Below are 57,671 nucleotides of genomic sequence, written 5' to 3' on the forward strand. Positions count from 1 at the left end.
CCGTAGGTGGCCAGGAGGGCCTGGGCCTCGATGGGGTCGCCGAGGGTGGTTCCGGTGCCGTGGGCCTCGACGGCGTCCACGTCCGCCTCCGTCAGCCCGGCATCCGTGAGCGCGGCCCTGATCACCCGTTCCTGGGAGGGGCCGTTGGGCGCGGTGAGGCCGTTGCTGGCGCCGTCCTGGTTGACGGCCGTGCCCCGGACGACGGCGAGGACGCGGTGGCCGTTGCGGCGGGCGTCGGAGAGCCGTTCGACGAGGAGGAGTCCGGCGCCCTCGGCCCAGCCGGTGCCGTCGGCGCTCGCGGAGAAGGACTTGCAGCGTCCGTCGGCCGCCAGCCCCCGCTGGCGGCTGAACTCCACGAACGCGTTGGGGTCGGACATGACGGTGACGCCGCCCGCCAGGGCGAGGTCGCACTCGCCCGAGCGCAGGGAGCGGGCGGCCAGGTGGAGGGCGACGAGGGAGGAGGAGCAGGCGGTGTCCACGGTGACGGCCGGCCCCTCCAGCCCGAAGGTGTAGGCGACGCGACCGCTGGCCACGCTGCCCGCGCTGCCGTTGCCGATGTACGGCTCCAGGTCGGCCGGCGGACGGGGCACCCGGGAGCCGTAGTCGTGGTACATGATCCCGGTGAAGACGCCGGTGCGGCTTCCGCGCACGCTGGTGGGGTCGATGCCCGCGCGTTCGAAGGACTCCCAGGCGGTCTCCAGCAGGAGCCGCTGCTGCGGATCCATCGCGAGGGCCTCGCGCGGGGAGAGGCCGAAGAAGTCGGGGTCGAAGTCGGCGGCGTCGTAGAGAAAACCGCCGGACCACACCGACGTCGTCCCGGCCCGGTCCGGGTCCGGGTCGAAGAGCTCCTCGGCGTCCCAGCCGCGGTCGGTGGGGAAGTCGGAGATCGCGTCGACGCCCCGGTCGACGAGCTCCCACAGCTCCTCGGGCGAGCTGACGCCGCCGGGATAGCGGCACGCCATGCCGACGATCGCGATCGGCTCGTCGTCGGCCGTGCGCGTCGTCGGAAGGCCGGGCTCGGCGCCGACGTCGGCCGACAGCCCGTACTGGGCCAGCAGGTGATCGGCCAGGGCGACCGAGCTGGGGTGGTCGAAGACGAGCGTGGCCGGCAGCCGCAGACCGGTCACCGCGTTGAGGCTGTTGCGCAGCTCGACGGACATGAGGGAGTCGAACCCGAGGTCCCGGAACGCGTCGGTGGGCGGCACGGTGTCGGGCGAGGAGTGCCCGAGCGCGGCGGCCACCTGGGCCAGGACGGTGTCCAGCGCCACCCGTGAGCGCTCGGCCGGAGGCAGCGCGGCCAGCTGTTCCCGCAGCCCGCCCGTGGCGCCGGCGGTGGAGTGCGCGCTCGCCGTACGCGGCCCGCGCGCGCCGAGCAGCCCGTGGAGGACGGCGGGCAGCGCTTCCGGACCGGCGGTGCGCAACGCGCCCAGGTCCAGGCGCACCGGCAGCAGCACGGGCTCCGGCGCGGCGCAGACGAGGTCGAAGAGCGCGAGTGCCTCGTCGTCGGCCAGGGGAGCGACGCCGCTCCGGGCGATCCTGGCCCGGTCCGCCTCGCTGAGCGCGGCGGTCAGCCCGCTGGCCGTGCCCCACAGGCCCCAGCCGATCGACGTCGCGGGCAGCCCCGCGGCGCGTCGGCGGTGGGCGAGCGCGTCCAGCCGGGCGTTGGCCGCCGCGTAGGCGCCCTGGCCCGCGCCGCCCAGCACCGCGGCGGCGGAGGAGAACAGGACGAACGCCGCCAGCGGCAGGTCCCGGGTCAGCTCGTGCAGGTGCTCGGCGGCGCGGGCCTTCGGGGCGAGGACCCGGTCGAGCCGCGCCTCGTCGAGCGAACCGATCAGCCCGTCGTCCACCACGGCCGCCGTGTGGACGACCGCCGACAGCGGGTGCTCGGCCGGAACCTCCGCCAGCAGTGCCGCGAGCGCGTCGCGGTCGGCGACATCGCAGGCGGCGACGGTCACGTCCGCGCCCAAGGCGGCGAGTTCCGCGCGCAGTTCCTCCGCCCCGTCGGCCTCCGGTCCTCGTCGGCTGACGAGCAGCAGACGTCGGACGCCGTGCTCCCGCGCCAGATGCCCGGCCATCAGCCCGCCGAGCGTCCCCGTGCCGCCGGTGACGAGGACGGTGCCGTCTCCGCCCCAGCGAGTCGCCGCCGACCCCGCCGCCGGCTGGTCCGGCCGGTGCCGGACGAGGCGGGGAACCCTGAACTCGCCGTTTCTCCGGGCGAGTTGCGGTTCGCCCGTGGCCAGTGCGGTGCCCACGACACGCCGACGCCGTCGCTCCGCGTCGCCGTCGCTTCCCCCCGTGCCGTCGGTGTCGTCGTCCAGGTCCACCAGCACCAGGCGGCCCGGCTCCTCGGACTGCACCGAGCGCAGCAGCCCCCACACCCCGGCTCCGCCCGGCTCGGGTATCTCCTCCGGGCCTACGGCCACCGCTCGGCGGGTCAGGACGACGAGCCGGGCACCCGGCCGCGTCGCGGACTCTCCCGCCAACCAGCCGCGCACCTCGCACAGGGCCCGGTGGAGTGCCGCGTCCGGGTCCCCGGACTCTCCGCCCGCGCGCCGCAGGTCCACCACGGTGGCCCCGTCCCCGTCCTCCTCCCCGGCCTCGGCTCCGTCCCCGGCCCCGGCCGTCGGGGTCGTCGTCGGGGTCGTCGTCGGGTCGAGTGGACGCCACTCCAGCCGGTGGAGCGAGTCCGCCCGCACCGAGATCCCGGCAGTGGGCAAGCGGTCCGCGTCAAGGGGCCGGGTCCGCAACGAGCCGACGGACAGGACCGGTTGCCCCGCCGCGTCCCACGCCGTCACCGCGACCTCGCCGTCTCCGGCCGGCGTCAAGCGCACCCGCAGCATCCGCGCGCCGACGGCGTCCAGGCGCACGTCCGTCCAGGCGAACGGCAGACGGGTGCCCTCCCACCGGCCGCTCAGGGCGGTGCCGTGCAGGGCCGCGTCGAGCAGTGCCGGGTGAGCGCCGAAACGGTCGGCCTCCTCCGCCGCGCCCTCCGGCAGGGCGATCTCCGCGAGGATCTCGTCGCCCAGCCGCCAGGCCGCCCGAAGCCCCCGGAAGGCAGAGCCGTAGTCCAGGCGCATCGACGCGAACTCCGCGTACAGCTCCCTCACGTCGAGGGCGTCGGCACCGGCGGGCGGCCACACGGCGGACCCGCCCGGCGTGTGCCCGTCCGGGGCCGACGGCGCGGCGGGCGCCAGGGTGCCCGCCGCGTGTTCCGTCCACGGCTCCTCGGTACGGCGGGTCAGCTCCCCGAACGCGTCGGCGCGGCGTGCGAGGAGGCGCACCGGCCGTCGGCCCTCGTCGTCGGGCTCGTCCACGAGCACCTGAACCTGCACGGTCCCGGTTTCCGGAAGCGGCAGCGGGGCGTGCAGCGTCAGCTCCTGGACGACGTCCGCACCCACCCGCGCCCCTGCGCACAGGGCGAGTTCGAGGAGCGCGGTGCCGGGGACGAGGACGGTCTCGCCCACCCGGTGGTCGGCCAGCCACGGATGCGTGCGCAGCGACAACCTGCCCGTCAGGGCCAGCCGGTCACCGTCCGCGAGCGGTGTCACGGTGTCGAGGAAGGGGTGCTCGTCGGCCAGGGCGGATCGGCCCCCCGCTCCGGGCGCCAGCCAGAACCTCCGGTGTTGGAAGGGGTAGGTGGGGAGGGGGGTGGTGTGGGTGGTGGGGGTGAGGTGGTTCCAGTTGGGGGTGTGGGTGCCGTGGGTGTGGAGGTGGGCGAGGGTGGTGAGGAGTGAGTGGGGTTCGGGTTGGTTGGTGTGGAGGGTGGGGTGGTGTGTGCCGGGGTGGTGTTGGGCGTGGGTGGTGAGGGTGTGGCCGGGGCCGAGTTCGAGGGTGGTGGTGATGTGGTGTTGGTGGTGGAGGGTGTGGAGTCCTTGGTGGAAGCGGACGGTGTTGCGGATGTGGTGGGTCCAGTAGGTGGGGGTGGTGGGGTCGCCGGTGGTGTTGGTGACGAGGGGCACCGTCGCTTGGTGGTAGGTGAGGGTGGCGGCGACGGTGTGGAAGTCGTCGAGCATGCCGTCCATGTGGTGGGAGTGGAAGGCGTGGGAGACGCGGAGTTGGGTGGTTTTGCGGCCTTGGTGGTGGAAGTGTTGGGCGATGGTGTGGACGGCGTCGGTGTCGCCGGAGATGACGGTGTCGTGGGGGCTGTTGAGGGCGGCGATGGAGACGCGGTCGTTGAGGTGGGGTTGTATCTCCTGTTCGGTGGCGTGGATGGCGGTCATGGTGCCGCCGGTGGGCATGGTTTGCATGAGGTGGGCGCGGGTGGTGACGAGGTGGGCGGCGTCGGTGAGGGTGAGGATGCCGGCGCGGTGGGCGGCGGTGAGTTCGCCCAGGGAGTGGCCCAGGAGGGCGTCGGGGTGGATGTTCCAGTGGGTGAGGAGGTGGTGGAGGGCGGTTTGGTGGGCGAAGAGGGCGGGTTGGGCGTAGCGGGTCTGGTCCAGGAGGGCGGCTTGCTCGGTGCCGGGTTCGGCGAACATGAGGTCGCGCAGGGGGCGGTCCAGGTGGGGGTCGAGGGCCTCGCAGGCCTCGTCCAGGGCGTGGGCGAAGACGGGGAAGGCGGTGTAGAGCTCGCGTCCCATGCCCGGACGCTGACTCCCCTGACCCGAGAACAGGAACGCCGTCCTCCCACCGGCGGCGGTGTTGGACGTGGTGCCCTGGACGAGGTGGCGTGTCGTGCGGCCGTCGGCCAGCGCCGCCAGGCCGCTGAGCAGGTCCTCGCGTCCCCCGCCCACGATCGCGGCGCGGTGCGCGAAGGCGGTGCGCGTCGTGGCCAGGGCCCCGGCCACGTCCCGCGGCCGCAGCTCGGGACGCGCGTGGAGGTGCTCGGCGAGCCTGGCGGCCTGCGCGGCCAGGGCCTGCGACGACTTGGCGGACAGCGGCCACAGCAGCGGCGCGGCTCCCGCCTCGTCGTCGACCGGCTCGACGTCGTCGAGCGGGGCCTCCTCAAGGACGACGTGCGCGTTGGTCCCGCTGATGCCGAAGCCCGACACCGAGGCCCGGCGCACTCGGTCGTCCGAGCGCGGCCAGTCGGTGTGCTCCGTGAGCAGCCGGACGGTACCTGCCGACCAGTCCACGTGGGGCGAGGGCTCGTCCGCGTGCAGCGTCTTCGGCAGCCGTTCGTGGCGCAGCGCCTGCACCAGCTTGATGACGCCCGCGACGCCCGCCGCCGCCTGGGTGTGGCCGATGTTGGACTTCACCGACCCCAGCCACAGCGGCCGGTCCTCCGGCCGCTTCCCGTACGTGGCCAGCAGGGCACGGGCCTCCACCGGGTCGCCGAGCGCCGTTCCGGTGCCGTGGGCCTCGACGGTGTCCACGTCGGACGCCGTGAGCCCCGCGTCCGCCAGCGCCGCCTGGATGACGCGCTGCTGGGCGGGACCGCTCGGGGCCGTGAGGCCGTTGCTGGCCCCGTCCTGGTTGACGGCCGTCCCCCGGACGACGGCCAGGACCCGGTGCCCCTTGCGGCGCGCGTCCGAGAGCCGCTCCAGCACCAGGACCCCGACGCCCTCCGCCATACCCATACCGTTCGCGCCCGAGGCGAAGGCCTTGCAGCGGCCGTCGGGGGCGAGCGCGCCCTGCCGGTCGAACTCGACGAAGGTGCCCGGGGTGTACATCACCGTGGCGCCCCCGGCCAGCGCCATGTCGCTCTCACCCGACCGCAGTGACCGCACCGCCAGGTGCAGCGCCACCAGCGAGGTCGAGCAGGCGGTGTCCACCGAGATCGCGGGCCCCGACAGACCCAGGCTGTAGGCGATGCGGCCCGAGGCCACACTCGCCACCGAACCGGTGACCAGGTGGCCTTCGACCGAGTCCGGGGCGTGCTCCATGGGCGCCCCGTACTCGTGGTAGTTGCGCCCGACGAACACCCCGCCCCTGACGCCGTCCAGCGTCGACGGGTCGATGCCCGCGTGCTCCAGGGCACCCCACGACGTCTCCAGCAGCAGCCGCTGCTGCGGCTCCATGGCCAGCGCCTCGCGCGGCGAGATGCCGAAGAACTCGGCGTCGAACCCGGCGACGTCGTCCAGGAAGCCGCCCTCCCGGATCGAGGTCGTGCCCCCACGGCCGGATGCCGTGTCGAAGAGCCGCTCCAGGTCCCAGCCGCGATCGGCCGGGAACGGGCCGATCGCGTCGCGCCCCTGCTCCAGCAGCTCCCACAGGGCGTCGGGCGAGGAGGCGCCGCCCGCGAAGCGGCAGTCCATGCCGACGATCGCGATGGGCTGCGACGCGCGGTCCTCGGCCTCCTGCAGGCGCTTGCGCGTCTTGCGGAGGTCCACCGTGACGCGGTTGAGGTAGTCACGGAGCTTGGCTATGTCCTCGGCCATGGCCTGTCCTTCACAGTGCTGCCAGTGGGTGCGGCGGTTTGGGGAAGAGTGAGGAGCGGAGCCGTCAGGCTCGTGCGTCAGACATCGCCGAGCTCCTTGTCGATGAGGTCGAACATCTCGTCGTCGCTGATGGCGGCGATGGCGTCGTCGTCCAGCTCGTCGTCGTCCGATGGGACGGTCGCGGGCCTCGCGCCGCCGTGGACGCCGTCGTCCTGGAACGCGTTGAGCAGGGCGCGCAGCCGCTCGGCGACGCCCGCACGCTCCGCGGGTGCGACGGAGCCGCCCGCCAGCCTGGCCTCCAGCCGGGACAGTTCGTCGTCGACGGAGCCGGGCTGCTCGTCCTGCCCGTCGTCGCTCGCGCTCCCGGCCAGCTCGCCGCCGAGGAACCCGGCGACGGCCAGCGGGTGCGGATGCTCGAACACGAGCGTCGCCGGGAGCTGGAGCCCGGTGAGGTGGCCCAGCCGGTTGCGCAGTTCGACGGCGAGCAGTGAGTCCACCCCGAGCTGCTTGAACGCGGCCTTCGGGTCGATGTCCGACCCGCCGGAGTCGCGGCCCAGCACCGCCGCCAGGCAGTCCAGCACCAGACGCAGGACCTCCGCCTCCCGCTCGGCCGCCGGCAGACCGGCCAGCCGTGCCGCCGCCGAGGGCTCCCCGTCGTCCGCGCCGTCTTCGGCCATCCCTCCGTCGGGGTCCAGCAGCTCGGCCACCTCCGGGATCGCGTTCAGCAGCGGACGGGGGCGGGCCGAGGCGAACACGGGGAGGAACCGAGCCCAGTCGACGTCCGCGACGGCGACGAAGGTCTCGTCGTGGTCGAGCGCCTGGTGCAGACCCGCGAACGCGGTGTCCGGATCGATCAGGGGCAGACCCTGTCGCCGCAGGAAGTCCGGGTCGACGGCGTCGGGCAACCGGTCGCTGCCCCACACACCCCAGGCGACGGACGTCGCCGGCAGCCCGCGCGCCCGGCGTCCGGCCGCGAAGGCGTCCAGATACGCGTTGGCGGCGGCATAGGCACCGTGGTCGCCGCTGCCCCACACACCGGCGATGGAGGAGAAGAGCACGAACGCGTCCACCGGGTGGTGGGCGAGCAGCTCGTCCAGGTGCCGTGCCCCGGCGACCTTCGCCTCCACCACCGCCTCGAACTCCTCCAGGGTGAGCCCGTCCAGCGAGTTGAGCTGCATCAGCGCCGCCGCGTGGACCACGCTGCCCACCTTGTGGCCCTCACTGTCCAAGCGCTTCACCAACTGGGCCACCGCTTCCCGGTCCGCGACGTCGCACGCCGCCACCGTGACCCGGACCCCCTCGGCCTCCAGCTCCTCGGCCAGCTCCGGAACCCCCTCGGCCGCCGCCCCGCGACGACTCGTGAGGACGAGGTGCTCCGCCCCCGCCCGGACCAGCCAGCGCGCGATGTGCGGTCCCAGCGCCCCCGTGGCCCCCGTCACCAGCGTCACGCCCCTCGGCCGCCACGCCTCGCGGACTCCGGCGGGGCGGGGCGCGCGGCGGAGACGGGGCACGTGGACCGCGTCGTCGCGGACGGCGAGCTGGTCCTCGTACCCGGTGTGGGTGGGCGCGAGATGCCGGGCCAGGAGGGCGTAGTGCTGCGGTTGGGGCTGTGCCGGCAGGTCGACGAGGCCGCCCCACCGGGTGGGGTGTTCCAGGGCCGCGACCCGTCCGAGCCCCCAGATCTGCGCCTCCTCCGGGCTGGGCGGGGCGTCGGCCGCCGTGGCCTGGACGGCGCCTCTGGTCACGTGCCACAGCGGAACCGGCCGCGGGCCTTCGGCATGCGCCTTGACGAGAGCCAGGGTGTCCCTCACGTCCGACAGCAGGCTCAGAACGCCCACGGCGTCAGGGTGCTCGTCCAGCGCTCCGGGCAACGACTCCACGGCGTCGAGCGGCACGCCGGTCCAGCCGCGTGCGGCAAGCGCGTCGAGCAGGGCGCCGGGGGGCTGTGCGTCCCGGCGGACGACGAGCCACGTACCGCTGCTCAACGGCTCCGGCACCGACTCCGGCACCGACTCCCCCGACCGCGCCTCGCCATCGGGGTGCTCCTGCCAACCGACCGTGTACCGCCACCGGCTGAGGACGTCCTCCACCGTGGCACCCCGCACGGCTCGCCGCGCGGGCTTGAGCCAGTAGTTCCTGTGTTGGAAGGGGTAGGTGGGGAGTGGTGTGGGTGGGGTGTTGTGGTGGTTGGTGGTGTTGGGGTGTGTGGGGGTGAGTCCGTGGGTGTGGGTGTGGGCGAGTGCGTGGGTGAGTTGGGTGGTGGTGGGTTGGTGGCGTTTGAGGGTGTGGTGGGTGGTGGTGTGGGGGTGGGTTTGGGTGATGTGGGTGGTGAGGGTGGGGTGGGGGCTGGGTTCGAGGTAGTGGGTGTGTCCGGTGGTGGTGAGGTTGGTGAGGGTGGTGTGGAAGCGGACGGGGTGGCGGAGGTTTTGGTACCAGTAGTCGGGGTTGAGGGGTGTGGTGGTGTCGATGGGTTGGGTGGTGAGGGTGGAGTGGAAGGGGATGGTGGGTGGGGTGGGGTTGATGGGGGCGAGTTGTTGGAGGAGTTGGTTGCGGAGGGTGGTGATGTGGGGGGTGTGGGAGGCGTAGGTGACGGGGATGCGGTGGTGTCGGATGTCGTGTTGGGTGCAGTGGTGTTGGAGGGTGTCGAGTTGGTGGGGGTTGCCGGCGATGATGGTGGTGGTGGGGGAGTTGTGGGCGGCGATGTGGAGGTCGTCGTAGGGGTGGATGAGGTGTTGGGTGTCGTTGGGGTTGAGGTTGAGGGAGAGCATGCCGCCGGGTGGGGCGTGGTGGTGGAGGGTGTGGGAGCGGAGGGCGATGATGCGGGCGGAGTCGTGGAGGGTGAGGGCTCCGGCGATGTGGGCGGCGGTGATTTCGCCTTGGGAGTGGCCGATGACGGCGTGGGGGTGGATGCCGTGGTGCTGCCAGGTGCGGGTGAGGGCGATCATCATGGCCCAGAGGGCGGGTTGGACGATGTCGGTGCGTTGGAGTAGTTCGGGGTCTTGGCTGGTGAGGACGTGGCGGAGGTTCCAGTCGGTGTGGGGGGCGAGGGCTTCGGCGCAGGCGTCGATGGCTGTGGTGAAGGCGGGGTGGGTGTCGAGGAGTCCGGTGGCCATGCCGGGCCATTGGGAGCCTTGTCCGGGGTAGACGAAGACGATCTTTCCGTCGGTGGCCGTGCCCTCGATCACGGTCGGGTGTGGCACGCCCTCGGCCAGAGCCTCCAACCCGGACAGCAGCTCGTCCCGGTCGGAGCACACGACGGCGGCCCGGTGGTCGAAGAGGCTGCGGCGGTGGAGCTGGTCCCCGATCTGGGCGGGCTGCATCTCGGGATGCTTGCCCAGGTGGGAGTGGAGGCGGCGAGCGTGGCTGCTCAACGCCTTGGAGCTGTGGGCGGACAGCGGCACCATGAGCGGCTCGTTGCTCTCCGGAGTCGGTGCCTCTGGGGTGGTGTCGCCTTGTTCGAGGATGACGTGGGCGTTGGTGCCGCTGATGCCGAAGGAGGAGACGGCGGCGCGGCGGGGTCGTCCGGTGTCGGGCCAGTCGATGGTTTCGGTCAGGAGGGACACGGCTGAGGAGTCCCAGTCGATGTGGGGTGTGGGTTGGTCGATGTGGAGGGTTTGGGGGAGTTGGCCGTGGCGCATGGCCTGGATCATTTTGATGAGGCCTGCGGCGCCTGCGGCGGCTTGGGTGTGGCCGATGTTGGACTTGATCGAGCCGAGCCACAGGGGTTGGTCGGTGTTGCGGTCGGTGCCGTAGGTGGCTTGGAGGGCTTGGGCTTCGATGGGGTCGCCGAGGGTGGTGCCGGTGCCGTGGGCTTCGACGGCGTCCACGTCGTCGGTCGTCAGTCCGGCGTTGGTCAGGGCGGTGGTGATGACGCGTTGTTGGGAGGGGCCGTTGGGGGCGGTGAGTCCGTTGCTGGCGCCGTCCTGGTTGGTGGCGGTGCCGCGGACGACGGCGAGGACGGTGTGGTGGTTGCGGCGGGCGTCGGAGAGGCGTTCGAGGAGGAGGAGTCCGGCGCCTTCGGCCCAGCCGGTGCCGTCGGCGGCTGCTGCGAAGGGTTTGCAGCGGCCGTCGGGGGCGAGGCCGCGTTGGCGGCTGAACTCGATGAAGGTGCCGGGGCTGGCCATGATGGTGACGCCGCCGGCCAGGGCGAGGTCGCTTTCGCCGGAGCGTAGGGACTGTGCGGCGAGGTGGACGGCGACGAGGGAGGAGGAGCAGGCGGTGTCCACGGTCACCGCCGGGCCCTCGAACCCGAACGTGTAGGAGACGCGACCCGAAGCGACGCTGGCCTGGGTACCGGTCAGGACGTGACCGGCGATGCCTTCGGCGTCGGCATCCGCGTCGTTCCCGTAGTCGTGGTACATGAGGCCGGTGAAGACGCCGGTGCGGGTTCCGCGTTGGGTGGTGGGGTCGAGTCCGGCGTTCTCCAGTGCTTCCCAGGCGGTTTCGAGGAGGATGCGTTGTTGGGGGTCCATGGCGAGGGCTTCGCGGGGTGAGATGCCGAAGAGGTCGGCGTCGAAGTGGCCCGCGGTGTGGAGGAAGCCGCCGTGTCGGGTGTAGGTGGTGCCGGGGTGGTCGGGGTCGGGGTGGTGGAGGGTGGTCAGGTCCCAGCCGCGGTTGGTGGGGAAGGGGGTGATCGCGTCGCGGCCCTGAGCGACCAGGTCCCACAGCTCGTCCGGTGAGGTGACGTCACCGGGGTAGCGGCAGGCCATACCCACCACCACGATCGGATCGTCCGCGTCCTCGGCCCCGCGCCGCCGGCCGACGGCGGGTTTCACCACGGTCTGTTCGTCGATCAGGAACGCAGCGACCGCCGTCGGCGTCGGGTGGTCGAAGACGAGGGTCGTCGGCAGCCGCCGGCCCACCGCTTCCGAGAGCCGGTTGCGCAGCTCGACCGCCGTCAGTGAGTCGAAGCCCAGTTCCTTGAAGGCCTGCTGGGTGTCCACCTGTTCCGGGGAGGCGTGTCCGAGGACCGTCGCGGCGTGCGTCCGCACGAGACGCAGCGCCTCCTTCTTGCGCTCCTCGGGTGACAGCCCCGCCAACCGCTCGGCGAAGGAGCCACCCGGCGACGTCGGCTGGAGCCCACCGGCCGCCCTGCGCGGCGGGACCCGCACGAGGCGCCGCAGCACCGCCGGTACGTCCTCCGGTGCCGAGGCGTTACGGAACGCGCCGGGGTTCAGCCGTGCGGCCACCGTGTGGCCGGGCCCGTGGCTGATCGCGCGATCGAAGAGGGCGAGGCCGTCCTCGGTCTCCAGTGCGCTGACCCCGCTCCGGGCCATGCGCGCGACGTCGGCTCGGCTCATGTGGGTCGTCATGCCGGTGGGCTGGTCCCACAAGCCCCAGGCGATGGTGGCGGTGGACGGTCCGTCGGACATGGCGAGCGCGTCGAGGTAGGCGTTGGCGGCGGCGTAGTTGGCCTGGCCCGGGCTCGGAAGGGTGGCGGTGACGGAGGAGAAGAGGACGAGGGCCTTGAGGGGGTGGTGCCGTGCCGCTCGGAGGAGGTGGTGGGCGGCGTCGACCTTCGGGGTGAGGACGGTGTGGAGCTGCCGGTCGGTGAGGTTGGCGGTCAGGGCGTCGTCGAGCACGCCCGCCGTGTGGACGACGGCGGTGAGGGGACGGTCTCCGGGGACGGAGGCCAGGAGCCGGTCGACGGCAGCGGGATCGGCGATGTCGCAGGCGGCGATCGTGGCGGTGGCGCCGAGGGCCGCGAGTTCGTCACGCAGCTCGGCCGCCCCTTCCGCACCGGGGCCGCTGCGGCTGGCCAGCAGGAGGTGACGCATGCCGTGCCGCCGCGCGAGGTGCGTCGCGACGAGGCGGCCGAGGGCGCCGGTGCCGCCGGTGACGAGGACGGTCCCGTCGGGGTCCCACTCCGGGGCCGCGTGGTCGCTGACGGCGAGCGGGGTGAGGCGCGGTGCGGTGATCCGGCCGCCGTCGAGACCGAGTTCGGGTTCACCGGTGGCGAGGGCGGCGGCGATGTGCTGTGGCGTGGCGGTGTCGTCGAGGGTGAGGAGGGTGATGGGGTGGTTGGGGTTCTCGGCGGCCGTCGTCCTGGCGAGGGCGTGCAGGGGCGCGCGGAGGGCGTCGGGCGTCGAACGCCGGGTGGTCAGGACGAGCCGGACCCCTTCACTGGACTCCTCGGCGATCCAGTCCCGCAGCAGACGCAGGGTGGCCTCGCAGGCGGCGTGGACCGCCTCGGGAGCGGCGGCGTCGGAGCTCGGGTCGGCGGTCGCGTCGGCGTCGAGCAGGGCGAAGACGGCCTCGGGTTCGGAGTCCGCGCCGCCGAGCGCGGAGAGTTCGGCGAATGCGGGGCAGCCGGGGCGGGGACGCCAGGTGGTCCGGCCCAGCACGGCCCAGCGTCCGGGGCCGGTGTCCTGCGGTGCCGTCAGCCCGGCCCACTCCACTCCGTAGAGCCCGCCACCCTGGGGCGCTTGCAGTTCACGGAGCCGCTCCACGGCGGCGGGACGCAGATCGAGCCGCTCGACGGAGGCCACAGGGCCGCCTGCGGGGTCCGTCATCTCCAGGGCGACCGCGTCCTCGCCGACCGGTGCGACGCGTATGCGCAGCGACGTGGCACCCACGGCGTGCAGCCGCACCCCCGACCAGGCGAACGGCAGCAGCGTCCGGCCGGGTTCCCCTTCGCCCTCCCCGGCCAGCAGCGCCGCGTGCAGCACGGCATCGAGCAGGGCGGGGTGCAGGCTGAACCGGGCGGCCTCCTCGTGCAGCTCCTCCGGCAGCGCGACGTCGGCGTGGACGACCTCACCGTGGCGCCACAGGCCCCGAAGCCCCCGGAAGGCCGGACCGTACCCGTAGCCCCGGCCGTCGAGCCGCGCGTAGCCCGCGCCGACGTCCACGGGATCGGCGCTCTCCGGCCGGTGGACGGGGGCGGCCGGGGCGGCGCCCGCCTCCGTGCTCAGGACGCCCTCGGCATGCCGGGTCCACGGCAGGTCCGTGCCGCCCTCGGAGCGGGAGTGGAGGGTGAAGGTGCGTCGGCCGCTCTCGTCGGGGGCCGCGATCTGCACCTGTACCTGCACGGAGCCGGACGACGGAACGGGCAGCGGCTCCGACAACGTGATCTCGTCGACCTGTGAACAACCCACCTGCTGGGCCGCGTGAAGCGCCATCTCCACCATGCTCGCGCCGGGTAGAAGCACCGTTCCGACCACTGCGTGATCGGCCAGCCATGGGTGCGTGGAGAGCCCGAAGCTTCCGGTGAGCAGGACGCCACCCGCGTCGGCCAGGGGCACGGCAGCGTCGAGGAAGGAGTGGTCACGTCCCCCGGCGCTCGCCGTCCGGGTGGGAGAGATCCAGAACCGCTGGTGTTGGAAGGGGTAGGTGGGGAGTGGTGGGTGGTGTGGGGTTTTGGGGGAGGGTTCGTGTGTGGGGGTGAGTCCGTGGGTGTGGGTGTGGGCGAGTGCGTGGGTGAGTTGGGTGGTGGTGGGTTGGTGGCGTTTGAGGGTGTGGTGGGTGGTGGTGTGGGGGTGGGTTTGGGTGATGTGGGTGGTGAGGGTGGGGTGGGGGCTGGGTTCGAGGTAGTGGGTGTGTCCGGTGGTGGTGAGGTTGGTGAGGGTGGTGTGGAAGCGGACGGGGTGGCGGAGGTTTTGGTACCAGTAGTCGGGGTTGAGGGGTGTGGTGGTGTCGATGGGTTGGGTGGTGAGGGTGGAGTGGAAGGGGATGGTGGGTGGGGTGGGGTTGATGGGGGCGAGTTGTTGGAGGAGTTGGTTGCGGAGGGTGGTGATGTGGGGGGTGTGGGAGGCGTAGGTGACGGGGATGCGGTGGTGTCGGATGTCGTGTTGGGTGCAGTGGTGTTGGAGGGTGTCGAGTTGGTGGGGGTTGCCGGCGATGATGGTGGTGGTGGGGGAGTTGTGGGCGGCGATGTGGAGGTCGTCGTAGGGGTGGATGAGGTGTTGGGTGTCGTTGGGGTTGAGGTTGAGGGAGAGCATGCCGCCGGGTGGGGCGTGGTGGTGGAGGGTGTGGGAGCGGAGGGCGATGATGCGGGCGGAGTCGTGGAGGGTGAGGGCTCCGGCGATGTGGGCGGCGGTGATTTCGCCTTGGGAGTGGCCGATGACGGCGTGGGGGTGGATGCCGTGGTGCTGCCAGGTGCGGGTGAGGGCGATCATCATGGCCCAGAGGGCGGGTTGGACGATGTCGGTGCGTTGGAGTAGTTCGGGGTCTTGGCTGGTGAGGACGTGGCGGAGGTTCCAGTCGGTGTGGGGGGCGAGGGCTTCGGCGCAGGCGTCGATGGCTGTGGTGAAGGCGGGGTGGGTGTCGAGGAGTCCGGTGGCCATGCCGGGCCATTGGGAGCCTTGTCCGGGGTAGACGAAGACGATCTTTCCGTCGGTGGCCGTGCCCTCGATCACGGTCGGGTGTGGCACGCCCTCGGCCAGAGCCTCCAACCCGGCGAGGAGTTCCTCGCGTCCGGTGCCGGTGACGGCGGCGCGTTCGGTGAACCGGGCCCGGGCACGCAACGAACGACCCACCGCCGACGGACTCAGGCCGGGGTGCTGCTGCCAGTGGGCGTGGAGACGTCGGGCCTGGTCCCGGAGGACGGTCCGGCTCCGGCCGCTGAGGGGCAGGTACACCGGCTCGGCGGGTTCGGGCTCATCGGTTGCCGTGGTGTCGTCCGGGAGCCGGTCGCCTTGTTCGAGGATGACGTGGGCGTTGGTGCCGCTGATGCCGAAGGAGGAGACGGCGGCGCGGCGGGGTCGCCCGGCGTCGGGCCAGGCCTGGGCGTCGGTGAGCAGGCGGAGGGCGCCGGTGTCCCACGGGACGTGCGGCGTGGGTTGGTCGATGTGCAGGGACTTGGGCAGCCGGCCGTGCCGCATGGCCTGCACCATCTTGATGACGCCCGCGACGCCCGCCGCGGCCTGGGTGTGACCGATGTTGGACTTGACCGAGCCGAGCCACAGGGGCTGGCTGGCGTCGCGGCCGGTGCCGTATGCGGCTTGGAGGGCGTGGGCCTCGATGGGGTCGCCGAGAGTGGTGCCGGTGCCGTGGGCCTCGACGGCGTCCACGTCACCGGCCCCCAGCCCGGCGTTGGCCAGGGCGGTGGTGATGACGCGTTGTTGGGAGGGGCCGTTGGGGGCGGTGAGTCCGTTGCTGGCGCCGTCCTGGTTGGTGGCGGTGCCGCGGACCACGGCCAGGACGGTGTGGCCGTTGCGGCGGGCGTCGGAGAGGCGTTCCACGACGAGGAGCCCGGCGCCCTCGGCCCAGCCGGTGCCGTCCGCCCCCGCCGCGAAGGGCTTGCAGCGGCCGTCGGGCGCGAGGCCGCGCTGACGGCTGAACTCGACGAACATGCCCGGGGTCGAGAGCACGGTGACGCCGCCCGCGAGGGCCAGGTCGCATTCGCCGGACCGCAGGGACTGGACGGCGAGGTGCAGGGCGACGAGGGAGGACGAGCAGGCGGTGTCCACCGTCACCGCAGGCCCCTCGAAGCCGAAGGTGTAGGAGATCCTGCCCGAGGCGACGCTCGGGGTGGTGCCGGTGAGGACGTAGCCGTCGAGCCCGTCGGCCGCCTCGTGCATGCGCGGGCCGTAGTCGAGGGCGGTGGTGCCGACGAAGACGCCCGTGCGGCTGGAGTGCAGCGCGGTGACGTCGAGTCCCGCGTGCTCGAAGGCCTCCCAGGCGGTCTCCAGCAGGACCCGCTGCTGCGGGTCCATGGCGAGGGCCTCGCGGGGGGAGATGCCGAAGAACTCGGCGTCGAAGCCGTCGGCGCCCGTGAGGAAGCCGCCGTCGCGGGCGTAGGTGGTGCCGGGGCGGTCGGGGTCCTCGTCGTGGAGGGCGTCGAGGTTCCAGCCGCGGTCGGTCGGGAACGGGCCGATGGCGTCGCGCTCTTCGTGGACGAGCCGCCACAGCTCCTCGGGCGAGGAGACGGCTCCGGGGTAGCGGCAGCCCATGCCGACGATGACGACGGGGTCGTCCTCCCGGCCGTCACCGTCCGGGTGTGCGGGGCGCCGGGACGTGGCGAGGACGCCGGTGGGCTCGTCGGCGCCGGTGAGGAACGAGTGGAGGTGGTCCGCGAGGGCGGAGGGCGTCGGGTGGTCGAAGAGGACGGTGCTCGGAAGGTCGGTCGCGGTGGCCCGGGCGAGCCGGTCGCGGAGTTCCACGCTGCCGTAGGAGTCGAGGCCGAGGTCGCGGAAGGTGCGGTCGGCGGTGACCTCGTCCGCGGTGGCGTACCCGAGGACGGCGGCCGCGTGGGTGCGGACGAGGGCGAGGGTGTCCTCGGGGTGCTGCCGTGCCTCCGGACGGTCGGGGACCCGGGCGTCGGCCGCCGCCGAAGGCCCGCTCTCGGGCACCGGCCCTGGAGACGCCCCGGATTCCGTGGCCGCGTCCACGTCCTCAACCGCGTCCGCATCCGGTGTCGCGTCCGCGGCCGGCGCCGTGGCCTCCCGGAGCCGCAGCCAGTGCCGGGTGCGCTGGAAGGGGTAGGTGGGGAGGTCGACGCGTCGGGCGCCGAGGTCCGCGAAGAAGGTGTCCCAGTCGACGGGGTGGCCGTGGGCGTGGAGGGTGCCGAGGGCGGTGAGGAGCGAGCGTGCCTCGGGCTGGCCGCGCCGCAGGGTGGGCGCCTGGACGCCGTCGGGGTGCCGGGCGAGGGTGGTGAGGGTGGCGCCGGGGCCGAGTTCGAGGGTGGACGGGGTGAGGCGCCGCAGGGCGCGCAGCCCGGCGTGGAACCGGACGGTGCCGCGGACGTGCCGGACCCAGTAGCCGGCGTCGGCCGCCGGCTCGCCGGGTGCGAGCAGCTCACCGGTGACGTTGCTGATCAACGGCAGTTCCGGCGCCCGGTGGACGATGCCTTCGGCGAGCCGCCGGAAGGCGTCGAGCATGCCGTCCATGTGGGCGGAGTGGAAGGCGTGGCTGACGCGGAGGCCGGTGGTCTTGCGGCCCTGGGCGCGGAAGTGCTCGGCGACGGCCCGGACGGCGTCGGCGTCCCCGGAGATCACGGTCTCCCGGGGGCCGTTGAGCGCGGCGACGGCGACCCCGTCCCGCAGCTGTGCCGTGACCTCCTCCTCCGTGGCCTGGACGGCGGTCATCGTGCCGTCGTCGGGCATGCTCTGCATGAGCCGGCCGCGTCCGGCGACGAGCAGCGCGGCGTCGGGCAGGGTGAGCACGCCGGCGCAGTGCGCGGCGCTGAGCTCGCCGACGGAGTGGCCCAGGAGCACCCGGGGCCGGACGCCCCAGTGGTCGAGCAGGCGGAACTGCGCGGTGTGGATGGCGAAGAGGGCGGGCTGGGCGTACTCGGTGCGGTGCAGGAGCTCTGCTTCCGCGCTCTCCGGCTCGGCGAAGAGGAGGTCGCGCAGGGGGCGTTCGAGGTGGGCGTCGAGCGCGGCGCACACGGTGTCGAGGGCCCGGGCGAAGACGGGGAAGGCGGCGTACAGCTCGCGGCCCGTGCCCGGACGCTGGCTGCCCTGTCCGGAGAAGAGGAAGCCCGGCTCGTCGGTGGTGCCGGTGGCGTTCGGCCGCGTGACGGCGCGCAGGAGGCCGGGGGCCTCGCGGCCTTGGGCCAGGGCGGCGAGCCCGGCTGTCAGGGTGGCGTGGTCGTCGGCCAGGAGGACGGCGCGGTGCTCGAAGGCCGAGCGGGCGGTCGCGAGGGAGGCCGCGAGGTCGAGGGTGCCGGGGCGCGGGTCGGCGGTGTCCAGGTGGGCGTGGAGCCGGGTGGCCTGGGCGCGCAGGGCGTCTTCGTCGCGGGCGGAGACGAGCACGGGGAGCACGCGCGCCCCCGCCCCCTCACCCTCGCCCGCCCGCCGCTCGTCCACGGGGCCCTCGCCCACGACGACGTGGCAGTTGGTGCCGCCCATGCCGAAGGAGGACACCCCGGCGACGAGCGGCCGGTCGGGACGGGGCCAGGGCGCGGTGCTGGTCTGGACGGTGAGTCCGAGCTCGCCCAGCGGGATGCCGGGGGCGGGGCGGCGGAAGTTGAGGCTGGGCACGAGCTGCCGGTGGCGCAGGCACAGCAGGGTCTTGACGAGCCCGACGACGCCCGCGGCACCCTCCAGGTGACCGATGTTGGTCTTGACGGAGCCGACGGCCAGTGGCCCGGCGTCGGCGGGGCGTGCGGAGCCCAGGGCGGCGCCGAGGGCCGCCGCCTCGACGGGGTCGCCGACGGGCGTCCCGGTGCCGTGCAGCTCGACGTACTGGACGTCCTGCGCGGCCACTCCGGCGTCCGCGCAGGCACTGCGGATGACCGCCTCCTGGGCCTCGGCGTGCGGTGCGGTGAGCGTCGGACCGGTGCCGGAGCCCTGGGCGCTGCCGAGGATGACGCCGTGGACGCGGTCGCCGTCGGCGAGGGCGTCGGCCAGCCGCTTGAGGACGACGACGCCTCCGCCCTCACCGCGCACGTAACCGTCCGCGTCCGCGTCGAAGGTGCGGCAGCGGCCGCTGGGGGAGAGGGCGCCGAAGAGTTCGGCGGCGGTGAAGCCCTCGGGCAGCAGGTTGAGGTGGACGCCGCCGGCGAGGGCGAGTCGGGAGTCGCCGTCGAGGAGGCTGCGCACCGCGAGGTGGACGGCGACGAGCGAGGAGGACTGCGCGGTGTCGACGGTCAGGCTGGGCCCGGCCAGACCGAGCAGGTACGAGAGCCGGTTGGCGAGGACGGCACGACTGAGCCCGGTGGTCGTGTGCGGGGTGGCGTCGCCCAGGGCGTGCTGGAGCTTGGCGTAGTCGTCGGCCATGGAGCCGACGAACACGCCGGTGCCGCTGCCGCGGAGCCGCTCGGGGCGGACCCCGGCGTCTTCCAGGGCCTCCCAGGCCAGCTCCAGGACGAGGCGCTGCTGCGGGTCGGTGGCCGCGGCCTCGCGGGGGGACATGCCGAAGAAGGCGGGGTCGAAGCCGTCGACGGCGTCGAGGAACCCGCCGCGCGTTCCGCCGTGCGGCCCGGTGCCGAGGCCGCGCCCGGCGGGCGCCTCGGTGACGGCTTCGACGCCGTCGCGCAGCAGTCGCCAGAACGCGTCCCGGTCCGCCGCTCCGGGGACGCGGCAGGCGAGGCCCACCACCGCGATGCGCTGGTCCGTGCTGCTGCTGGCTGGCATGTCGGTCATCAGCCCTTCGACTTCCCGACCACCGGTCCCGTTCGGGCAGGCCGGCGATCTCTGTGACCCGGCAGGTGTCGTGCGGTGCCACGGGCCCGGCGTCGGGGTGACGCGGGGCCCGTGGGCGATGCTCGGACGAGGTGTGCGTGGGGAGGGTGTGACGGCTGGGGCTCGGGAGATCAGCCGCGCGGCGCGATCCGGACGGGGAGTTCCCGCAGGCCGCGCATGATGATGTACGGGGACCGGGCGGGCTCGGGGGTCTCCAGCGTCAGGTCCAGCTCGGCCAGTGCCGAGATGGCGACCTGTGCGGTCAGCCGCGCCATGGGTGCCCCGACGCAGAAGTGCGCACCGAGGCCGAAGCCGAGGTTGCGTTCCGTGCGGCGGGACAGCAGCAGCCGGTCCGGTTCGTCGTGGACGCCCGGGTCCCGGCCGGCGGCGCCGATCATCAGCATGAGCTGCTCGCCCGCGGCGATGGGCTGGCCCGCCAGCTCGACGTCCTCCAGGGCGGTGCGGGAGATCATCTGCACCGGCGGGTCGTAGCGCAGCAGCTCCTCCACGGCGCCGCCGACGCCGTCCGGGTTGGCGCGCAGCCAGGCGAGCTGGTCGGGGTTGCGCAGCAGGGCCAGGACGCCGTTCCCGATGAGGTTGACGGTCGTCGCGTACCCGGCGGACAGCAGCAGGGTGAAGGTGACGATCAGTTCGTGCTCGGTGAGGCGCTCGCCGTCCTCCTCGGCCGCGACGAGCTCGCTGATGAGGTCCCCGGCGGGGTTCGCGCGGCGCTCGGCGGCCAGCTGGGTGAAGTACTCGCCCAGTTCGGCGCGGGCGGCGTCCCGCCGGGCCACCTCGTCGGGGGCGAGGAAGAAGCTCGGGTCGAGGCCGTGCGCGATGTCGGCGGACAGCCGGCGGAAGCGCTCGTGGTGCTCGGCGGGCACGCCCAGCAGCTCGCCGAGCAGGATGGCCGGCAGGGGGTGGGCGACGGCGGACATCAGGTCGACCGGGCCGTCGCCCTTGGCGGTCTCCAGCAGCTCGGCGACCAGCTCGCGGGCGCGACCGCGCAGGGTGTCCACGCGGCGGGCGGCGAAGGCGCTGCCGACGAGGGACCGGATGCGGGTGTGGTCCGGCGGGTCCATGAAGATGAACGGCCGCACGACCGTGCCGTCGGGGGCCTGGCTGAAGTGCTCCGCGACGGTGGCGCCGTCGCCCCAGCCGAACCGGGCGTCGCGGAGCACGGCGGCGCACTCCGCGTGTCCGGCGAGCACGACGAGCCCCATGGGTGTGCGGACCACGGGCCCGCGCTCGCGGACCTCGCGGTAGACCGGGTAGGGGTCCGCGTGGAACCCCGGGTCGAACGGATCGAAGGGCAGCAGCTCTCTGAAGAAGCCCGGATCGATCTCAGGCGTTGTCACGGTGATCCCCCGCTCTCGAAACTGTGCTGCGGTACCCGCCGTCAGGCGAGTTCCACGGGCATCCGCAGCGTCACGGTGTGCTTGTTACTCGGGGCCCACTCGACGGGCCCGGAGATCCTGATCTCCCGCACCCGCTCCAGCAGCGCTTCCAGCAGCAGCCGGATCTCGGTGCGGGCGAGCTGTTCGCCCAGGCAAGAGTGCGTGCCGTGGCCGAACGCCAGGTGGGGATTGGGCGAGCGGCGGATGTCGAACGTCGTCGGTTCGGCGAAGACGGACGCGTCCCGGTTGGCCGAGGCCCACCAGAACGTGACCTTCTCGCCCGCCTTGATCTCGGCGTCCCGGAAGACGGTGTCCCGGGTCGCGGTGCGCCGGTTGTACGGCGTGGGGGAGGACCAGCGCAGCATCTCCTCGATGGCGCCGGGCAGCAGCGACCGGTCCGCGCGCAGCGCCTCCCACTGCTCCGGGTGCTCGGCCAGCGCGAGGACGCCCGCCGCCATGGTGTTGCGGGCGGGCTCGCTCCCGGCGAGGAGCAGCAGGTTGAAGAACGCCTCCCGCTCGTACTCGGAGAGCGGCGTGTCGCCGGGGATGTCCTCCCGCGCCATCACGGACATGAGGTCGTCGGTGGTGTGCGGCTCGGCCCGCTTGCGGGCGATGAGCGACTGCCCGTACTCGTAGATGGCGTACTGCACCTTGGCCGAGTTCTCGTTGACCTTGCCGGAGGCGCGGTCGTCGAAGCCGGAGACGGCCTGCCCCCACTCGATGAGCTGGGGCAGATCGGCCTCGGGGACGCCGAGCACGCGGGCGATGCACTCGATGGCGTACGGCGCCGAGACGTCGGGCTGGAAGTCGGCGGTGCCCTTGCGGACGGCCTGCTCCACGTACCGCTCGGCGACGGCGCGGAGTTCGGGCAGCCGCGCCTCGACGGCCCGGCGGGCCACGGGCGGGCCGACGAGCGTCTTGATCAGCTCGTGCCGGGGGTCGTCGATCATGTTGATGAGGACCCCGGCGTGCACTCCCGCCTTGAGGTCGTCGATGTGGGTGCCGCCGCCCTCCCGGCCGCCGCCGCCCTGGGACGAGAACACCGGGTCCTCGGCCGCCTCCTTCAGGTCGGCGTAGCCGCTGAGGACCCAGAAGCCCTCCCCGTCGGCCGTCTGGCCCGGCGGGTGCCACAGCACCGGGGCCTCGGCGCGGAGCCGGGCGAAGACCTCGTGCGGGAAACCCTTCGCGAACTCCGCCTGATCCGTCAGATCGAAGCCACCCAGAACCGTCGGCAGTTCAGCCTGCTCCGTCACCCTGCATCCCCCTTGCGGCATGGCCGGCGTGCATTGCTGGGAGCAAGCTATCCATCTGTGTTCGGCTTCACAAGCGCCGCCCGAACAAGCTCTCGTAAGCAACTCGTACGTAACCCGGATGAGTTGATCGCCAGGTGAACGCGGGTGGGACCGCGAGCGGGTCGGCGGCGGGGCTCGGCGAGGCTCGGCGGGGCGGGGCTGAGCGCCCCGCCGGGTGGGCCGGAGCTTCAGCCGGTGGCGTCGGCGGCGGCGTCCAGCGCCGCGACGTCGATCTTCTTCATGCCCAGCATCGCCGTCATGGCGCGGGCCGCGCGGGCGGGGTCCGGGTCGCGCACCAGCTCGTCCAGCCGCTGGGGGATGACCTGCCAGGACAGCCCGAAGCGATCCTTGAGCCAGCCGCACGGGCCCTCCTCGCCGCCCTCGGAGAGCCGGGACCAGTAGTAGTCGACCTCCTCCTGGTCGGCGCACTCGACGAGGAGCGACAGCGCCTCGTCGAAGGTGAACTCGGGACCGCCGTTGAGGGCGGTGAAGCGCTGGCCGTCGAGCTCGAAGTCGACGGTCATCACGGTGCCGGCGGGCCGCGGACCGGCCTCGCCGTAGTGGCTGACGGTGTGGATCTTGGAGTTGGGGAAGACCGAGCAGTAGAACTCGGCGGCCTCCTCGCCCTCGGTGTCGAACCACAGGTTGGGGGTGATGGCGGGCATGACGTGCTCCTTCGCGTGTCCGGGCCGAGCCGTGCGGCGGGCCCGCCGGGGCCTGCACCGAGTACCGACGGCTTCCGGCCGCGAAACTCATCGCCCCCGCCCCTGTGCTGGGGAGCCCTGAGCGAAGGCGCGGGACCGGCACGCGCGGCCCCGCCCCCGGATCGGGTCTTGTGCGTGGCCGCACAAGCAAGGGCGCCACGTCGGGCGACCAGGGCTTGAGCGCGGTTCGCTAGCACTCGGCCCTGCCCATTGCGAATTTGCATGTCCGGTGCATCTTTTGCTAGCGGAACCCCTTTCGATCAGCGGTAAAGGGTGGAAAAATCACGTGCAGTGACCGTTCGCGGGCTTCGCGTATGAAGATCTTCTCTTCGCGCGTCGCTCGGACGAGTCGCGGGTGTTGAAGATCACAAAGTCGGTCCTGTACCCCGTGTCGCATGTCACAGAGCCCGGGGCATAGGATGCACCCGACTCGGGCTTGTGAACTGCCTCACAATTGCACGACCTCTGCAACCTCCTGGGGCGGGGAGCCGGCTCGCAGCGGACCCCAGCTAGTCATCGGCGACTGGAAGGAGCGAGGTGCGGTGAACGCCTACGTGCCCATCCTCGTGCTCGGAGCCCTAGGCGCGGCCTTCGCGGTGTTCTCCGTGGTGATGGCCTCGATCATCGGTCCGAAGCGCTACAACCGCGCCAAGCTGGAGGCGTACGAGTGCGGCATCGAGCCCACTCCGATGCCGGTCAGCGGCGGACGCTTCCCGGTGAAGTACTACATCACCGCGATGCTCTTCATCGTCTTCGACGTGGAGATCGTCTTCCTCTATCCCTGGGCCGTCCACTTCGACGCCCTGGGGATGTTCGGCCTCGTCCAGATGCTGGTCTTCGTCGGCCTCATCGGCGTCGCCTACGCCTACGACTGGCGCCGGGGTGGTCTGGAGTGGGACTGACCGGCGGATTCCGCGGCCCGGCGGACAAGGGATAGGGGAGCGACATGGGAATCGAGGAGAAGCTGCCGAGCGGCTTCCTGCTGACCACCGTCGAGAAGGCCGCGGGCCTGGCGCGCAAGTCCTCGGTGTTTCCGGCGACGTTCGGGCTGGCCTGCTGCGCCTTCGAGATGATGACGACGGGCGCCGGCCGGTACGACCTGGCCCGCTTCGGCATGGAGGTCTTCCGCGGTTCGCCGCGCCAGGCGGACCTGATGATCGTGGCCGGGCGGGTGAGCCAGAAGATGGCGCCGGTGCTGCGGCAGGTCTACGACCAGATGCCGAACCCCAAGTGGGTCATCTCCATGGGCGTGTGCGCCTCGTCGGGCGGCATGTTCAACAACTACGCGATCGTGCAGGGCGTCGACCACGTCGTGCCCGTGGACATCTACCTGCCCGGCTGTCCGCCGCGGCCCGAGATGCTCCTGGACGCCATCCTCAAGCTGCACGAGAAGATCCGGGACGAGAAGCTCGGCGTCAACCGCGAGCAGGCGGCCCGGGAGGCGGAGGAGGCGGCCCTCAAGGCGCTCCCGACGATCGAGATGAAGGGGCTCCTGCGGTGACGGACGACAAGGGCCGCGAGAAGGACCACAGCCGGCCGGACGCCGAGGAGGAGGCGCCCGAGGCCGCCGAGACGGCCAACGGCACCTCGGTACCGGCGGCCCGCAACGGCGCGGGCGAGACCATCGCCGTCCGCCGCGGCATGTTCGGCGCGAACAACGGCGGCGACACCTCGGGCTACGGCGGCCTCGTGCGCACCGTGCGCCTGCCCGGCGCCTCCAGCCGCCCCTACGGCTCCTACTTCGACGAGGTGGCCGACGAACTCGAGGGCGCGCTCGACGAGCAGGGGCTCGTGCCCGAGAACGTGATCGCCAGGACGGTCGTGGACCGCGGCGAGATCACGTTCCACATCGAGCGCGAGTACCTGAGGGAGGTCTGCCGCATCCTGCGGGACGACCCGGCACTGCGCTTCGAGCAGTGCTCCGGCGTGAGCGGGGTGCACTACCCCGGCGACACGGGGCGCGAGCTGCACGCGGTGTACCACCTGCGCTCGCTCACCCACGGCAACCGGCTGATCCGGCTGGAGGTCGCCGTACCGGAGAGCGACCCGCACGTGCCGTCCGTCGTCGAGGTCTACCCGACGAACGACTGGCACGAGCGCGAGACCTACGACTTCTTCGGCATCGTCTTCGACGGCCATCCCGCCCTCACGCGGATCATGATGCCGGACGACTGGCAGGGCCACCCCCAGCGCAAGGACTACCCGCTCGGTGGCATTCCCGTCGAGTACAAGGGCGCCCAGATCCCGGCGCCGGACCAGCGGAGGTCGTACAGCTAATGAGCAGCATTCCGCAGGCCACACAGATGGGAGGTGCGAACCGGTGAGCGAGGTCAGCCTGGGCATGCCGCAGTTGCCCGCCCCCGACTACCCCGCCGACGTGCGTGCCCGGCTCGCCGCCGACGCCGGGGAGATCATCGGCCGCTACCCGGACAGCCGCAGCGCGCTGCTGCCGCTGCTGCACCTGGTGCAGTCCGAGGAAGGCCATGTGACGCAGACCGGCATGCGGTTCTGCGCCGAGCAGCTCGGCCTGACGACCGCCGAGGTCACCGCCGTCGCGACCTTCTACTCCATGTACCGGCGCAAGCCGAGCGGCGACTACCAGGTCGGCGTGTGCACCAACACCCTGTGCGCGGTGCTCGGCGGCGACGCGATCTTCGCCGCCCTCCAGGACCACCTGGGCGTCGGCAACGGGGAGACGACGGAGGACGGCGCCGTCACGCTGGAGCACATCGAGTGCAACGCCGCCTGCGACTTCGCCCCCGTGGTGATGGTCAACTGGGAGTTCTTCGACAACCAGACGGTCGAGTCCGCCACGGAGCTCGTCGACGACCTGCGCGCCGGGCGTGAGGTGCGGCCCACGCGCGGTGCGCCGCTGTGCACGTTCAAGCAGACGGCGCGCATGCTGGCCGGCTTCCCCGACGAGCGCCCCGGCGCCACCGAAGCCACCGGCGGCGCGGGCCCCGCCTCGCTGGCCGGGCTCCGGCTGGCCAAGGGCGAGGCGCCCACCGGTCGCGTGGTCGGCCCGCGCGCCGAGCCGCCGGCCCGCTCGACCGCCGGCCCGCGCGGCGGCCACCCCAGCTCGCACGACGCGCCGCAGCAGACGGCCGCCTCCGACCCGGCCCACTCCGCCGGGCCCGTCGAGGGGGACCGCGGGACGGACCAGCACGAGGAGGACGGGCGATGACGACGACCGAATCCGCCGAGAAGCTGCTCTCCCCGGTCCTGTCCGCCTTCTGGGACGCGCCCGAGCCCTGGACGCTGGACACCTACCGGCGGCACGACGGCTACCAGGGTCTGCGCAAGGCGCTGGCCATGGACCCGGACGACCTGATCGCCTACGTCAAGGACGCGGGCCTGCGCGGCCGCGGCGGCGCCGGGTTCCCGACGGGCATGAAGTGGCAGTTCATCCCGCAGGGCGACGACAAGCCGCACTACCTCGTGGTCAACGCCGACGAGTCGGAGCCGGGCACCTGCAAGGACATCCCGCTCCTCTACGCGAACCCGCACGCCCTCATCGAGGGCATCGTCATCGCCTGCCATGCGATCCGCTCCGCGCACGCGTTCATCTACCTGCGCGGTGAAGTCGTCCCCGTCCTGCGGCGGTTGCACGCAGCCGTGGCCGAGGCGTACGCCGCCGGATACCTCGGCAAGGACGCGCTCGGGCCCGGCAAGGACCTCAAACTCACCGTGCACGCGGGCGCCGGCGCCTACATCTGCGGTGAGGAGACGGCCCTGCTCGACTCCCTGGAGGGGCGCCGCGGCCAGCCCCGGCTGCGCCCGCCCTTCCCGGCCGTCGCGGGTCTGTACGCCTGCCCCACCGTGGTGAACAACGTCGAGTCCATCGCCTCGGTTCCCGCGATCCTGGCCAGGGGCAAGGACTGGTTCCGCTCGATGGGCAGCGAGAAGTCCCCGGGCTTCACGCTCTACTCGCTCTCCGGGCACGTCGCGAACCCCGGTCAGTACGAGGGCCCGATGGGCGTCACGCTGCGTCAGCTCCTCGACCTCAGCGGCGGGATGCGCCCGGGCCACCGGCTCAAGTTCTGGACGCCGGGCGGCTCCTCGACGCCGCTGCTGACCGACGAGCACCTGGACGTCCCCCTCGACTACGAGAGCGTCAGCGCCGCCGGTTCCCTGCTCGGCACCAAGGCCCTCCAGTGCTTCGACGAGACGACGTGCGTCGTGCGCGCCGTCACCCGCTGGACCGAGTTCTACGCCCACGAGTCCTGCGGCAAGTGCACGCCCTGCCGCGAGGGCACGTACTGGCTCGTCCAGCTCATGCGGGACATCGAGGCGGGCAAGGCCACGATGGCCGACCTCGACAAGATCCACGACATCGCCGACAACATCGACGGCAAGTCCTTCTGCGCCCTGGGCGACGGCGCGGCCGCCCCGATCTTCTCCTCGCTGAAGTTCTTCCGCGAGGAATACGAGCAGCACGTCACCGGACGCGGCTGCCCCTTCGACCCGGCCAGGTCCACGGTGTGGGCCGACGACGCGGGCCGGGACGACAGCGACGCACACCTGGAGGTGAACGCGTGACCGTGACCACCGACGCCAAGACCTCCGGGGGCGGCGAGGCCGAGCGCCCGCCGGAGGACCTGGTGAGCCTGACGATCGACGGCGCCGAGATCAGCGTGCCGAAGGGCACCCTGGTCATCCGTGCCGCCGAGCAGCTCGGCATCGAGATCCCGCGCTTCTGCGACCACCCGCTCCTCGAGCCGGCGGGGGCCTGCCGCCAGTGCATCGTCGAGGTCGAGGGCCAGCGCAAGCCGATGGCCTCGTGCACCATCACCTGCACCGACGGCATGGTCGTCAAGACGCAGCTCACCTCGCCCGTAGCGGAGAAGGCACAGCGCGGCGTGATGGAGCTGCTGCTCATCAACCACCCGCTGGACTGCCCGGTCTGCGACAAGGGCGGCGAGTGCCCGCTCCAGAACCAGGCCATGTCCGCGGGCAGCGCCGAGAGCCGCTTCGAGGGGCGCAAGCGCACCTTCGAGAAGCCGGTGCCGATCTCCACCCAGGTGCTGCTGGACCGGGAGCGCTGCGTGCTGTGCGCGCGCTGCACCCGCTTCTCGAACCAGATCGCCGGGGACCCGATGATCGAGCTGCTGGAGCGCGGCGCGCTCCAGCAGGTCGGCACCGGCCAGGACGAGCCGTTCCAGTCCTACTTCTCCGGCAACACCATCCAGATCTGCCCGGTGGGCGCGCTGACCTCGGCGGCCTACCGCTTCCGCTCCCGCCCCTTCGACCTGGTCTCCTCGCCGAGCGTGTGCGAGCACTGCGCGGGCGGCTGCGCGACGCGCACCGACCACCGGCGCGGCAAGGTCATGCGCCGCCTCGCGCAGGACGACCCGGAGGTCAACGAGGAGTGGATGTGCGACAAGGGCCGCTTCGGGTTCCGCTACGCGCAGCGCCCCGACCGCCTCGCCACCCCGCTCGTCCGCGACGCCGAGAGCGGTGAGCTGGAGCCGACGAGCTGGCCGCACGCCCTCCAGGTGGCGGCCGAGGGCCTGGCCGGGGCGAAGGGCCGCACCGGCGTGCTGGCCGGCGGCCGGCTCACCGTCGAGGACGCCTACGCCTACGCCAAGTTCGCCCGCGTCGCCCTCGGCACGAACGACGTGGACTTCCGCGCCCGCGTCCACAGCGCCGAGGAGGCCGAGTTCCTGGCCGCCCGGGTCGCCGGACGCGGCGTCGGCCTCGGGGGCACCTCCCGGCCGGAGGCCGGGAGGCCGACGGGCGTGACGTACCGGGCCCTGGAGGCGGCACCGGCCGTGCTGCTGGTCGGCCTGGAGGCGGAGGAGGAGGCGCCCGGCGTCTTCCTGCGGCTGCGCAAGGCGAACCGGAAGTCCGGCCAGCGCACCTTCGCCGTCGCCTCGCACGCCACCCGGGGCCTGACGAAGGCGGGCGGCACGCTGCTGCCCGCCGCGCCGGGCACCGAGCCGGAGTGGCTGGACGCCCTCGCGGGCGGGGTCGGCCTGGACTCCACCGGGGAGCGGGCGGCCGAGGCGCTGCGCGCCGAGGGCGCCGTCATCCTCGTGGGCGAGCGGCTGGCCGGGGTGCCGGGCGCGCTGACGGCCGCGGTGCGGGCCGCCACGGCGACCGGGGCCCGGCTGGTGTGGATGCCGCGCCGCGCGGGCGAGCGCGGCGCGGTCGAGGCCGGGGCGCTGCCGGGGCTGCTGCCCGGCGGGCGTCCGGCGACCGACCCGCGGGCCCGGGAGGAGACGGCCGCGGTCTGGGGCGTCGCCGAGCTGCCCCGCGCGGCCGGCCGGGACACCGGTCAGATCGTGGAGGCCGCCGCGAACGGCGAGCTGGCCGCCCTGGTCGTCGGCGGGGTCGAGGTCGGCGATCTGCCGGACCCGGCCCGGGCGGTCGAGGCGCTGGACGCCGTCGGCTTCCTGGTGAGCCTGGAGCAGCGGCCGAGCGAGGTCACGGCCCGGGCGGACGTCGTCCTGCCGGTGTCGGCCGTGGTGGAGAAGTCCGGCACGTTCCTCAACTGGGAGGGCCGCGAGCGGCCCTTCGAGGCGGCGATCAAGCCCGACCAGATGACGCGGCGCTTCGTCTTCCCCGACGCCCGCGCGCTCACCATGCTCGCGGACGCCCTCGACGTCCACCTCGGCCTGCCCGATGTGCGCACCATCCGCGCCGAGTTGGCGCGGCTGGGGCCCTGGGAGGGTGAACGGACCGCCGATCCGGTCCAGTCCGGGCGGCCGCTGCCGACCGCGGGCGCCGGGGAGGCGGTGCTCGCCGGTCACCGGATGCTGCTGGACCGGGGCCGCATGCAGGAGGGCGACGAGGCGCTGGCCGGTACCCGGCACCCCGCCCCGGCCCGGCTGTCGGCGGCCACCGCCACGGAGGTCGGCGTCGCGGACGGGGACCTTCTGACCGTCACGGGTCCGACCGGGTCGGTGACGCTGCCGCTGGCCGTCACCCCGATGCCGGACCGGGTGGTCTGGCTGCCGCTCAACTCCACCGGCGGCGGGGTCGTGTCGGACACCGGCGCCCGGCCCGGCGAGCTGGTCGGGATCGGCGCGGCCGGTGCCGCGGACGCCGACGGCGCGCCCGGTGCCGACGGAGGAGCCGACACGGAATCACCGGAGGTGCAGTCGTGACCGCCATCCCGTCAGGGCAGCCGGGCCCCTCGGGCCTGCCCGGGTCGCTGCTGGCCGCGGAGGACCTGTCCATGTTCGGGCAGGACCCGTTCTGGCTGATCGCGCTCAAGGCCGTGTTCTGCTTCGCCTTCCTGATGCTGACGGTGCTGATCTCCATCGTCATGGAGCGCAAGGTCATCGCCTGGATGCAGCGGCGCATCGGCCCGAACCGGCACGGTCCCTGGGGGCTGCTCCAGTCGCTCGCCGACGGCGTCAAGCTGATGCTGAAGGAGGACGTCGTCGTCAAGGGCGCGGACAAGTTCGTCTACGTCCTGGCGCCGGTCCTCGCCGCCATCCCGGCGTTCATGGCCATCGCCGTGATCCCCTTCGGCCCCGCGGGCAACGAGGTGTCCATCTTCGGCACCCGCACCGCTATGCAGCTCACCGACCTTCCGGTGGCCATCCTGTTCATCCTGGCCACCGCCTCGATCGCCGCCTACGGCACGGTGCTCGCGGGCTGGTCGTCCGGCTCCACCTACCCGCTGCTCGGCGGGGTGCGGGCCACGGCCCAGATCATCAGCTACGAGGTCGCGATGGGCCTCAGCTTCGCCGCCGTGTTCCTCTACTCCGGCTCCATGTCCACCTCGACGATCGTCGGCGCCCAGGCCGACACGTGGTTCGGCGTGCTGCTGCCGGTGTCGTTCGTCATCTACGCCGTCTCCATGGTCGGCGAGGCGCACCGGCACCCGTTCGACATGCCGGAGTCCGAGGGCGATCTGGTGGCCGGGTTCAGCACCGAGTACTCGTCGATCAAGTTCGCGCTGTTCATGCTCTCCGAGTACATCCACATGGTCACGGTCTCGGCGCTGGCCGTCACCCTGTTCCTCGGCGGGTGGCGGGCCCCGGCACCGATCTCCACCTGGTGGGAGGGCGCCAACCACGGCTGGTGGCCGATGCTGTGGTTCACCGCCAAGCTGCTCATGCTCATGTTCTGCTTCGTGTGGCTGCGCGGCACCCTGCCCCGCGTCCGCTACGACCAGTTCATGAAGCTGGGCTGGAAGGTCCTCATCCCCGTCTCGCTGGTGTGGCTGATGCTCGTCGCCACCGTGCGGGCCCTGCGCAACGAGGGCTACGACTTCGGCGAGATCGTCCTGTGGGTGTCCGGCGCGATCCTCGTGATGCTGCTCGTGTCCTTCGTCGTGGACGTCTTCCGCGACCGCGGGGAGAAGCGGGAGGCGGCGATCGCGGCCCGCGAGGCGGGCAAGCGGAAGGACACGTTCGATCCCATGGCGGGCGGCTACCCGGTGCCGCCGCTTCCCGGCCAGACCCTGCCCCCCGTGCCCCGGCGCGCCCCACGCCACCAGCGCGACAAGGCGACCGTCGGCGCGGGTGCCGCGGACGCGGGCGGGGCCGACAGCGAGAGCAAGGAGTCCGACGATGCCTAACCCCCTGGACCCGGTGGCCGGCTTCGGCGTGACCTTCAAGGCCATGTTCCAGCGCCGGCTGACCGAGCAGTACCCCGAGTACAAGAAGCAGACGGCGCCGCGCTTCCACGGACGCCACCAGCTCAACCGGCACCCGGACGGGCTGGAGAAGTGCATCGGCTGCGAGCTGTGCGCCTGGGCCTGCCCGGCCGACGCCATCTACGTCGAGGGCGCGGACAACACCGAGGAGGAGCGCTACTCGCCCGGTGAGCGCTACGGCCGCGTCTACCAGATCAACTACCTGCGCTGCATCCTGTGCGGGCTGTGCGTCGAGGCGTGCCCGACGCGCGCCCTGACCATGACCAACGAGTACGAACTGGCCGACCGCAGCCGCGAGTCCCTCATCTACACCAAGGAGGAGCTGCTCGTCGGGCTGACGGAGGGCATGGTCGACTCGCCGCACGCCATCTACCCCGGCATGACGGAGAAGGACTACTACCGGGGCCTGGTCACCGAGGCCGCCGACGGCACCGTCCAGCAGCCGGTCACCGACACCGGGACGCCGCAGTCCTCGGCCGACACCTTCGGTCCGGACGAGCCGGCCGCCGCCGGGGCCGCGCCCGACGCCACCACGGCGCCCGGCGAGGCCACCGAAGGGGTGAAGCACCAGTGAGCACCGCAGCGAGCCTGCTGGCCGCCGAGACCTCCTCCGGCGAGGCCGTCCAGTTCTACGTGCTCGGCGCCCTCGCCGTCTCCGGCGCGCTCGGCACCGTCCTGCTGCGGCGGGCCGTGCACGCGGCGCTCTGCCTGGCCGGGACGATGATCATCCTCGCGCTGTTCTACCTGGCCAACGGCGCCTACTTCCTCGGCGTCGTGCAGATCGTCGTCTACACCGGCGCGGTCATGATGCTGTTCCTGTTCGTGCTGATGCTCGTCGGCCGCACCACCGCCGACTCGCTCAAGGAGACGATCAAGGGGCAGCGCTGGCTGGCCGCGGGCTGCGCGCTCGGCCTGGCCATGCTGCTGATCGGCGGCATCGGACAGGCCGCCCTCGGCAGTGAGTCGTTCGTCGGGACGGGCGCCGCCAACGCCGAGTTCGGCGGCAACGTCCCCGGCATCGCCGAGCGGCTGTTCACCGAGTACGTCGTCGCCTTCGAGGTCACCGGCGCGCTGCTGACCATCGCGGCGGTCGGCGCCACCCTGCTCACGCACCGCGAGCGCGTCGAGACGGCCAAGACCCAGCGCGACCAGGCCACCGAGCGGGTGAGGCTCGGCACGCACGTCCCGCCGCTCCCCGCGCCGGGTGTGTACGCACGGCACAACGCGGTGGACCGGCCGGGCCTGCTGCCCGACGGCACCCCGTCCGAACTGACGGTCAGCGAGACCCTCCGCAAGCGGGGCCAGGTCCGCGAGGTCAGCCGGGAGCGGCTGGCCGAGATCGCCGCCATCGACCAGCGCACCGCCGACTACCACGGCCGCGGTGAGGAGGCCCGCCAGTGAACCCCGCCAACTACCTCTACCTGGCCGCGCTGCTGTTCACGATCGGGGCCACCGGGGTCCTGATCCGGCGCAACGCGATCATCGTGTTCATGGGCATCGAGCTGATGCTCAACGCGGCCAACCTCGCGCTGGTCGCCTTCTCCCGGATGCACGGCAACCTCGACGGCCAGATCATGGCGTTCTTCGTCATGGTCGTCGCCGCGGCCGAGGTCGTCGTGGGACTGGCGATCATCGTGACGCTCTACCGCTCCCGTCACTCGGCCTCGGTCGACGACGCCAGCCTGATGAAGCTGTAAGGGGTACGTACCAGTGGATTCCTTGATCGGACTGCTCGTCGCGGCGCCCCTGCTCGGCGCGGCCGTCCTGCTGTGCGGCGGGCGCAGGCTGGACCGCTCCGGGCCCTGGCTGGGCACCGTGCTGGCGGCGGTCTCCTTCGTCATCGGCGCGGTGCTCTTCTTCGACATGCTCGGCCGCGACGGCGAGGAACGGGCCCTGCACCAGCACCTGTACTCCTGGGTGCCGGTGGAGGGCTTCCAGGCCGACGTCGCCTTCCAGCTCGACCAGCTCTCCATGACGTTCGTCCTGCTGATCACCGGGGTCGGGTCGCTGATCCACCTCTACTCGATCGGCTACATGGAGCACGACGAGCGCCGCCGCCGCTTCTTCGGCTACCTCAACCTGTTCCTCGCGGCGATGCTGCTGCTCGTCCTCGCCGACAACTACCTGCTGCTGTACGTCGGCTGGGAGGGAGTGGGCCTCGCCTCGTTCCTGCTCATCGGCTTCTGGCAGCACAAGCCCAGCGCGGCGGCGGCGGCGAAGAAGGCCTTCCTCGTCAACCGCGTCGGCGACGCGGGCCTGGCCATCGCCATCTTCCTGATGTTCACCACGTTCGGCACCTTCGCCTTCACCCCGGTGCTGGGCAGCGCCGACGCGGCGAGCGAGGCGACGCTGACCGGCATCGGGCTGATGCTGCTGCTCGCGGCCTGCGGCAAGTCGGCCCAGGTGCCGCTGCAGTCCTGGCTCGGGGACGCGATGGAGGGCCCCACCCCCGTCTCGGCCCTCATCCACGCGGCGACGATGGTCACGGCCGGCGTCTACCTCATCACCCGCTCCGGGGCCGTCTTCGACGGCGCGCCCGCCGCCCAGACCGCCGTCGTCACCGTCGGCGCCGTCACGCTCCTCTTCGGTGCGATCGTCGGTTGCGCCAAGGACGACATCAAGAAGGCGCTGGCCGGCTCGACCATGTCGCAGATCGGCTACATGGTGCTCGCCGCGGGCCTCGGCCCCATCGGCTACGCCTTCGCGATCATGCACCTGGTCACCCACGGCTTCTTCAAGGCGGGGCTGTTCCTCGGCGCCGGCTCGGTCATGCACGGCATGAACGACGAGGTGGACATGCGCAAGTACGGCGGGCTGCGCCGCTACATGCCGGTCACGTTCGTCACCTTCGGCCTCGGCTACCTCGCCATCATCGGCTTCCCCGGGCTCTCCGGCTTCTTCTCCAAGGACGCCATCATCGAGGCGGCCTTCGCCAAGGGCGGCACCCAGGGCTGGATCCTCGGCTCGGTGACGCTGCTGGGCGCGGCCATCACCGCGTACTACATGACGCGGGTGATGATCCTGACGTTCTTCGGCGAGAAGCGCTGGCAGCCCGACGCGGAGGGCAACGAGCCGCACCCGCACGAGTCCCCGCGCTCGATGACGCTCCCGATGATCGTGCTGGCCTTCGGCTCCGTCTTCGCCGGCGGCCTGTTCAAGGTGGGTGACTCCTTCGTCAACTGGCTGGAGCCGGTGACGTCGTACGAACACGGCCACCCGCCGATCAGCGTCCCCGTCATCACCACGGCGACGGTCACGATGCTGCTCGTCGGCGTCGGCGTCGCCTGGGCCCAGTACGGCCGCAAGCCGGTGCCCGTCACCGCGCCGCGCGGTTCGCTGATCACCCGGGCGGCCCGCCGCGACCTGCTCCAGGACGACTTCAACCACGCCGTGTTCGTGACCGGCGGGCAGCACCTCACCCGCAGCCTGGTCTACGTGGACCACAAGCTGGTGGACGGCGCCGTCAACGGGACGGCGGCCGGCTTCGGCGGGCTCTCCGGCCGGATGCGCAAGATCCAGAACGGCTTCGCCCGCTCCTACGCGGTGTCGATGTTCGGCGGTGCGGCCGTGCTGGTCGCAGCCACCCTGCTGATGAGGGCGGTCTGATCCATGTCTGATTACTCCTTCCCGCTGCTGACGGCCACGGCCGTGCTCCCCGCACTGGGCGCCGTCGCCACCGCGGCCGTACCCGCCGCCCGGCGCACGGCCGCCAAGTGGCTGGCGCTCGTGGTCTCGCTCGGCACCCTGGTGCTGGCGGGCTGGGTGCTGGCCGCCTTCGACACCGGCGGCGACCGCTACCAGCTCACCGAGTCCTACGCGTGGATCGAGGACTTCGGCGTCCGCTACGAGGTCGGCGTCGACGGCATCGCCGCCGCCCTCATCGCCCTGACGGCGCTGCTGATCCCGTTCATCATCGCGGCGGGCTGGCACGACGCCGACGTCCCCGAGGAGGACGGCCCGAACCGGCGCTGGCGGCCCACCCAGGGCTTCTTCGCGCTGATCCTCATGGTCGAGGCGATGGTGATCGTCGCCTTCTCCGCGACGGACGTGTTCGTCTTCTACATCTTCTTCGAGGCCATGCTCATCCCGATGTACTTCCTCATCGGGGGCTTCGGGGACCGTGCGCACGCGGCCGGAGAGGCGGAGGGCGCCAAGCAGCGCTCCTACGCGGCGGTGAAGTTCCTCCTCTACAACCTGGCCGGCGGGCTCATCATGCTGGCCGCCGTCGTCGGGCTGTACGCCGTCACCGCCGACCAGCTCCCCGCGGGCACCTTCTCGCTCCAGCAGATCGCCGAGGCCCGCGCCTCCGGCGAGCTGGAGATGGCCACCAACACCGAACGCCTGCTGTTCCTCGGCTTCTTCCTCGCCTTCGCCGTCAAGGCGCCGCTGTGGCCGCTGCACACCTGGCTGCCCAACGCCATGGCCGAGTCCACGGCCCCGGTGGCCGTGCTCATCACGGCCGTCGTCGACAAGGTCGGCACCTTCGCGATGCTGCGCTTCTGCCTCGGGCTGTTCCCCGAGGCCAGCAGCTGGGCCACGCCCGTCGTCGTCGTGCTGGCGCTCGTCAGCATCGTCTACGGGGCGCTGCTCGCCGTCGGCCAGCGGGACATCAAGCGGCTGGTGGCCTACGCGTCCGTCTCGCACTTCGGGTTCATCATCCTCGGCATCTTCGCCATGACGACCCAGGGCCAGAGCGGCGCGACGCTGTACATGGTCTTCCACGGCATCTCCACCGCCGCGCTGATGCTCGTCGCCGGGTTCCTCATCTCCCGCCGCGGCTCCCGGCTCATCGCCGACTACGGCGGGGTGCAGAAGGTGGCCCCGGTGCTGGCCGGCACCTTCCTCGTCGGCGGGCTCGCCACCCTCTCGCTTCCCGGCCTCGCGCCGTTCGTCAGCGAGTTCCTCGTCCTCGTCGGCACCTTCAGCCGCTACCCCGTCGCGGGCATCGTGGCGACGGCGGGCATCGTCCTCGCCGCCCTCTACGTGCTGCTGCTCTACCAGCGGACGATGACGGGGCCGGTGGACAAGCCGGAGATCCAGCGGATGCCGGACCTGCGGCCGCGCGAACTGGCCGTCGTGGCCCCGCTGATCGCCCTGCTGATCTTCCTCGGCGTCTTCCCCAAGCCGCTGACCGACATCGTCAACCCGGCGGTCGAGCACACCATGTCCGACGTGCGTGAGACCGACCCGGAGCCGGAACTGCCCGCAGTGGAGGCCGCGGAATGAGCGCGACAACCCTTCCCGGCGCGTCCGCCGCCGAACCCGTCCACAGCCTGTGGACGACGGCGGCCGAGGCGCCCTCGATCGAGTACGCCCAGCTGTCGCCGACACTGATCGTGCTCGGGGCCGCCGTCGTCGGCATCCTCGTCGAGGCCTTCGCCCCGCGCCGCGCGCGCTACGCCATCCAGGTGGCGCTGGCGTCCCTCGGCTTCGCCGCCGCCTTCGCCGCCGTCCTGGCCCTCGCCCTGGACGGGCACGCCACGGACAAGGCCGCCGTCGCCGGCGTCGGCGCCATCGCCGTGGACGGCCCCGCCCTGTTCCTCCAGGGCGTCATCCTGCTCGTCTCGCTCGTCGCCGTCTTCACCTTCGCCGAACGGCGGCTGGAGCCGCGCACGGGCGGCAATCCGGTCGACTCCTTCGCCGCGCAGCCCGCCTCGGTGCCCGGCGGCGAGGGCGAGAAGGCCGCCGTAAAGGCAGGCTGGACGACCACGGAGATCTTCCCGCTGCTGCTCTTCGCGGTCGGCGGCATGCTGATCTTCCCCGCGGCCAACGACCTGCTCACCCTCTTCATCGCGCTGGAGGTCTTCTCCCTCCCGCTGTACCTGCTGTGCGCCCTCGCCCGGCGCCACCGGCTGCTCTCCCAGGAGGCCGCCGTCAAGTACTTCCTGCTGGGCGCGTTCTCCTCGGCGTTCCTGATCTTCGGCATCGCCCTGCTCTACGGCTACGCCGGGACCGTCTCCTACGCCGGGATCGCCCAGGTCGTCGAGGGCACCGTGCCCAGCCCCAGCGTGGCGCTCGCCGCCAGCATGTCCACCGACGCGCTGCTGCTCATCGGCGGCGCCATGGTGATCATGGGCCTGCTGTTCAAGGTGGGCGCGGTGCCCTTCCACATGTGGACGCCCGACGTCTACCAGGGCGCCCCGACCCCCGTCACCGGGTTCATGGCGGCCGCGACCAAGGTGGCCGCGTTCGGCGCACTCCTGCGGCTCCTCTACGTCGTCCTGCCCGGCCTGCGCTGGGACTGGGAGCCCGTCCTGTGGGGCGTGGCCATCATCTCGATGCTGCTCGGCGCGATCGTCGCCATCACCCAGACGGACGTCAAGCGGCTGCTGGCCTACTCCTCCATCGCCCACGCCGGATTCATCCTCGCCGGGGTCATCGCGACCTCACCGGACGGCGTCTCCTCGGTGCTCTTCTACCTGCTCGCCTACTCCTTCGTCACGCTCGGCGCGTTCTCCGTCGTGACGCTGGTGCGGGACGCGGGCGGCGAGGCCACCCACCTGTCCCAGTGGGCCGGGCTCGGGCGGCGCTCACCGCTGGTCGCGGCCGTGTTCGCGGTGTTCCTGCTGGCCTTCGCCGGCATCCCGCTCACCTCCGGGTTCGCGGGCAAGTTCGCGGTGTTCAAGGCCGCGGCGGAGAGCGGTGCGGGCGCCCTCGTCGTCGTCGGCGTCATCGCCTCGGCCATCGCGGCGTTCTTCTACGTCCGCGTCATCGTGCTGATGTTCTTCTCCGAGCCCAGCCCGGAGGGCCCGACGGTGGCCATCCCCAGCGCCTTCACCTCCGTGGCCATCGGCGTCGGCGTCACGGTGACGCTGGTGCTCGGCCTCGCCCCGCAGTACTTCCTCGACCTGGCCGGCCAGGCGGGCGTCTTCGTCCGGTAGGCCCCTGGGGCGACGTTGAGGGCCGGTGTGCACGACGTGCGCACCGGCCCTCAACGCGTCGTACGCCCCGCCAGGGACCCTGCCCGGTGCCGGGGCCGCGCTTGCCGGCGCCGCGCCTTCGCGCGGACCTCCCCAGCGCGTGGGCTAGCCCTGGGGGATCAGGTCCTCCAGGTCCTCCAGGTCGCCCAGGTCCGTCGGCATGTCCTTGGGGGCGTCGGCCACCCGCGCGTAGGTGTCGGTCATGCCGCCGTTCCAGGCGACCTCCAGCTCCTCGCTGTCGACGCGCTCCACCGTGCCGTTCGACCGCTCCTGGCCGCCGCCGTCGGGGCAGGTCAGGTTGATCGTCTGCTTGCCGCCGTCCATCATCCGGCCGCCGCAGTTGACGTTCCCGCGGGTCAGGTTGACGCCGTCGGCGACGATGGTCAGCACGTGGTCCTGACCGTCCGCCTTCGTCTTCCAGATGCCCTGGACGGAGCCCGGCTCCTTCCGCGTCTCCGGGTCGCCGCCGGGGTTCTGGGTCTCCTCGGCGGCCGGCTTCTCGTCGCCGCCGTCACCGCTGCCGCAGCCGGCGACCAGCAGCGTGGCCGCGCAGGCGGCCGCCACCGCCGCGGTCATCCGCAGGGACGTGCGCATGTGCTTCTCCTCGGTGGGGATCGGGTGGCGTCAAGCTAGCAGGGCTCGCCGCCGGTCTTCGTCAGCTCTCGGTCCCGGGCAGGTCGGGCGACTCGGGGAGACCGGGCAGCTCCGTCGGCACGTCCGTCGGCAGCTCCGGCAGGTCCTCCGGGCCGGGGGACCTGCTCAGGACCGTCGTCTCGCCGCCCGCCCACTCGACGGTGAGCTTGCCGTCCGTGAGGCTCCTGACCGTGGCGCCGGCGAAGTCGGTGCTCCCGTCGTCGCAGGCCAGCTTCATCGTCATCGGCCGCGCCGCGCCGTCGACCGTGCCCGAGCAGGCCGACTCGGCCGAGACGGTGACGCTGTTCTCGAAGACGGCCAGGATGACCAGGCCCTCGTCGACGTGCAGCCCCTCCGTCATCCAGCCGCCCTGGATGTCCTCCAGGGTGACGTCGTCGCCCTTCTCCGGCCCGGACGGCGCGTCGCTCGGCTGCGTCGTCCCGGGCGGCGGCGTCTCGCCGCCCGCGTCGTCGTCCCCGCCGTCGCCGCCGCCGCAGCCCGTCAACAGCAGCGCTGCCGCCGCCGCGGCGCAGGCGCCCGCCCAGCGTGCTCTGGTGCGCACAGTGCCTCCCCTCGCCTCGGTGCTCGCCGGCCCCGTCGGCCGATCCGGAAATCGGCCAACGGTACCAACCGGCGATTCGGTTCAGCCCTTGACGACGCGTCCGGCGACCTCGCCGAGGCCGAGGCGACCGCCGTCCGGGCCGGGCGCCCAGGCCGTGAGCACGACCTCGTCCCCGTCCTCCAGGAACGTGCGGGTGCCGTCGGGCAGTTCGACGGGCTCCTCGCCGGACCACGTCAGCTCCAGCAGGCAGCCGCGCTGGTGCTTGTCCGGCCCGCTCACCGTGCCCGACGCGAACAGGTCACCCGGGCGCAGCGAGGCGCCGTTGACCGTCATGTGGGCGAGCTGCTGCGCCGCCGTCCAGTACATCGCGGAGAACGGCGGCTCGGCGATGGTGTGGCCGTTGAGCGTCACCGTGATGCGCAGGTCGAGCCCCGCCGGGTCCTCGGCGTCGTCCACCAGGTAGTCCAGCAGCGGGTGGGTGCGCTCGGGCGGCGCGACCCGGGCGGCGTCCAGCGCCTCCAGCGGCGTGATCCACGCGGAGACGGACGTCGCGAAGGACTTGCCGAGGAACGGGCCGAGCGGCACGTACTCCCACGCCTGGATGTCCCGGGCCGACCAGTCGTTGAGCAGGCACACGCCGAAGACGTGGTCCCGGAACGCGGACTGCGGCACCGGCTCGCCCATCCGGGACGGCGCCCCGACGACGAAGCCGACCTCGGCCTCGATGTCCAGCCGCTGCGTCGGCCCGAACACCGGGCCGTCCGGCGTGCGGCGCTGGCCGTGCGGGCGCACCACCGGGGTGCCGGAGACGACGACGGTCCCGGCCCGGCCGTGGTAGCCGATGGGCAGGTGCTTCCAGTTCGGCGTCAGCGGCTCGCCGTCCGGGCGGAACATCCGCCCGACGTTGGAGGCGTGGTGCTCGCTGGCGTAGAAGTCGACGTAGTCGGCCACCTCGAAGGGCAGGTGCAGCGTCGCCTCCGCCAGCGGAACCGCCGTCAGCTCGGGGCGGGCGTCGCGCACCCACGCCCGGAGCTCGGCCCGGACGGCCGTCCACACCGGGCGGCCCGCCGCGAGCAGCGGATTGAGGGTGGGCGCGGAGAGCAGCTCGGCGTGCGCCGAGCCGAGCGCCCTGGCCGCCGCCCCGGCGTCCAGCACGGTGTCCCCGAGCCGCACCCCGATCCGGCGCCGGTCGGGCTCGTCCGCGGTCGTGAACACGCCGTAGGGCAGGTTGTCCGGGCCGTACAGCCCGCCGGCCGGGGCCGCGGTCGTGGCCGTCTCCGCCGCCGGGGTGTCCGCCGCGGTGTGTGCTGGTGCTTCTGGCATGGAAGGTGCCCTCGCCTTCGAGGTCGTCGCCGGTCAGGACCGGACACAGGCTATCGGGGGGCGTGCCTCACGTGATCCTTATGTGACCGGATACGCTGCGAGGCAGAAACACCGTTCGCGTCCGTACTTCGCAGTAACCCGGCAAGTGGCCAGGTGGAAGATCGTCCGCAGACAGGAGAACCCTCGTGACCGTCGTCGGGCCCTTCGGGCTGACCGTGCGGGACACGGCGTTGGAAGCTGATGTCCTCACCGGGTTGTCCGCCGTCGAGCACGGGCTGAACGAAGCCACGAAGAGTGACGTCCCGTTCGTCAACGAGGCCGCCCAGCACCTCGTGCGGGCCGGGGGGAAGCGCTTCCGTCCGCTGCTGACGCTGCTCGCCGCCCAGTTCGGTGACCAGCACGCCCCCGGCGTCGTCCCCTCCGCCGTCGTCGTCGAGCTGACGCACCTGGCCACGCTGTACCACGACGACGTCATGGACGAGGCCGAGGTGCGGCGCGGCGTCGCGAGCGCCAACGCCAACTGGGACAACTCCGTCGCGGTCCTCACCGGGGACTTCCTCTTCGCCCGCGCCTCCCGCGTGCTGGCCGACCTCGGCCCCGAGGCCGTCCGCATCCAGGCGGAGGCGTTCGAGCGGCTGGTCACCGGTCAGATCCTCGAGACGGCGGGCCCGCAGGCCGGCCAGGACCCCATCGACCACTACCTCGACGTCCTCGCCGGCAAGACGGGCTCCCTCATCGCCGTCGCCACGCGCTTCGGCGGACTGATGTCCGGGGCCGACGAACGCACCGTCTCCGTGCTCACCCAGTACGGCGAGCGCATCGGCATCGCCTTCCAGCTCGCCGACGACGTCCTGGACATCGCCAGCGACAGCGACGAGTCCGGCAAGACCCCCGGCACCGACCTGCGCGAGGGCATCGCCACGCTGCCCGTCCTGCATCTGCGGGCCATGGCCGATCGGGACGGCCGTCCCGAGGACCGCGCCCTCGCCGAGCTGCTCGCCGGGGACCTCACCGACGAGGCCCGGCACGCCGAGGCCCTCGCCGGGCTGCGCGCCCACCCCGCGCTGGAGGCGGCGCGCCGCTACACCATCCGCTCCGCCGAGCAGGCCCGCGAGACGCTCTCGCCCCTGCCGGACGGCTCGGCGAAGGCGGCTCTGTCCACGCTCTGCGACGCCGTGGTCCACCGCGCGGGCTGACCCCCTCGCGGCTCGCGGGCCGGCTCTTCCCGGGGCTCCCCGGCCTGCGGGGCCCGCGTCCCTCCCCGCTCCCTCACAGGGGCGCGATCAGCTCCGTCGCCCGCAGGACGGCTCCGGCCGCCGTCTCGTCGTCCCTGTGCCGGGCCGCCACGTCCAGCGCGGTGTCGGCGAGCTTGATCGCGTGCTCGTCCCCGTGCTCCACCGCCCGGGCGAACAGCTCCTCGGCGCTCGCCCCGCCGGGGTGCGCCGGGCTCGCCGGCCCCGCCGGACGGTAGGCGGCCACGACCGCTCCCGAGGCGGCCCAGGCCGCCGCCAGCGCGGAAGGCCACAGCTCGCGCGGCAGGTCCGGCAGCGTCCGCAGCACGGCGTTCGGCGCCGTCGCGGCGTGGACCAGCATGACCGGGCTGCCGTGCGCGTGGGTGGCGTAGTAGCGCACGGTGGCGTCCACCAGGTCCGCGAGGTGACCGGGGACCGCGTCGGCGGCCACGGCCGCCTGGCCCGACGGCCACTCCGGCAGGGCGGTGAGCTGCTCCAGGCGGTGGCGGATGCCCTGGCTCTGGTCCGCCACCGGGGAGACGGCGCGCAGCGCCTCGGCGGCGGCGGGGGGACCGAGGACGAGCGTCAGGTCGGCGGGCAGCGGCAGATGGCGGGCGGCCCAGTAGCCCAGTCCGTGCGCCAGCTCCCGCAGCCGCGGCACGTTCTCGCCCGCACGCAGCGAGACGACGGCGTGCCCGACCCGGATCACCGGGTGCGTCGCGCCGCCGGCGATGCCGGGGAGCAGCCGCGGCCACCAGGTGGCGAGCACCTCCCGCCAGGGCCGCTCCGGGGCGGTGACGAGCCGGCGGTCGAAGTAGGCCAGCCAGTCGCCCAGCCTGCGCCCGTCGCCCAGCGCCTCGGCCCAGGCGTCGTCCCGGATGGGGTCCCCGGCGGCGGGCCGCTCCTCCAGCCGGTCCGCGTACCGGTCGAGCCAGCGGTGGACGCCGTCGTCCCGCCCGTGCCGGACCAGCGCCTCGACGGCCATCGGCCCGTGGTTCGACAGCCAGCCCTCGAACTCCGGCCCCGTAGCGTGCAGCCGCTCCAGCGCCTCGTCCAGCACTCCAGTGGTCGTCATGCGCTCACGCTAGGCCGCGGGCGGACTCCCCGGTAGGGGGATTTCGGCGTAGTCCCAGGCCGGGGCCCTGCCCCCGCGGTCGTAGGACCCGACGCCGCCTTCGCCGCTCTGGCCCGCGTCGCCCCGCGGCCGGTCACCGTCCTCACCTCCGATCCCGAGGACCTGACGCTCCTGTGCGGCCCCGCGATTCAGGTCATCAGGGTGTGAGGCCCTGCGCCGTGATCGCGCGCAGCAGGTCGGGGCCGGGCCAGTCGCGGCGGCCGCCGGGGCGTTCGGCCTCCCGGACGAGCGCGGCCAGCGCGGCGTTCACGGGCGCCCGGAGCCCGTGCCGTCCGGCCAGGGCGACGACCTCGCCCTGGAGGCCGTCGATCTCCGTCGTCCGGCCGCGCTCCAGGTCCTCCCACATGGACGAGCGCGCCTGGGCGTCCACCCGCAGGCTCGCGGCGGCCAGCCGGCGGAACAGCGCGTCGGGCAGCCGCAGCAGGCGCGGTGTGAGGCGCGGCGGGAGCGGCCCGAGCCGTGCCGGGCGGACGCCCTCGGCCGCGAACGCCGCCAGCGCCTCCTCCTGGCACAGGGCCAGGCAGGCCCGGTAGGCGCGCAGGCCGAGCTGCTCGCGCAGCGGCAGCCCGGAGAGCGCGTTGACCGCGTTGTTGAGGTTCATGAGCAGCTTGGCGTGCTGCACCTCGCGCATGTCGCCGCGGGTCTCGACCGGCAGCCCGGCGGCGGCCAGGGCCCCGGCCGGGAGGGCGGCGGCGGGCCCGTCGTCGAGCATCAGCGTCCCGGCCGTGCCCTGGTGGAAGGTGTCCGGGGCCGTCCGCACGACGTTGTAGGGCACCATCCCGGCGAGCACGCTCGCGCCGGGCAGCTCGGCGCGCAGCAGCTCCGGGTTGCGCAGCCCGTTCTGGAGGCTGACGACGACGGCGTCCGGGCGGAGCCGTCCCGCCAGCTCCCGTCCGGCGGCGGCCGTCGCGGCGGACTTGACGGTGACGAGCACGCAGTCCGCCTCGGCGACGGCGTCCGGCTGCGTGCTCAGGGTCAGCGCGTCGGCCGGGACGCGCACCGGGGGCCGTCCGCCGCCGCTCAGCGTCAGCCCGTCGCCGAGGGCGTCCAGCACGGACGGGCGGCCGACCAGCGTGACCTCGGCGTGCGGGGCGAGGTGGCCGCCCAGGTGGCAGCCGACGCTGCCGGCGCCGAAGACCGCGATCCGGGGCCGCCGGGCCGTGGGATTGCCGGGAGTGGCGGGCATGGCGGTCGCTCCTCGCTCGACGACGGTTACCCGAAAGTAGGGTCGTCGGGGCCCCGAGGCAAGCCCCGGCCGTCCCCTAGGGGACGGATACGCCGCCGGGAGGTGCCGTCATCCCGTGGTGGTACGCGCAGTTGGACCTGGCGGCTGACGCCCGGAACCCCTGTTCTCTGGTGAGCTTGTCCTACCACCCCGCGGCACGACGGGTGACAATGGCGGTGGAGGACACAGGGGGTGGACGCCGCCCATGTATGGAGGAATGGCCCACATGGCACACCAGCCCAGCGAACCCGGCACCACGGGCACGGCCCGCCGGCCCGGGAAGAAGGCGACCAGGTACGCCGTGCCCGTAGCGGTGGCGGCCGTAGCGGTGGCGAGCGTCGGCCTCGTCCCGGCCCTCGCCGACGGCGGCGACCCGGACCTGCCGGACATCACCGCGCAGGAACTGGTCGAGAAGATCGCGGCATCCGACGTCGAGCACCTTTCCGGCACCGTCAAGATCAGCTCCGACCTGGGCATCCCGGGCCTCGGCGGCGGCTCCGACCAGAACGGTGGCCTCTTCGGCGGCCACTCCGAGCGTCCGGAGGAGGACGGCGGGGAGGCGGCCCCGCAGGACGGCACGTCCCCGGCCGACCCGTCCGCCAAGCTCCCGGAGCTCGTCGGCGGCGAGCACACGCTGCGGGTGGCCTTCGACGGCCCGGACAAGCAGCGCGTCTCCGTCGTCGAGGACACCTCCGAGTTCACCGTCGTCCACAACGACGGGGACCTCTGGTCCTACGACAGCGCCAGCAACACCGTCTTCCACGCCGAACTGCCCGAGCCGCCGAAGGGCCGGGAGCACGGCGAGGGCATGCCCGGGTCGCTCACCCCGCGGGAGGCGGCGGAGAAGGCGCTCGCGGCCGTGGACGACACGACCTCCGTCACCGTCGACGGCACGACGGAGGTCGCGGGCCGGGACGCGTACGTGCTCGCCATCGCGCCCGAGGACGCGGCGGACTCCACGGTGGACGCCGTCCGCATCGCCGTGGACGCGGAGAACGGCACCCCGCTGCGCGTCACCCTCGACGCCAGGGGAGCTGGCGAGCCCGTTCTGGAGGCCGGGTACACCAAGGTCGACTTCGGCAAGCCCGACGCCGACCGGTTCGCGTTCACGCCCCCCGAGGGCGCCGAGGTCACCGAGGCCGAGAAGCTCAAGGAGCGCCACTCCGAGAAGCTCAACGGCCTGCCCGGCCTGGACGGCTTCGCGGGCCTGGGCGAGGACGTCGAGATCATCGGCGAGGGCTGGGACAGCGTCGTCCGCGTCGAGCTGCCCGAGGGCGCGATGGGCGGCGACAAGGGGCTGGAGTCCAAGGAGGCGCAGTCCCTGCTCGACGCCTTCACCGAGCCGGTCGAGGGCGACTTCGGCCAGGGCCGTGTCGTCAGCACCACGCTCGTCAACGCCCTGCTGACGGACGACGGCACGCTCTACGTCGGCGCCGTCACCAAGGACGGTTTGCTGAAGGCCGCAGAATCCGACTGACCGCATCCGACCGGCCGCATCCGACCGGCCGCATCCGACCGACCGCCCACGGGGAGCAGGAACACGCCATGAACGCGCCGCCCACCGCAGCCGACCCAGCCGTGGAGGCATGCGGCCTGACCAAGCGGTTCCGCGGCGGTCAGCTCGCGGTGGACGGCCTCGACCTGGCGGTTCCGCGCGGCAGCGTGTTCGGCTTCCTCGGCCCCAACGGTTCCGGGAAGACGACCACGATCCGGATGCTCCTCGGCCTCATCACGCCCACCGACGGCAGCGCCGCACTGCTGGGCCGGCCCATGCCGGACGACGCCCGGCGGGTGCTGCCGAAGGTGGGCGCGCTCATCGAGGGCCCGGCCCTCTACGGCTTCCTCTCCGGGCGGGACAACCTCGCCCGGCTCGACGCCGCCGACCCCACCGCCGACCCGCGCACCCGGCGGGCCCGCATCGACGCCGCCCTGGAGCGGGTCGGCCTGCGCGCCGCGGCCCGCAAGAGCGCCCGGGCGTACTCGCTCGGCATGAAGCAGCGCCTCGGCCTGGCCGCGGCGCTGCTGCGCCCCCGGGAGCTGCTGGTCCTGGACGAGCCGACCAACGGGCTCGACCCGCAGGGCATGCGCGAGATGCGCTCCCTGATCCGCGGGCTCGCCCAGGACGGCACGACCGTCTTCCTCTCCTCCCACCTCCTCGACGAGATCGAGCAGGTGTGCACGCACACCGCCGTCATGTCCCGCGGGCGGCTGCTGACCCAGGGCTCGGTCGCCGAGCTGGCCGCGGGGGTGCACGGGCGGCTCGTCGTCACGACCCCCGATGCGGGGGAGGCGGCCAGAGTGCTCAAGGAGCACGGCGTGACGGGGCTGAGCATCGAGGGGGACCGGCTCACCGCCGATCCACCGCCCGAGCCGGGCGACGAGCTGGCCGATCTCAACGCCGCACTGGTCCACGCCGATGTCCGTGTCCGGTCGTTCGGCGTGGAGAGGGGATCGCTGGAGGACGCCTTCGTGGCGCTGACGGGGGAGGGCTTCGATGTCGCAGGCTGAGCGCGTGCGGGGCGGCGCCCCGGAGCCGGGTGCGGGCCCCCGCGGCGGCACGGCCCCGGGCGGGGCGACGGCGCCGGGCGGGGCGACGGCGCCGGGCGGGGCCGAGCGCCGCCCGTCCCCGCTGTGGACCCTCGCCCTGTTCCGCAGCGAGCTCGTCGTGACCCTGCGCCGCTGGCGCACCCTGGCCCTGCTGGGCATCCTGGCCGCTCTGCCGGTGATCGTCGGCATCGCGGTGAAGGTCGAGACGGGCGAGGGCGGCGGCACGGTCGACAGCTCGGGCGAGGGCCCCGCCTTCATCAACCAGGTCACCAACAACGGCCTCTTCCTCGTCTTCACCGCGCTCGCCGCGACCCTGCAGTTCTTCCTGCCGATGACCGTCGGCGTCGTGGGGGGTGACTCCGTCGCCGGGGAGGCGAGCGCCGGAACGCTGCGCTACCTCCTCGTCGCGCCCGCCGGACGCACCCGCCTGCTGCTGGCCAAGTTCACCGCAGTGGTGACGTTCTGCCTGCTGGCCACCCTGACCGTGGCCGTCTCGGCGCTGCTCGTCGGCGCCCTGTTCTTCCCGCTCGGCGACGTCACCCTGCTCTCCGGCGTCACCGTCTCCTTCTCCGAGGGGCTGCTGCGCGCCCTGGTGATCGCCGTCGTCGTCGCGCTCTCCCTGGTCGGCCTCGCGGCCGTCGGGCTGTTCGTCTCCACGCTCACCAACAGCGGCATCGCGGCGATGACCACCACGGTCGGGCTGCTGATCGTCGTGCAGATCGTCGGCGCCATCCCGCAACTCGACGTCCTCCACCCCTACCTCTTCCAATACCACTGGATGTCCTTCGCCGACCTGCTCCGCGACCCGGTCCCGTGGGGTGACCTCACGGCGAACGCGACCATGCAGGCCGTCTACGCCGCCGTCTTCGGCTCCGCCGCCTGGGCCCGTTTCACCACGCGCGACATCACCGCCTAGAGGGCTTCTGACCTGGCCTTCCCCGCCTCGCACCGACCGGCGGTTGTCAGTGGTCGCCGATAACGTGGGAGGTGTTGAAGGGACACCGGGCGGCTCGTCGTCCGGGGTGAGGAGGGCAGTCATGCCCACGGGATTCACGCAGGACGCGGGCTGGCAGATCGGCGTCTCGAAGACGCTCGCGCATCCGCCGTCCGCCGTGTGGGAGTTCGTCAGCAGCGAGGAGGGATTGGCTCTGTGGCTCGGTCCGGGCGTCCGGCTGGCGCCTGAGAAGGGTTCGCGGTACACGACGGAGGAAGGGGAGGGCGAAGTGCGCAGCTACCGCCCGGGGGATCGCATCCGGCTCACGTACCGTCCCAGGGGGGACGACCACCACACGACCCGTCAGATAGCCGTCACGGCCACGCCCGACGGCAGGGCGATGCTCCGCTTCCACGAGGAGCGCCTGCGCAGCGCCGAAGAGCGCGAGCGCCGCCGCGAGCACTGGCAGCAGGTGATGACCCGGGTCGCGGCGGCCATGGCCTGAGGTACCGCCCGCGGTTGGCCCCCGGTGTTTGCCGGGCGCCACCCGCGCGGCGGCTTCGGCGCGTTGTCCGGGCAGGGTCGGTACCGGTTGGTGCCGCCTCAGCGGCGGGCGTCGGCCCATGCGGTCCGTGGTGCTGCGTGGGAGGTCGGGCCCCGACGACGGCCCCGTCCCCGCTCAGCCCCTCCGCTTACTCAGGACGCAGAACTCGTTGCCCTCCGGGTCGAGGAGGGTCACCCAGGGCTGCCCGTCCTGCACGGTGTCGACGCGCCGGGCACCGAGGGAGAGCAGCCGCGCCACCTCGGCCTCCTGGTCGTCGGGGCGGAAGTCGGGGTGGAGCCGGTTCTTCGACGTCTTGCCCTCGGGGACGGGCACGAAGAGGAGGCCCGGCATCCGGTCCGGCTCAGGCCGGATCTCGATGATCTCCTCGGACTCGTCGACCACGACCCAGCCGAGAGCCTCGGCCCACCAGCGCCCGAGAGTGACGGGGTCGGCGGAGTCGACGATGATCTGTTCCCATTCCAGTGCCATGGGCCTGAGCATAGGCAGACCGGCGGCCCGCCCCGGAAAGCCGCCGCTCTTCCCTGCCCAGAGCCCGGTCCGTGAGTCCTGGCTGAACGCCGGTGACGCCCGCACCGCCGTGGGGCGCCGTTTCGTTGCAGCCCGGCCCGCGGCCCGGCGTGGCCGAGAGGGGGCGGTCCGAGTGAACCGGCGGCGCGGCCCGGGAGGGGGCCGCGCCGCCGGTTCACGGGACGGGGGCACCCGTACCCTTCGGCTCGTCACCCCGAAGCGTGGACGCGGTGTACCTGCTCGGAGGGCGAGGGGCTCACCGGCTCCGCGGCCGCCGTGGAGGAGGAGGCCGCGGCGGCCTGGCTGCGGCGGGCTGCGTCGCGGAGGACGGCGCGGTTGCGGCGGGCCGTGCGCAGGGCGTCGAAGGTGAGGACGCACAGCGCCAGCCACACCAGCAGGAAGCCGGCCCAGCGCTCGGGCGGCATGTGCTCGCCGAAGGCCAGCAGCCCGAGCAGGAACATGAACGTGGGCGCGAGGTACTGCAGCAGCCCGACGGTGGACAGCGGCACCCGCATCGTCGCCGCGCCGAAGAGGATCAGCGGCAGCGCGGTGGCCAGGCCCGCCCCGGCGAGCAGCAGCGCGTGGGGCAGCCCCTCGGCGGTGAACGTCGACTCCCCGCGTCCGCCGAGCAGCAGCAGGAAGCCGAGGGCGGGGAGGAACTGGAGGAGCGAGTCGGCGCTGAAGCCCTCCAGCCCGTCGAGCCGGGTCTGCTTCTTCACCAGGCTGTAGGTGGCGAAGGTGCCGGCCAGGGTGAGCGAGATCCACGGCACCTGCCCGTAGGCGAGGGCCATGACGACGACGGCGAGGGCACCGATGCCGACGGCCCCCCACTGCAGGGGGCGCAGCCGCTCGCGTAGCACGAGCACGCCCATCGCGATGGTGACCAGCGGGTTGATGAAGTAGCCCAGCGACGCCTCAAGCACCCGCTCCTGGCTGACGGACCAGATGAACAGGTACCAGTTGACGGATATGAGCGTGGCCGAGACGGCGACGAGGGCGAACTGCCGCGGGTTGCGCAGGAGGGCCGGCAGCCAGGCCCAGCGGCGCCGCAGCAGCAGGAGGATGAGCGCGGCCGTCGGCAGGGACCACACCATCCGGTGCGCCATGACCTCGGCGGCCGGAGTGGAGTGGAGCAGGTGCCAGTAGAGGGGCAGAAGCCCCCACATGCCGTACGCGGCGAGCCCGTACAGGAGCCCCGTGCGGGTCTCGCTCGTGGACGACAACGCGGCCTCCTCCGTCGAAGTGGTGCTTCCCCGAAGGTAACGTCGCCCGCCCCCGTTGTCATTCCCGTCTCACCGTAACGCTCATGACGGTGGCGTCGACGGCTTCCCCACCTCCGCGCGCGTGGTGGAGGCCGGGAGAGCCCTCCCGGCCTCCACCTGACGGCTGCTGGGGCCTGGTGCGTGTCGCGGGTGGGTCAGAAGTCCTTCTGGAAGTCGTACGTGTACGGCCCTCCCACGAAGTCGTCCGTCGAGATGAGGTTGGCCGTGGCGGTTTCCCCCGGCGGTACGTCGCTGACCGAGCCCGCGAGGCTGGCGATGTCGCTCCCGTCCTTGAACACCGTGATCGTGAACGTGTTCGTGCCGCCGTCCGGGGCGTCGCCCAGATAGGTGATGCGCGCTCGGCCGCCGAAGGAGCCCAGGCCGTCGTCTTCCACGGTGATCGAGTCCAGTCGCCAGTCGCCGCTCTCCAGGGGAGGCTGAGCACCGCCCTCAGGGGTGGTGGTTTCGGTCGCCTCGGGCGACGGGCTGGCCGTGTCGGTCGGCGGCGGGGTCGCCGGTTCCTCGCCCTCGTCCTCGGCTCCGCAGGCCACGAGTGTTGCTACCAGCAGACTCAGGGCGACGACCTGTCTCTTCATGGCTACCCTTCCCGCGCGATCGACTGCTCATTGCGACTATGGCGTGCGGTGTCGCACCCCGCGTGTCGAAGGGGTCTGCCGGGGTGATCGGCCGGAGCCGGGGGCGGGACCTGCGGGCGCGGAAGGTGGTCGCGGGACGGATGGGTCCGGGACCGCCACGGCGGAAACGCCGTGGGCCCGCACCCCGGGGCGGGGGGCGGGCCCACGGTCGGGCGGGGGGCGGCTCAGCCGACGACCGTCCAGGTGTCCTTGCCGGCGAGCAGGGCCGAGAGGTCCCCCTTGCCGTTCCGCTCGACCGCCTGCTCCAGCTGCTCGGCCATCAGCGTGTCGTAGATCGGCCGCTGGACGTTGCGGAAGACGCCGATGGGCGTGTGGTGCAGGGTGTCCGGGTCGGCCAGCCGGGACAGCGCGAACGCGGTCGTCGGCGAGTCGGCCGTGGCGTCGTGCACGAGGACGCCGTCGGTGCCGTGTTCGGTGACGTCGACCACGCGCAGGTCGCCGGTGGCCGGGTCGCGGACGACGCCCTTGGAACCCAGCCCGTCCTCGGCGGCGGCCCCGAAGCGGACGGGCTGCCCGTGCTCCAGCCGGATGACCGCCTCCAGCGCCCGCTGCTTGTCCTTGAGCGCCTCGAAGGCCCCGTCGTTGAAGATGTTGCAGTTCTGGTAGATCTCCACCAGTGCCGTGCCCGGGTGCTCGGCGGCCTGCCGCAGGACCTCGGTGAGGTGCTTGCGGTCGGAGTCGACCGTGCGGGCGACGAAGGAGGCCTCGGCTCCCAGCGCCAGCGACACCGGGTTGAAGGGCGCGTCCAGCGAGCCCATCGGCGTCGACTTCGTGATCTTCCCGGCCTCGGAGGTCGGGCTGTACTGCCCCTTGGTGAGGCCGTAGATCCGGTTGTTGAACAGCAGGATCTTCAGGTTGACGTTGCGCCGCAGGGCGTGGATGAGGTGGTTTCCGCCGATGGAGAGTGCGTCCCCGTCGCCGGTGACGACCCAGACCGACAGGTCGCGGCGGCTGGTGGCCAGCCCCGTCGCGATCGACGGCGCCCGGCCGTGGATGGAGTGCATCCCGTAGGTGTTCATGTAGTACGGGAAGCGGGAGGAGCAGCCGATGCCGGAGATGAAAACGATGTTCTCCTTCGCCAGCCCGAGCTGGGGAAGGAAACCCTGGACGGCGGAGAGGACGGCGTAGTCACCGCAGCCGGGGCACCAGCGGACCTCCTGGTCGGACTTGAAGTCCTTGGCGGTCTGCTTGGCGTCGGCCGTGGGCACCAGGGCCAGCGCGCGTGGCGCCCGCTCCTGGGCCTCCGTGAGTACGTCAGCCATGGTCGATGGCCTCCTTGATGACGGTGGCGAGCTGCTCGGCCTTGAAGGGCAGGCCGCGGACCTGCGTGTACGACTGCGCGTCGACGAGGTAGGTGGCGCGCAGGAGCATGGCGAGCTGGCCCATGTTCATCTCCGGCACGATCACTTTGTCGTACCGGCGGAGCACGGGGCCGAGGTTCCCGGGGAACGGGTTGAGGTGCCGCAGGTGGGCCTGCGCGACGGCACCGCCCTCGCGCCGCACCCGGCGCACGGCCGCCGTGACCGGGCCGTAGGTGGAGCCCCAGCCGAGGATGAGGACCCGGGCGTCGCCCTGCGGGTCGTCCACCTCGATGTCGGGCACCTCGACGCCGTCGACCTTGGCCTGCCGGGTGCGCACCATCAGGTCGTGGTTGGCCGGGTCGTAGGAGATGTTGCCCGAGCCGTCCTGCTTCTCGATACCGCCGATGCGGTGCTCCAGGCCCGGCGTGCCCGGCACCGCCCACGGGCGGGCCAGCGTGCGCTCGTCGCGCTTGTAGGGCCAGAACACCTCGGTGCCGTCGTCCAGCGTGTGGTTCGCCGTCGTGGCGAACTGGGTCCGCAGGTCGGGCAGCTCGTCCTGCTCCGGGATGCGCCACGGCTCCGAGCCGTTGGCCAGGTACCCGTCCGAGAGCAGGAACACCGGCGTGCGGTACGTCAGCGCGATGCGGGCCGCGTCCAGCGCCGCCGTGAAGCAGTCGGCCGGCGTGGCCGGGGCCACGATCGGCACCGGCGCCTCTCCGTTGCGCCCGTACATGGCCTGCAGGAGGTCGGCCTGCTCCGTCTTGGTGGGCAGGCCGGTGGAGGGGCCGCCGCGCTGGATGTCGACGATCAGCAGCGGCAGTTCCAGCGAGACCGCGAGCCCGATCGTCTCCGACTTCAGCGCCACCCCCGGACCCGAGGTCGTCGTCACCGCGAGGGCACCGCCGAACGCGGCGCCCAGTGCGGCGCCGATGCCGGCGATCTCGTCCTCCGCCTGGAAGGTGCGCACGCCGAAGTTCTTGTGCTTGCTCAGCTCGTGCAGGATGTCCGAGGCCGGGGTGATCGGGTAGGAGCCGAGGTAGAGCGGCAGGTCCGCCTGCTGGGACGCGGCGATCAGCCCGTAGGACAGGGCCAGGTTGCCCGAGATGTTCCGGTACGTCCCGGCCGGGAAGGCCTGGGAGGCCGGGGCCACCTCGTAGGAGACCGCGAAGTCCTCCGTCGTTTCCCCGAAGTTCCAGCCCGCGCGGAACGCCGTCACGTTCGCTTCCGCGATCTCGGGCTTCTTGGCGAACTTCTTGCGCAGGAACCGCTCCGTGCCCTCGGTGGGCCGGTGGTACATCCACGACAGCAGCCCGAGGGCGAACATGTTCTTCGACCGCCCGGCCTCCTTGCGGCCGAGGTCGAAGCCCTTGAGCGCCTCCACCGTCAGCGTCGTCAGCGGCACGGGGTGGACGGAGTAGCCGTCCAGCGAGCCGTCCTCCAGCGGGCTGTTCTCGTAGCCCACCTTCTGCATCGCCCGCTTGGTGAACTCGTCGGTGTTGACGATGATTTCGGCGCCCCGCGGCAGATCCGCGACATTGGCCCTGAGTGCCGCCGGGTTCATCGCGACGAGCACGTTCGGCGCGTCACCCGGGGTGAGGATGTCGTGGTCGGCGAAGTGGAGTTGGAAGGAGGAGACACCGGGCAGCGTTCCTGCGGGGGCGCGGATCTCGGCCGGGAAGTTCGGCAGCGTCGACAGGTCGTTTCCGAACGAGGCCGTCTCCGAGGTGAAACGATCTCCCGTGAGCTGCATGCCGTCACCGGAGTCCCCCGCGAACCGGATGATCACCCGGTCAAGACGCCTCACTTCCTTGGCGCTCTCGTTGCTGACCTGACTGGTCACGTGCAAGGACCTCCCTCGGACCGGCGGCTCACCGTCCATCGTACGTGCGTGTAAGGCTTGCCTTCCTGAGGCTGATCATATGGTGGACCAGCTGTTGAGACGAGATGCCCAACCGATATGACAAGGAACTGCCAACGTCCCGAAAGGCTTCCCTCTCCCGTCTCCCAGCTTGACCGGGGAGGATTGAGCCTGGCTTAACAGTGAGCCGAGGCTAGGAACGCAGATACGTCAGCACCGCGAGAACCCTGCGGTGATCTCCGTCACTCTGGGCCAGGCCCAGCTTCATGAAGATGTTGCTGACGTGCTTCTCCACCGCCCCGTCGCTCACCACGAGCTGCCGCGCGATGGCGCCGTTCGTGCGACCCTCCGCCATCAGCCCCAGCACCTCCCGCTCCCGGGGCGTCAGCCCCGCCAGGACGTCCTGCTTGCGGCTGCGCCCCAGCAGCTGCGCCACCACCTCCGGGTCCAGCGCCGTGCCGCCGTCCGCCACCCGCCCGACGGCGTCCACGAACTCCCGCACCTCGGCCACCCGGTCCTTCAGCAGATAGCCCACCCCGCGCGTCGAGCCCGCCAGCAGCTCCGTCGCGTACTGCTCCTCCACGTACTGGGACAGCACCAGTACGCCCAGCCCGGGGAACTCCTCGCGCAGCTCCACCGACGCCCGCAGCCCCTCGTCGGTGTGCGTCGGCGGCATCCGCACGTCCGCCACCACCACGTCCGGCAGCTCCCCGGACCCGGCCAGCCCCCGCACCGTCTCCAGCAGCTCCCGGCCGTCCCCCACGCCCGCGACGACCTCGTGGCCCCGGTCGGTCAGCAGCCGCGTCAGCCCCTCCCGCAGCAGCACCGAGTCCTCGGCGATGACCACCCGCACGCCGTTCTCCATCGTCTCCCTGCCCCCAGCCTGCCGTCCCGTGTGAACGCCCCCAGCATCCCAGAACGGCGACCGCCCCCCGGCTACTCCCGCCAGGGGAGTTCTGCGGTGATGGTGGTGGGTCCGCCGTGGGGGGAGTGGATGTGGAGGAGTCCGTCGACGGAGTGGAGGCGTTCGGTGAGGCCGGTGAGGCCGGTGCCGTGGGTGGTGGTGGCGCCGCCGTGTCCGTTGTCGGTGGTCTGGAGGAGGAGGCGGTTGTCGGTGCGCCAGATTTCGACGTGGGCTTGGGTGGCGTGGCTGTGTTTGGAGATGTTCTGGAGGAGTTCGCTGATGGTGAAGTAGGCGATGGATTCGATGGCGGGTGCGGGGCGGTGGGGGAGGTCGGTGTGGTGGGTGGTGGGGACGGTGCAGCGGGAGGTGAGGGTGGCCATGGCGGGGCCGAGTCCGCGGTCGGTGAGGATGGCGGGGTGGATGCCGCGGGCGAGGTCGCGGAGTTCCTGGAGGGCGAGTTTCACTTCGCCGTGGGCTTCGTCGACCATGCGGGCGGCGGTTTCGGGGTCGTGGTCGAGTTTTTCCTTGGCGAGGCCGAGGTCCATGGCGAGGGCGACCAGGCGGGCCTGGGCGCCGTCGTGCAGGTCCCGCTCGATGCGGCGCAGGTCCGCGCTCGCGGTGTCCGTCACCACCGCCCGGTTCTCCTCCAGGGCCCACACCCGCTCCGCGAGCCGGGACGGCCCCAGCAGCCCGCTCACCAGCTGCCGGTCGACGGCCGTGAGCGCCCGCAGCCACCAGGGCAGCAGCAGGACGATCAGCACCCCGAGCGCACACACGGCCGCGTACTCCGGGGGGCTGTCCACGTAGACCGGGTCGCCGTCGGCGTTCTCGCCGAGCTGCGCCCCCTCGTCCGGCAGCGACCACGCCCACAGCGGGTACGTCACCATGCCCCAGCCGCAGGACCACACCGTCAGCCCGGCGCAGAACGCGAACACGGCCCACGGGAACTGCACCAGTCCGTACAGCACGTGCCGCCACGACGAGCCGCTCTTGAGCACGGCCACGGTCCTCGCCGTCAGCCCGCTCCGGCCGTGCGCCGGCCTGATCGGCTCGGGCGCCGGCACGTCCAGGTCCAGCAGCAGCCGGGCCCGGGTCCGCTCCAGGGCCCCGAAGCCCCGGGCGATGAGCAGCGTCACCGCGAGCAGCGGGATGCCGACGAACGTCACCAGCAGCCCCGCGCTCGCGGCCACCAGCGTGACGAGGGCCGAGAAGAGCAGGACGGCCACGGGCAGGCTCGTCAGGACGTAGCCGAACTCCCGCCAGGCGCGGGCGGAGAAGGGGGCGCGCAGGAACTGCATGGGTCAGCCTTCCGACGACCCCGGGCGGCGGCCGGGTTCGGCGTCCCGCCAGGGGAGTTCTGCGGTGATGGTGGTGGGTCCGCCGTGGGGGGAGTGGATGTGGAGGAGTCCGTCGACGGAGTGGAGGCGTTCGGTGAGGCCGGTGAGGCCGGTGCCGTGGGTGGTGGTGGCGCCGCCGTGTCCGTTGTCGGTGGTCTGGAGGAGGAGGCGGTTGTCGGTGCGCCAGATTTCGACGTGGGCTTGGGTGGCGTGGCTGTGTTTGGAGATGTTCTGGAGGAGTTCGCTGATGGTGAAGTAGGCGATGGATTCGATGGCGGGTGCGGGGCGGTGGGGGAGGTCGGTGTGGTGGGTGGTGGGGACGGTGCAGCGGGAGGTGAGGGTGGCCATGGCGGGGCCGAGTCCGCGGTCGGTGAGGATGGCGGGGTGGATGCCGCGGGCGAGGTCGCGGAGTTCCTGGAGGGCGAGTTTCACTTCGCCGTGGGCTTCGTCGACCATGCGGGCGGCGGTTTCGGGGTCGTGGTCGAGTTTTTCCTTGGCGAGGCCGAGGTCCATGGCGAGGGCGACCAGGCGGGCCTGGGCGCCGTCGTGCAGGTCCCGCTCGATGCGGCGCAGGTCCGCGCTCGCGGTGTCCGTCACCACCGCCCGGCCCCGCTCCAGCTCCGTGATGCGCCGCTCCAGCTCGTCCGACGGCGCCAGCAGCACCCGCACCAGCGCCCGGTCCACGTTCGACAGCCCGCGCGTCAGCCACGGCAGTACCGGCCAGCCCACGAACAGCGCGGTGAGGACGATCGTGAACGTCGCCACCCCCCACGGCAGCCGGATCGTGGCGTACAGGGCGTGCCGCCAGCCCACCGGGTCCTTGAGCGTCGCCCACAGCCACGGGCCGAAGCCCCCGTGGGTGCGCGGCCGCAGCGGTGTCGGCTCCGGCACGTGGACGTCGAGCAGCAGCCTGGCCCGCGCCCGCTCCAGCTTCCCCAGCTGCCGGCAGCCCAGCAGCCCGACCGCCAGCAGGGGCAGCCCGATCACCGTGATCGTCAGCGGCACCCCGGCGTACAGCCACACCGACACGTAGACGAAGGCGACGACGTCCACCGGGAGGTTGAGCAGCAGATGGGCGATCTCCCGCCACGTCTGCGCGCTCAGCGGCGCACGCGGCGGCGGCAGGGCGCGCCCGGCGTCGTTCTGCACCGTGGCGTCGGGACTCAGGCTCATGGCCCCAAGCCTGCCTGCCCCCGCTGACCAGCCGCCATGGGGTTCCTCAGTGAGCCGCGGTGGGGTTTTCCCTACCGCCCGCCGCATCGCCTGCCGTGCCGCCCGCCGTCAGCCGGGCCCGGGGCGCCGGTCCCGGGCGGGCGCCGCGGAGGGGCACCCGGGGCCCGAGGGGACGCCGTTACCGGGGCGGCCTGAGCAGCAGGTACAGCCCG

The 57,671-nt window shown here is 72.7% G+C and carries 37 protein-coding genes and 1 pseudogene (2 of these 38 cut by a window edge); 19 read left to right on the forward strand and 19 right to left on the reverse strand.

All coding sequences use genetic code 11. The features are described 5' to 3' along the window. The 5 genes from O7609_RS14380 to O7609_RS14400 form a co-directional block, all read right to left on the reverse strand. On the reverse strand, positions 1-6,317 hold the 5' portion of the coding sequence (locus O7609_RS14380) for a type I polyketide synthase (RefSeq protein ID WP_269736552.1). The gene continues 4,477 nt to the left of window position 1, outside the view; the window shows 6,317 of its 10,794 coding nt (coding positions 1-6,317); it begins with the start codon at positions 6,315-6,317; its stop codon lies beyond the left edge, outside the window. A gap of 77 nt (positions 6,318-6,394) precedes the next feature. Then, positions 6,395-19,342, reverse strand: a complete 12,948-nt coding sequence (locus O7609_RS14385; protein ID WP_269743672.1) for a type I polyketide synthase — start codon at positions 19,340-19,342, stop codon at positions 6,395-6,397. 170 nt (positions 19,343-19,512) lie between these two features. Then, complete coding sequence (locus O7609_RS14390; RefSeq protein WP_269736550.1) at positions 19,513-20,739, reverse strand: cytochrome P450; 1,227 nt, start codon at positions 20,737-20,739, stop codon at positions 19,513-19,515. Between the two features lie 41 nt (positions 20,740-20,780). Further along, complete coding sequence (locus O7609_RS14395; protein WP_269736549.1) at positions 20,781-22,031, reverse strand: cytochrome P450; 1,251 nt, start codon at positions 22,029-22,031, stop codon at positions 20,781-20,783. 227 nt (positions 22,032-22,258) lie between these two features. Beyond that, the gene (locus tag O7609_RS14400) at positions 22,259-22,735 is read right to left on the reverse strand and encodes a VOC family protein (protein WP_269736548.1); all 477 of its coding nucleotides are present in this window, start codon (positions 22,733-22,735) and stop codon (positions 22,259-22,261) included. A gap of 581 nt (positions 22,736-23,316) precedes the next feature. On the opposite strand from O7609_RS14400, the gene O7609_RS14405 reads away from it, so the two are divergent. From O7609_RS14405 to nuoN, 13 genes are all read left to right on the forward strand, one after another. Then, the gene (locus O7609_RS14405) at positions 23,317-23,676 is read left to right on the forward strand and encodes an NADH-quinone oxidoreductase subunit A (protein ID WP_219094250.1); all 360 of its coding nucleotides are present in this window, start codon (positions 23,317-23,319) and stop codon (positions 23,674-23,676) included. A 44-nt stretch (positions 23,677-23,720) separates the two neighbouring features. Beyond that, positions 23,721-24,275 carry a NuoB/complex I 20 kDa subunit family protein gene (locus O7609_RS14410; protein WP_219094248.1) on the forward strand — a complete coding sequence of 185 codons (555 nt, stop codon included), beginning with the start codon at positions 23,721-23,723 and terminating at the stop codon, positions 24,273-24,275. After that, positions 24,272-25,051 carry an NADH-quinone oxidoreductase subunit C gene (locus tag O7609_RS14415; protein ID WP_269736547.1) on the forward strand — a complete coding sequence of 260 codons (780 nt, stop codon included), beginning with the start codon at positions 24,272-24,274 and terminating at the stop codon, positions 25,049-25,051. Before O7609_RS14410 ends, O7609_RS14415 begins: the two co-directional genes overlap by 4 nt. A 64-nt stretch (positions 25,052-25,115) precedes the next feature. Next, a complete protein-coding gene (nuoE, locus tag O7609_RS14420; RefSeq protein WP_269737256.1) occupies positions 25,116-25,958 on the forward strand; it encodes an NADH-quinone oxidoreductase subunit NuoE in 843 nt (280 codons plus the stop codon). After that, positions 25,955-27,313, forward strand: coding sequence for an NADH-quinone oxidoreductase subunit NuoF (nuoF, locus tag O7609_RS14425; protein ID WP_269736546.1), 1,359 nt, complete (start codon positions 25,955-25,957; stop codon positions 27,311-27,313). The genes nuoE and nuoF overlap by 4 nt, the downstream gene beginning before the upstream one ends. Continuing rightward, a complete protein-coding gene (locus O7609_RS14430; RefSeq protein ID WP_269736545.1) occupies positions 27,310-29,883 on the forward strand; it encodes an NADH-quinone oxidoreductase subunit G in 2,574 nt (857 codons plus the stop codon). Before nuoF ends, O7609_RS14430 begins: the two co-directional genes overlap by 4 nt. After that, positions 29,862-31,307 carry an NADH-quinone oxidoreductase subunit NuoH gene (nuoH, locus tag O7609_RS14435; protein WP_443072252.1) on the forward strand — a complete coding sequence of 482 codons (1,446 nt, stop codon included), beginning with the start codon at positions 29,862-29,864 and terminating at the stop codon, positions 31,305-31,307. The genes O7609_RS14430 and nuoH overlap by 22 nt, the downstream gene beginning before the upstream one ends. Then, positions 31,300-31,959, forward strand: coding sequence for an NADH-quinone oxidoreductase subunit NuoI (nuoI, locus tag O7609_RS14440; protein WP_269736544.1), 660 nt, complete (start codon positions 31,300-31,302; stop codon positions 31,957-31,959). The genes nuoH and nuoI overlap by 8 nt, the downstream gene beginning before the upstream one ends. After that, positions 31,956-32,786: an NADH-quinone oxidoreductase subunit J gene (locus tag O7609_RS14445; RefSeq protein ID WP_269743673.1), complete on the forward strand. Its 831-nt coding sequence runs from the start codon at positions 31,956-31,958 to the stop codon at positions 32,784-32,786. The genes nuoI and O7609_RS14445 overlap by 4 nt, the downstream gene beginning before the upstream one ends. Beyond that, positions 32,783-33,082 carry an NADH-quinone oxidoreductase subunit NuoK gene (gene nuoK / locus O7609_RS14450; protein ID WP_219093572.1) on the forward strand — a complete coding sequence of 100 codons (300 nt, stop codon included), beginning with the start codon at positions 32,783-32,785 and terminating at the stop codon, positions 33,080-33,082. The genes O7609_RS14445 and nuoK overlap by 4 nt, the downstream gene beginning before the upstream one ends. A 13-nt stretch (positions 33,083-33,095) precedes the next feature. Beyond that, the gene (gene nuoL / locus O7609_RS14455) at positions 33,096-34,991 is read left to right on the forward strand and encodes an NADH-quinone oxidoreductase subunit L (RefSeq protein ID WP_269736542.1); all 1,896 of its coding nucleotides are present in this window, start codon (positions 33,096-33,098) and stop codon (positions 34,989-34,991) included. A gap of 3 nt (positions 34,992-34,994) precedes the next feature. Continuing rightward, positions 34,995-36,611 carry an NADH-quinone oxidoreductase subunit M gene (locus tag O7609_RS14460; RefSeq protein WP_269736541.1) on the forward strand — a complete coding sequence of 539 codons (1,617 nt, stop codon included), beginning with the start codon at positions 34,995-34,997 and terminating at the stop codon, positions 36,609-36,611. After that, positions 36,608-38,266, forward strand: a complete 1,659-nt coding sequence (gene nuoN, locus O7609_RS14465) for an NADH-quinone oxidoreductase subunit NuoN (protein ID WP_269736540.1) — start codon at positions 36,608-36,610, stop codon at positions 38,264-38,266. Before O7609_RS14460 ends, nuoN begins: the two co-directional genes overlap by 4 nt. A 144-nt stretch (positions 38,267-38,410) precedes the next feature. On the opposite strand, the gene O7609_RS14470 is transcribed toward nuoN, so the two are convergent. From O7609_RS14470 to fahA, 3 genes are all read right to left on the reverse strand, one after another. Next, entirely contained in the window at positions 38,411-38,899 is a 489-nt protein-coding gene (locus O7609_RS14470) for a hypothetical protein (RefSeq protein ID WP_269736539.1), read from the reverse strand. A 61-nt stretch (positions 38,900-38,960) separates the two neighbouring features. Next, entirely contained in the window at positions 38,961-39,500 is a 540-nt protein-coding gene (locus O7609_RS14475; protein WP_269736538.1) for a hypothetical protein, read from the reverse strand. A gap of 81 nt (positions 39,501-39,581) precedes the next feature. After that, a complete protein-coding gene (gene fahA / locus O7609_RS14480; RefSeq protein ID WP_269743674.1) occupies positions 39,582-40,823 on the reverse strand; it encodes a fumarylacetoacetase in 1,242 nt (413 codons plus the stop codon). A 185-nt stretch (positions 40,824-41,008) separates the two neighbouring features. Between fahA and O7609_RS14485 the strand changes: the two genes are divergently transcribed. Further along, a complete protein-coding gene (locus tag O7609_RS14485; protein ID WP_269736536.1) occupies positions 41,009-42,019 on the forward strand; it encodes a polyprenyl synthetase family protein in 1,011 nt (336 codons plus the stop codon). 73 nt (positions 42,020-42,092) lie between these two features. Here O7609_RS14485 and O7609_RS14490 read toward each other — a convergent pair whose 3' ends face one another. Further along, complete coding sequence (locus O7609_RS14490; protein WP_269736535.1) at positions 42,093-43,130, reverse strand: questin oxidase family protein; 1,038 nt, start codon at positions 43,128-43,130, stop codon at positions 42,093-42,095. Between the two features lie 96 nt (positions 43,131-43,226). On the opposite strand from O7609_RS14490, the pseudogene O7609_RS14495 reads away from it, so the two are divergent. Continuing rightward, positions 43,227-43,337: pseudogene (locus O7609_RS14495) on the forward strand (DNA-binding protein); the annotation flags it as partial. Here the strand turns inward: O7609_RS14495 and O7609_RS14500 are convergent. Continuing rightward, positions 43,327-44,376: a 2-dehydropantoate 2-reductase gene (locus tag O7609_RS14500; RefSeq protein ID WP_269736534.1), complete on the reverse strand. Its 1,050-nt coding sequence runs from the start codon at positions 44,374-44,376 to the stop codon at positions 43,327-43,329. The pseudogene O7609_RS14495 and the gene O7609_RS14500 sit on opposite strands and share 11 nt — an antisense overlap. A gap of 265 nt (positions 44,377-44,641) precedes the next feature. Here O7609_RS14500 and O7609_RS14505 point away from each other — a divergent pair, with 265 nt between their 5' ends. The 4 genes from O7609_RS14505 (at position 44,642) to O7609_RS14520 (ending at position 48,401) form a co-directional block, all read left to right on the forward strand. Next, a complete protein-coding gene (locus O7609_RS14505; protein ID WP_269743675.1) occupies positions 44,642-45,892 on the forward strand; it encodes a LolA family protein in 1,251 nt (416 codons plus the stop codon). 68 nt (positions 45,893-45,960) lie between these two features. Further along, complete coding sequence (locus tag O7609_RS14510; protein WP_269736532.1) at positions 45,961-46,923, forward strand: ABC transporter ATP-binding protein; 963 nt, start codon at positions 45,961-45,963, stop codon at positions 46,921-46,923. Then, positions 46,910-47,878 (forward strand): ABC transporter permease, encoded by a 969-nt coding sequence (locus tag O7609_RS14515; RefSeq protein ID WP_269743676.1) that lies wholly within the window; start codon positions 46,910-46,912, stop codon positions 47,876-47,878. Before O7609_RS14510 ends, O7609_RS14515 begins: the two co-directional genes overlap by 14 nt. A 121-nt stretch (positions 47,879-47,999) precedes the next feature. Further along, the gene (locus O7609_RS14520; RefSeq protein ID WP_269743677.1) at positions 48,000-48,401 is read left to right on the forward strand and encodes an SRPBCC family protein; all 402 of its coding nucleotides are present in this window, start codon (positions 48,000-48,002) and stop codon (positions 48,399-48,401) included. Between the two features lie 174 nt (positions 48,402-48,575). Here the strand turns inward: O7609_RS14520 and O7609_RS14525 are convergent, their stop codons facing one another. From O7609_RS14525 to O7609_RS14565, 9 genes are all read right to left on the reverse strand, one after another. Continuing rightward, positions 48,576-48,929, reverse strand: a complete 354-nt coding sequence (locus O7609_RS14525) for a VOC family protein (RefSeq protein ID WP_269743678.1) — start codon at positions 48,927-48,929, stop codon at positions 48,576-48,578. Positions 48,930-49,177: 248 nt separating this feature from the next. Next, the gene (rarD, locus tag O7609_RS14530; RefSeq protein WP_269743679.1) at positions 49,178-50,191 is read right to left on the reverse strand and encodes an EamA family transporter RarD; all 1,014 of its coding nucleotides are present in this window, start codon (positions 50,189-50,191) and stop codon (positions 49,178-49,180) included. 194 nt (positions 50,192-50,385) lie between these two features. Continuing rightward, entirely contained in the window at positions 50,386-50,826 is a 441-nt protein-coding gene (locus O7609_RS14535; protein WP_269736527.1) for a hypothetical protein, read from the reverse strand. Positions 50,827-51,050: 224 nt separating this feature from the next. Then, positions 51,051-52,148, reverse strand: a complete 1,098-nt coding sequence (locus O7609_RS14540; RefSeq protein ID WP_269736526.1) for a 2-oxoacid:ferredoxin oxidoreductase subunit beta — start codon at positions 52,146-52,148, stop codon at positions 51,051-51,053. Then, the gene (locus tag O7609_RS14545) at positions 52,141-54,066 is read right to left on the reverse strand and encodes a 2-oxoacid:acceptor oxidoreductase subunit alpha (protein WP_269736525.1); all 1,926 of its coding nucleotides are present in this window, start codon (positions 54,064-54,066) and stop codon (positions 52,141-52,143) included. Before O7609_RS14545 ends, O7609_RS14540 begins: the two co-directional genes overlap by 8 nt. 172 nt (positions 54,067-54,238) lie before the next feature. Continuing rightward, the gene (locus O7609_RS14550) at positions 54,239-54,910 is read right to left on the reverse strand and encodes a response regulator transcription factor (protein WP_332328082.1); all 672 of its coding nucleotides are present in this window, start codon (positions 54,908-54,910) and stop codon (positions 54,239-54,241) included. A gap of 71 nt (positions 54,911-54,981) precedes the next feature. After that, positions 54,982-56,247 (reverse strand): sensor histidine kinase, encoded by a 1,266-nt coding sequence (locus O7609_RS14555; RefSeq protein ID WP_269736524.1) that lies wholly within the window; start codon positions 56,245-56,247, stop codon positions 54,982-54,984. Between the two features lie 3 nt (positions 56,248-56,250). Then, positions 56,251-57,459: a sensor histidine kinase gene (locus O7609_RS14560; protein WP_269736523.1), complete on the reverse strand. Its 1,209-nt coding sequence runs from the start codon at positions 57,457-57,459 to the stop codon at positions 56,251-56,253. Positions 57,460-57,637: 178 nt separating this feature from the next. Then, positions 57,638-57,671, reverse strand: the end of a protein-coding gene (locus O7609_RS14565; protein ID WP_269736522.1) for a hypothetical protein. Its footprint extends 260 nt past the window's final position; only the last 34 of its 294 coding nucleotides appear in the window; the start codon falls outside the window, past its right edge — the gene reads right to left on this strand; the stop codon is at positions 57,638-57,640.

Origin of the sequence: Streptomyces sp. WMMC1477, from assembly GCF_027460245.1 — a bacterium.
Lineage (GTDB): Bacteria > Actinomycetota > Actinomycetes > Streptomycetales > Streptomycetaceae > Streptomyces.

What these genes read in the sequence shown, in the direction of transcription:
- O7609_RS14385 (WP_269743672.1), bottom strand. Translation starts at nt 19,342, where the DNA reads ATGACCGACATGCCAGCCAGCAGCAGCACGGACCAGCGCATCGCGGTG.
- O7609_RS14400 (WP_269736548.1), bottom strand. Translation starts at nt 22,735, where the DNA reads ATGCCCGCCATCACCCCCAACCTGTGGTTCGACACCGAGGGCGAGGAG.
- O7609_RS14410 (WP_219094248.1), top strand. Translation starts at nt 23,721, where the DNA reads ATGGGAATCGAGGAGAAGCTGCCGAGCGGCTTCCTGCTGACCACCGTC.
- nuoE (WP_269737256.1), top strand. Translation starts at nt 25,116, where the DNA reads ATGCCGCAGTTGCCCGCCCCCGACTACCCCGCCGACGTGCGTGCCCGG.
- nuoF (WP_269736546.1), top strand. Translation starts at nt 25,955, where the DNA reads ATGACGACGACCGAATCCGCCGAGAAGCTGCTCTCCCCGGTCCTGTCC.
- nuoI (WP_269736544.1), top strand. Translation starts at nt 31,300, where the DNA reads ATGCCTAACCCCCTGGACCCGGTGGCCGGCTTCGGCGTGACCTTCAAG.
- O7609_RS14460 (WP_269736541.1), top strand. Translation starts at nt 34,995, where the DNA reads ATGTCTGATTACTCCTTCCCGCTGCTGACGGCCACGGCCGTGCTCCCC.
- nuoN (WP_269736540.1), top strand. Translation starts at nt 36,608, where the DNA reads ATGAGCGCGACAACCCTTCCCGGCGCGTCCGCCGCCGAACCCGTCCAC.
- O7609_RS14470 (WP_269736539.1), bottom strand. Translation starts at nt 38,899, where the DNA reads ATGCGCACGTCCCTGCGGATGACCGCGGCGGTGGCGGCCGCCTGCGCG.
- fahA (WP_269743674.1), bottom strand. Translation starts at nt 40,823, where the DNA reads ATGCCAGAAGCACCAGCACACACCGCGGCGGACACCCCGGCGGCGGAG.
- O7609_RS14490 (WP_269736535.1), bottom strand. Translation starts at nt 43,130, where the DNA reads ATGACGACCACTGGAGTGCTGGACGAGGCGCTGGAGCGGCTGCACGCT.
- O7609_RS14500 (WP_269736534.1), bottom strand. Translation starts at nt 44,376, where the DNA reads ATGCCCGCCACTCCCGGCAATCCCACGGCCCGGCGGCCCCGGATCGCG.
- O7609_RS14505 (WP_269743675.1), top strand. Translation starts at nt 44,642, where the DNA reads ATGGCACACCAGCCCAGCGAACCCGGCACCACGGGCACGGCCCGCCGG.
- O7609_RS14510 (WP_269736532.1), top strand. Translation starts at nt 45,961, where the DNA reads ATGAACGCGCCGCCCACCGCAGCCGACCCAGCCGTGGAGGCATGCGGC.
- O7609_RS14515 (WP_269743676.1), top strand. Translation starts at nt 46,910, where the DNA reads ATGTCGCAGGCTGAGCGCGTGCGGGGCGGCGCCCCGGAGCCGGGTGCG.
- O7609_RS14520 (WP_269743677.1), top strand. Translation starts at nt 48,000, where the DNA reads ATGCCCACGGGATTCACGCAGGACGCGGGCTGGCAGATCGGCGTCTCG.
- O7609_RS14525 (WP_269743678.1), bottom strand. Translation starts at nt 48,929, where the DNA reads ATGGCACTGGAATGGGAACAGATCATCGTCGACTCCGCCGACCCCGTC.
- O7609_RS14535 (WP_269736527.1), bottom strand. Translation starts at nt 50,826, where the DNA reads ATGAAGAGACAGGTCGTCGCCCTGAGTCTGCTGGTAGCAACACTCGTG.
- O7609_RS14540 (WP_269736526.1), bottom strand. Translation starts at nt 52,148, where the DNA reads ATGGCTGACGTACTCACGGAGGCCCAGGAGCGGGCGCCACGCGCGCTG.
- O7609_RS14545 (WP_269736525.1), bottom strand. Translation starts at nt 54,066, where the DNA reads ATGGACGGTGAGCCGCCGGTCCGAGGGAGGTCCTTGCACGTGACCAGT.
- O7609_RS14550 (WP_332328082.1), bottom strand. Translation starts at nt 54,910, where the DNA reads ATGGAGAACGGCGTGCGGGTGGTCATCGCCGAGGACTCGGTGCTGCTG.
- O7609_RS14555 (WP_269736524.1), bottom strand. Translation starts at nt 56,247, where the DNA reads ATGCAGTTCCTGCGCGCCCCCTTCTCCGCCCGCGCCTGGCGGGAGTTC.
- O7609_RS14560 (WP_269736523.1), bottom strand. Translation starts at nt 57,459, where the DNA reads ATGAGCCTGAGTCCCGACGCCACGGTGCAGAACGACGCCGGGCGCGCC.